Raw genomic sequence first — 57451 nt, forward strand, 5'->3', positions numbered from 1 at the left:
GGCGCCGCGGGAGGACCGCGGCGCCCTCGCGCGTGTCGTCAGGCGGCTCTTCGCGCCGGCCCGACCGCGCCGGTACTCACACGTCCAGCCGGTGGCAGTAGGCCGTCCGCTTCCCGTGCGGCGTGACCACCGTCTCCGCCCGCCGCATCCCCAGGCGCCGGGTCACCGCGAGGGACCGCTCGTTGCGGGCGTCGACCATCGCCACCACCTGGCGCACGCCGGCCTTCCGTACGCGTTCCAGGGCGAGTTGCGCGGCCGCCGTGGCGTACCCCTTGCCCCAGTAGGCGCGGCCCAGCCGCCAGCCGATCTCGATCTCGCCCTTGGGGCCCCACTCGTGCGGCCAGGGCTGGGCGCCGGTGAAGCCGATGACCGCGCCGTCCGCGGGGTCGAGCATGGTGTAGAGACAGAAACCCCGTTCCGCGTCGTGGAGCCGCTGGCGGGCGGTCAGCTCCTCGTACACGGACAGTTCGGCCGATGTGCCGCCGTGGAACTCCATCACGTCGGGGTGGTCGAAGACGCGGTGCCAGTTCAGTGCGTCCTCGTCGGTGGGGACGCGCAACTCGACGGTCGGGAGCGACTGCGGAGGTCTGTTCATGGACCAACCCTTCAGGTTCTGATCACATACGCCCCCATAGACTGCACGTGCCCAGTGCCGGTCGGCACCCAGATATCGACTTCCGGGAGACCTCGCCGTGACGGAGTCCGTGACCGCGTCAAAGACCACGCCCCGCTCCGAGCACAGCGCGGACGTGATCGTCGTCGGCGCCGGGCCCGCCGGCTCGACGACCGCCTACCACCTCGCCAAGTCCGGACTGGACGTCCTCCTCCTGGAGAAGACGGCCTTCCCGCGCGAGAAGGTGTGCGGCGACGGCCTCACCCCGCGTGCCACCAAGCAGCTGATCGCCATGGGCATCGACATCTCCGAGGAAGCGGGCTGGTTGCGCAACAAGGGCCTGCGGATCATCGGCGGCGGCTCCCGGCTGCAGCTCGATTGGCCGGATCTCGCCTCGTTCCCGGACTACGGACTCGTCCGCAAGCGCGACGACTTCGACGAGCAGCTGGCGCGCCAGGCACAGAAGGCCGGCGCCCGGCTCCACGAGCGCTGCAACGTGGGCGCCCCCATCATCAACGAGCTGACCGGCCACATCACCGGCGTGCACGCCAAGCTCGGCGACGACAAGACGCCGGTCACCTTCCACGCCCCGCTCGTCGTCGCCGCGGACGGCAACTCCACCCGGCTGTCGCTGGCCATGGGCCTGCACCGCCGCGAGGACCGCCCGATGGGCGTCGCCGTCCGCACGTACTTCACCTCTCCCCGCCACGACGACGACTACCTGGAGTCCTGGCTGGAGCTGTGGGACCGCCGCGGCGCGCAGGACCGGCTGCTGCCCGGCTACGGCTGGATCTTCGGCATGGGCGACGGTACGAGCAACGTCGGTCTCGGTGTGCTGAACACCTCCGCCTCCTTCAAGGAGCTGGACTGGCGCGAGATCCTCAAGGCGTGGTGCGCCTCGATGCCCGCCGACTGGGGCTACACGCCGGAGAACATGACCGGCCCGATCCGCGGCGCCGCGCTCCCCATGGCCTTCAACCGCCAGCCGCACTACACCAAGGGCCTGCTGCTGGTCGGTGACGCGGGCGGCCTGGTCAACCCGTTCAACGGCGAGGGCATCGCCTACGCCATGGAGTCCGGCTCCATCGCCGCCGAGGTCATCGTGCAGGCCCAGGCGCGCGCCACGTACGCCCAGCGCGAGCTGGCCCTGCAGCGCTACCCCAAGATCCTCAAGGACACCTACGGCGGCTACTACTCGCTCGGCCGCGCCTTCGTGAAGCTGATCGGCAACCCCAAGGTCATGAAGATCGCCACGCAGCGCGGTCTGACCCACCCGCTGCTGATGCGCTTCACCCTGAAGATGCTCGCCAACCTCACCGACCCCACGGGCGGCGACGCGATGGACCGCATCATCAACGGCCTTTCGAAGGTCGCGCCGAAGGCGTAACGGCCGACGAGCCGGGGGGAACCTCACCCGCCGGGCCGGACTCCGTGCCAGTCGTCGATGACGTGCACGTCGTAGGTCCCGGTGAAGTCGTTGTCGACGACCACGTTCGAGTGCCCGTATGCGCGGCAGTCGCCGGAATCGCGGGCGCACCGACGTGGATCGTCGTCCGGCGGTGGGGGCGGAACGGCCGTCGCTGCGGTGGTGCCGCCGAGAACGGCGGCTGCCGAGAAGGCTGTGCAGACCGCGAATCTGGAGAGCCGCTGGGAGAGGGGCACGGGCCTCTCACCTCAATCGCTTCATGTGGGTGACGGCGTGGATCCGGCCGGTGACGGCCTTCCCCTCCACGGGTCCCACGTTACGCCCCGACCGCTCGCGGGCTGGTAGCCGCCGCCACCCCGCACGCCCAACGTCGAAGGACCGCCCCTCCCGAGCCGGGGAGGGGCGGTCCTTCGTCAGTACCTGGTGTGCGGCGGTCCTACAGGACGCGCACCGCGCCGGTGGGCATGTCGTAGCTGAGCGGGCGCTCGACGATGCCGGTGCTCGGGTTCTGGGCGCCGATGAACTTGCCGTCGCCGATGTAGACGCCGACGTGGTAGGCGCTGCCCGCGCTGCCCCAGTAGAGGATGTCGCCGACCTGGAGGTTGGAGAGGCCGACCTGGGTGCCGGCGGTCGACTGGTCCTGCGACACACGCGGCAGGTCGATACCGATCTGGTTGAACGCGGCCTGCGTCAGGCCGGAGCAGTCGTACGACGAGGGGCCGCTGGAGCCCAGCACGTAAGCCTTGCCCAGCTGCGCCTTGAGGAAGGCGATGAGGGTGGCGGTGGAGCCGGTGGCGGTGGAGGTCGACGGCGCGGACAGGGTCGTCCGCTCGTCGGAGCGCGAGGCACGGGCCTGCGCGGCCTCCTTGGCCTTGCGGGCCTCCTCGGCCTTCTTCTTCGCCTCGGCCTTGGCCTTCTTGACGGCCTCGGCCTTGTCCTTCTCCGCGGCCTTGGCGGCCTTGGCGAAGACGCTGTCCTGGAGCGCCTGCCGCTCGTAGTTGAACGCGACCTGCTCGGCGGTGTCGGCGCTCCGGGCGGCGCTGGTCGCCAGCGCCGTCGTGATCGTCGGCATCTCCTGGGTCTCGGAGACGGGCTTTTCCGCGGCGTTGGCCGGCACGGTCGCGCCGGTCACCGCGAGAGTGAGGAAGCCACCGGTCACGCCCGCACGCAGTGCCCGCGAGGACGCGGAACGGCGGGGCTTCCGGTGGCTGGGTATGAGTGCGTTCGGGGACATGGCAATAACGGCTATCAGGCGCCGGAGGTTGCTGCCAAGAAAGGTGCAGTGCGCCACACTTGACGTGTACGCGACGAACAAAACGGACTTTTGACTGTCCGTCGACTCGGCGGCGCGATGTCCGAATTTCGCGATCATGTTCCTACGCACGGCATTTGCTGCTCCGTGCGGGTTCGGCGGGGGCCTATCACTTCCCCACGCGCCACGCCAAGGCTTCCCAGCCGTCAAGAACTCAGTGCCCGAAATAGCGTGGGATAGGTCACTCTTGAGTGTCCGTTATGTTCCCGTGATCCGACGCGGCCGGCCGCTCGTGAACTGGAGCACGTGCCGACGATCACGGCCGGGTCACGAGCGGATCACGCCGACGGGTCCGACTCCTATAGCAGTTGGCGACGTCCAGCACCAATTTGCCTGTGGTCGCTGCGACTTGATAATGACACCACCGCCCTGACCAGCGGTAACCCATGTGAATGTCACCTCTCGTGATCACTCGCGCGCTTCGCGTACGAAGATCACCGCTCATCCGACTTCATGATCCTTCGCCGGGTGGTGGAGATCACAAAGGCGTTGTCCACCCCCGTGTCGCAGATCACACACCAGCGGGCATAAGATGCAGGCGGCTCGGGCTTGTGAACTGCCTCACATGTGCACGATCTCCATGGGGCGATCAGAGGGCCCGAGCGGACCGCCATCCAGTCATCGTCGACTGAAGGGAGCGAGGACGGTGAACGCTTACGCGCCCATCCTCGTACTGGGAGCCCTAGGGGCAGGCTTTGCGATCTTCTCCGTCGTCATGGCCACCCTCGTCGGGCCCAGGCGCTACAACCGGGCCAAGCTCGAGGCGTACGAATGCGGGATCGAGCCGACGCCACATCCGTCCGGTGGCGGTCGCTTCCCGATCAAGTACTACCTGACGGCGATGCTCTTCATCGTCTTCGACATCGAGATCGTCTTCCTCTATCCCTGGGCCGTCACCTTCGACGCCCTGGGACTGTTCGGGCTCGTCGAGATGCTCCTCTTCGCGCTCACCGTCTTCGTCGCCTACGCCTATGTCTGGCGTCGTGGCGGCCTGGAATGGGACTAGGGGTCACACATGGGACTTGAAGAGAAGCTGCCGAGCGGCTTTTTGCTGACCACTGTCGAGCAGGCCGCGGGCTGGGTGCGCAAGTCATCGGTCTTCCCGGCGACCTTCGGGCTGGCCTGCTGCGCCATCGAGATGATGACGACCGGCGCCGGGCGCTACGACCTGGCCCGCTTCGGCATGGAGGTCTTCCGGGGCTCGCCGCGCCAGGCGGATCTGATGATCGTGGCCGGCCGGGTGAGCCAGAAGATGGCCCCCGTCCTGCGGCAGGTCTACGACCAGATGCCGAACCCGAAGTGGGTGATTTCCATGGGGGTTTGCGCCTCATCGGGCGGAATGTTCAATAACTACGCGATTGTCCAGGGCGTCGACCACATCGTGCCCGTCGACATCTATCTGCCGGGCTGCCCGCCGCGTCCCGAGATGCTGATGGACGCCATCCTCAAGCTCCACGACAAGATCCAGCACACCAAGCTCGGGGTCAATCAGCAGCAGGCCGCCCGCGAGGCGGAGGAAGCGGCACTCAAGGCGCTCCCGCTGATCGAGATGAAGGGGCTGCTGCGGTGAGTGAGCAGAAGAACCCCGAGCGTCCGGACGCCTCGGACGAGGCCGTCCCGGCGCAGCGCGACGACACCGGCGAGGTGATCGCCACCCGCCGCGGCATGTTCGGCGCCAACAACGGCGGGGACACCACCGGCTACGGCGGCCTCGTACGGACCGTCCGGCTGCCCGGCGCGTCCCAGCGGCCGTACGGCGGACCGGGCGCCGACGGCGGTGCCTCGGGCGGAGCCGAGAGCGGGGGAGGATACGGCGACTTCGACGAGATCGCCGACGAGCTGGAGGGCGCCCTCGACGAGCAGGGGCTGGTCCCCGAGAACGTCATCGCCAAGACGGTCGTGGACCGCGGCGAGCTGACCTTCCACATCGAGCGGGAGTACCTGCCGGCCGTCGCCAAGATCCTGCGCGACGACCCGGCGCTGCGCTTCGAGCTGTGCACGGGCGTGAGCGGGGTGCACTTCCCCGGGGACACCGGCCGGGAGCTGCACGCCGTCTACCACCTGCGCTCGATCACCCACAACCGGCTGATCCGGCTGGAGGTCTCCGCCCCGGACGCCGACCCGCACGTGCCCTCGCTCGTGGCGGTCTATCCGACCAACGACTGGCACGAGCGCGAGACGTACGACTTCTTCGGCCTGATCTTCGACGGTCATCCCGCGCTGACCCGGATCATGATGCCCGACGACTGGCAGGGCTTCCCGCAGCGCAAGGACTACCCGCTCGGCGGCATCCCCGTCGAGTACAAGGGCGCCCAGATCCCGGCTCCCGACCAGCGGAGGTCGTACAGCTGATGACTACTGCACCGCACTCCCACTCCTCGAACGGCCACCGCACCTCAAGCGACTTCGACACCCAGGAGTCGCTGGGCCGCGAGACCACCGAGGGCACGGTCTACAACGTCTCCGGCGGTGACTGGGACGAGATCGCGGCCGCCGCGGTCAAGTCCGACGACGAGCGGATCATCGTCAACATGGGGCCGCAGCACCCCTCGACGCACGGTGTGCTCAGGCTGATCCTGGAGATCGACGGGGAGACCGTCACCGAGGCCCGCTGTGGCATCGGCTATCTGCACACCGGTATCGAGAAGAACCTCGAATACCGGACCTGGACGCAGGGCACCACCTTCGTCACGAGGATGGACTACCTCACCCCCTTCTTCAACGAGACGGCCTACTGCCTGGCCGTGGAGAAGCTGCTCGGCATCACCGACGACGTCCCCGACCGGGCCTCGGTCATCCGCGTGCTGCTGATGGAACTCAACCGGCTCTCCTCCCACCTGGTGTGCATCGCCACCGGCGGTATGGAGCTGGGCGCCACCACGATCATGATCTACGGCTTCCGCGACCGCGAGCTCATCCTCGACATCTTCGAGCTGATCACCGGTCTGCGGATGAACCACGCCTACATCCGGCCCGGCGGCCTCGCCCAGGACCTGCCCCCGGGCGCGGTCGACCAGGTGCGCGCCTTCGTCAAGAAGATGGGCAAGAACATCGGCGAGTACGACAAGCTCGCCACCGGCAACCCCGTCTTCAAGGGCCGTATGGAGGGCATCGGCTACCTGGACCTGGCCGGCTGCATGGCCACCGGAGCCACCGGCCCCATCGTGCGCTCCGCCGGACTCCCGCACGACCTGCGCAAGACGCAGCCGTACTGCGGATACGAGGACTACGAGTTCGAGGTGCCGACCGCCGACACCTGCGACGCCTACGGCCGGTTCCTGATCCGGCTGGAGGAGATGCGCCAGTCGCTGCGGATCGTCGAGCAGTGCCTGGACCGCCTGGAGCCCGGTCCGGTGATGGTCGCGGACAAGAAGATCGCCTGGCCCGCCCAGCTGGCCCTCGGCCCGGACGGCCTGGGCAACTCCCTCGACCACATCAAGAAGATCATGGGCACCTCGATGGAGGCCCTGATCCACCACTTCAAGCTCGTGACCGAGGGCTTCCGGGTCCCGCCCGGACAGGCCTACGCGGCCGTCGAGTCGCCCAAGGGCGAGCTGGGCGTGCACGCGGTCAGCGACGGCGGCACCCGCCCCTACCGGGTGCACTTCCGCGACCCGTCCTTCACCAACCTGCAGGCCATGGCGGCGATGTGCGAAGGCGGCCAGGTCGCCGACGTCATCGTCGCCGTCGCGTCCATCGACCCCGTGATGGGAGGCGTCGACCGATGACCACCGCGTCTTCTCGGGGTGGGACCCCCGAAACCCCCACCAGCCTGGGGATGCCCACGCTCCCGGCCCCGGACTACCCGGCCGAGGTGCGGGCCCGGCTCGAGGCGGACGCCAAGGAGGTGATCGCCCGCTACCCCGGCGCGCGCTCGGCGCTGCTGCCGCTGCTGCACCTCGTACAGGCCGAGGAAGGGCATGTCACCCGCACCGGCATCCGCTTCTGCGCCGAGCAGCTCGACCTGACCACCGCCGAGGTCACCGCGGTGTCGACCTTCTACTCCATGTACCGCCGCAGGCCGAGCGGCGACTACCAGGTCGGCGTCTGCACCAACACCCTGTGCGCGGTCATGGGCGGCGACGCCATCTTCGAGGAGCTCAAGGAGCACCTCGGCGTCGACAACGGCGAGACCACCGAGGACGGCGCCGTCACCCTCGAACACATCGAGTGCAACGCCGCCTGCGACTTCGCCCCGGTCGTGATGGTCAACTGGGAGTTCTTCGACAACCAGACGCCGCAGTCCGCCCGGCAGCTCGTCGACGACCTCCGGGCGGGCCGCACCGTCGAGCCCACCCGCGGCGCACCGCTGTGCACCTTCAAGGAGACCGCCCGGATGCTCGCCGGATTCCCGGACGAGCGGCCGGGCGCCGTCGAGGCCACCGGCGGCGCCGGACCCGCCTCCCTGATCGGACTGCGCCTGGCCAAGGGCGAGGCCGCACCGGGCCGCGGCGCCGATCACGTCATCGCCCCGCGGACGACCACCGACCAGCCCACGGACGAACCCCCGTCCGGGCACCCCGCCGAGCAGGCGCCCTCGGGCCACCCCAGTTCCCACGACGCACCGCACGAGACCTCGGCCTCCGACGACCAGCACCCGGCCGGGCCCACAGCAGAGGAGGGGGAGTGATGACAGTGGCAGCCGAGTACGGGGGCGCCTCCCGGCCGCACGCCGGGGGAGAGGCGAGCCCGGAGAAGCTCCTCATGCCCGTCCTGTCCGCCTTCTGGGACCAGCCCGAATCCTGGACGCTGGAGACCTACCGCCGGCACGAGGGCTACGAGGGCCTGCGCAAGGCGCTCGCGATGCCCCCCGACGACGTCATCGCCTACGTCAAGGACTCCGGCCTGCGCGGCCGCGGCGGCGCGGGCTTCCCCACCGGGATGAAGTGGCAGTTCATCCCGCAGGGCGACGGCAAGCCGCACTACCTCGTGGTCAACGCCGACGAATCGGAGCCCGGGACCTGCAAGGACATCCCCCTCCTCTTCGCGAACCCGCACTCCCTCATCGAGGGGATCGTGATCGCCTGCCATGCGATCCGCTCGAACCACGCCTTCATCTATCTGCGCGGTGAGGTCGTACCCGTCCTGCGCCGACTGCACGAGGCCGTACGCGAGGCCTACGCGGCGGGCTACCTCGGACGGAACATCCTCGGCTCGGGACTCGACCTGGACGTCATCGTGCACGCGGGCGCCGGCGCGTACATCTGCGGTGAGGAAACCGCGCTGCTCGATTCCCTGGAGGGCCGTCGCGGACAGCCCCGGCTGCGTCCCCCCTTCCCCGCGGTGGCCGGCCTCTACGCCTGCCCCACTGTCGTGAACAACGTCGAATCCATCGCGTCGGTTCCCGCGATCATGAACAAGGGCAAGGACTGGTTCAGGTCGATGGGCAGCGAGAAGTCCCCGGGCTTCACGCTCTACTCGCTCAGCGGCCATGTCGCCAATCCCGGCCAGTACGAGGCCCCGTTGGGCATCACCCTGCGCCAGCTGCTCGACATGAGCGGCGGGATGCGCCGCGGCCACCGGCTGAAGTTCTGGACGCCGGGCGGCTCCTCGACACCGATGTTCACCGCCGAACACCTCGACGTCCCCCTCGACTACGAGGGCGTCGGCGCGGCCGGCTCGATGCTCGGCACCAAGGCCCTGCAGTGCTTCGACGAGACCACCTGCGTCGTACGGGCGGTCACCCGCTGGACCGAGTTCTACGCGCACGAGTCCTGCGGCAAGTGCACACCCTGCCGCGAAGGGACGTACTGGCTGGTGCAGTTGCTGCGCGACATCGAGGCCGGCAACGGCCGGATGGCCGACCTCGACAAGCTGAACGACATCGCCGACAACATCAACGGCAAGTCCTTCTGCGCCCTCGGCGACGGTGCCGCCTCGCCGATCTTCTCCTCGCTCACGTACTTCCGAGAGGAGTACGAGCAGCACATCACCGGCAACGGCTGCCCGTTCGACCCCGCCAAGTCGACCCTGTGGGCCGACAACAACGCTCACCTGGGGGTGAATGCATGACCGTCACGACAACTGGGGCGAACAGCGGCTCCGCCGCGGGTCCCTCGGGGGGCGGCGAGGCGGCCGTCCCGCCGGAGGACCTCGTCACCCTGACGATCGACGGCATCGAGATCTCCGTCCCCAAGGGGACGCTGGTCATCCGCGCCGCCGAACTCCTCGGCATCGAGATCCCGCGCTTCTGCGACCACCCGCTGCTGGACCCGGCGGGCGCCTGCCGGCAGTGCATCGTCGAGGTGGAGGGCCAGCGCAAGCCGATGGCCTCCTGCACCATCACCTGCACCGACGGCATGGTCGTCAAGTCGCAGCTGACCTCCCCGGTGGCCGAGAAGGCCCAGCGCGGGGTGATGGAGCTGCTGCTGATCAACCACCCGCTGGACTGCCCGGTCTGCGACAAGGGCGGCGAGTGCCCGCTGCAGAACCAGGCCATGCAGGTCGGCGACCCGGAGTCGCGCTTCGAGGGCAAGAAGCGCACCTTCGCCAAGCCGGTACCGATCTCCACCCAGGTGCTGCTGGACCGCGAGCGCTGTGTGCTGTGCGCGCGCTGCACCCGCTTCAGCAACCAGATCGCCGGCGACCCGATGATCGAGCTCGTCGAGCGCGGCGCCCTCCAGCAGGTCGGCACCGGAGAGGGCGACCCCTTCGAGTCGTACTTCTCCGGCAACACCATCCAGATCTGCCCGGTCGGCGCGCTCACCTCCGCCGCGTACCGCTTCCGCTCCCGCCCCTTCGACCTGGTCTCCTCGCCGTCGGTGTGCGAGCACTGCGCCGGCGGCTGCGCGACCCGCACCGACCACCGGCGCGGCAAGGTCCTGCGGCGGCTGGCCGCCAACGACCCCGAGGTCAACGAGGAGTGGATCTGCGACAAGGGGCGGTTCGCCTTCCGCTACGCCCAGCAGCGCGACCGGCTGGAGCACCCCCTGGTGCGCAACGCCGAGTCCGGTGAGCTGGAGCCGGCGAGCTGGCCCGAGGCCCTGGAGGCGGCGGCCCGCGGACTGACCGCGGCCAAGGGGCGCACGGGCGTACTGACCGGCGGCCGGCTGACCGTCGAGGACGCCTACGCCTACGCCAAGTTCGCCCGGATCGCGCTGCACACCAACGACATCGACTTCCGGGCCCGGGTGCACAGCGCCGAAGAGGCCGACTTCCTGGCGGCCAAGATCGCCGGGCGGGGCCGGGACCTGGACGGCGGCGGTGTCACGTACACCGCCCTGGAGCAGGCGCCGGCCGTCCTGCTGGCCGGGATCGAGGCCGAGGAGGAGGCGCCGGGCGTCTTCCTGCGGCTGCGCAAGGCGCACCGCAAGAGCGGCCAGCGCACCTACGGGCTGGGCAGTTACGCCTCACGCGGGCTGATCAAGGCCGGTGGGACGCTGCTGCCGGCCGCCCCCGGCACCGAGACCGAATGGCTGGACGCGCTCGCCGGCGGCGCCGGCCTGGAGGGCGAAGGGCGCGCGGCGGCCGAGGCGCTGCGCGCGGACGGCGCGGTGATCGTCGTCGGCGAGCGGCTGGCGGGGGTGCCCGGCGCGCTGACCGCCGCGGTGCGCGCCGCCGCCGCGACCGGCGCCCGACTGGTGTGGATTCCGCGGCGGGCGGGCGATCGCGGTGCGGTCGAGGCCGGCGCGCTGCCCGGTCTGCTGCCCGGCGGGCGGCCGGCCACCGACCCGCGGGCCCGCGACGAGGTCGCCGCGGCCTGGGGCGTCGCCGCGCTCCCGCACCGGCACGGCCGCGACACCGGCCAGATCATCGAGGCCGCGGCGACCGGGGAGCTCAGCGCGCTGCTGGTGGCCGGAGTCGAGGTCGCCGACCTGCCGGACCCGGCGCGGGCGCTGACCGCCCTGGACGAGGTCGGCTTCCTGGTCAGTCTGGAGCTGCGGCCCTCGCAGGTCACCGAGCGGGCGGATGTGGTCCTGCCGGTGGCGGCCGTGGTGGAGAAGGCCGGCACGTTCCTCAACTGGGAGGGCCGGGCGCGGCTGTTCGAGGCGGCGCTCAAACCGGACCAGATGACCCGCCGCCATCTGCAGTCGGACTCCCGGGTACTGCACATGCTCGCCGACGCCATGGACGTCCACCTGGCCCTGCCCGACGTCCGCTCCGTACGCCGCGAGCTGGACCGGCTCGGCAGCTGGGACGGCCCGTACGCCGGTGAGCCCCTGGAGACCGGGCGTCCGCTGCCCCGGCCCGCCGCCGGTGAGGCGGTCCTCGCCGGGCACCGGCTCCTGCTGGACCAGGGGCTGCTCCAGGAAGGCGACGAGGCGCTGGCCGGCACCCGGCACGCCGCGCTCGCCCGGCTGTCGCAGGCCACCGCCGAGGAGACCGGCGTCAAGGACGGTGACCTGCTGGAGGTCCGCGGACCGGCCGGCTCGGTCCGGCTGCCGCTGAAGGTCACGCCGATGCCCGACCGGGTGGTGTGGCTGCCGCTCAACTCCACGGGCGGTGGCGTCGCCGCCGACACCGGGGCCCGCCCCGGTGACCTGGTGAAGATCTCCGCCGCCCCGGGCACGCCGGCGCAGGCCAAGGAGGTGGACGCATGATGCAGCTCGGCCAACTGGCCACCGCGCGGACCGCGCTGGCCCAGGAAGACCTGTCGATGTTCGGCCGCGATCCCTGGTGGCTGATCGTCGTCAAGGCGGTCTTCTGCTTCGCGTTCCTGATGCTGACGGTGCTGTTCTCGATCGTCTGGGAGCGCAAGGTCGTCGCCTGGATGCAGCTGCGCATCGGCCCCAACCGGCACGGCCCCTGGGGGATGCTCCAGTCGCTGGCCGACGGCATCAAGCTGATGCTGAAGGAGGACCTGGTCGTCAAGCGGGCCGACAAGGCGGTCTACATCCTCGCGCCGATCGTGGCGGCCATCCCGGCCTTCATGGCGATCGCGGTGATCCCCTTCGGGCCCGCCGACAACGAGGTCTCGATCTTCGGCGTCCGCACCCCGATGCAGCTGACCGACCTGCCCATCGGCATCCTCTACATCCTGGCCACGGCCTCGGTCGGCATCTACGGCATCGTGCTGGCGGGCTGGTCCTCCGGCTCGACCTACCCCCTGCTCGGCGGGCTGCGCTCGTGCGCGCAGATGATCTCGTACGAGATCGCGATGGGCATCTCGTTCGCGGCGGTGTTCCTGTACTCCGGGTCGATGTCGACCTCCACCATCGTGGAGTCGCAGCAGGACCGGTGGTACATCCTGCTGCTGCCGGTGTCCTTCATCATCTACATCGTCGCCATGGTCGGTGAGACCAACCGCGCGCCGTTCGACATGCCGGAGTCCGAGGGCGACCTGGTCGGCGGCTTCAACACCGAGTACTCGTCCATCAAGTTCGCGATGTTCATGCTGGCCGAGTACATCAACATGGTCACCGTCTCGGCGGTCGCGGTCACGCTCTTCCTGGGCGGCTGGCGGGCGCCCTGGCCCGTGTCGACGTTCTGGGAAGGCGCCAACCACGGCTGGTGGCCGCTGCTGTGGTTCACCCTCAAGGTGCAGCTGCTGCTGTTCTTCTTCATCTGGCTGCGCGGCACCCTCCCCCGAGTGCGCTACGACCAGTTCATGAAGCTGGGCTGGAAGGTCCTCATCCCGGTCTCGATGGTCTGGCTGATGCTGGTCGCCACCGTCCGGGCGCTGAAGAACGAGGGCTACGACTTCTCCCAGATCGTGCTGTACGTGGCCGGCAGCGCCGTCGCGCTGCTGCTGATCTCCCTGGTCGTGGACTTCTTCCGGCGCGGTGAGGAAGAGCCCGAGACGGACGGCGACGGCGCCTTCGACCCGATGGCCGGCGGCTTCCCCGTACCGCCGCTGCCCGGGCAGAGCCTGCCGCCCGTGCCGCGGCGGCGTCCCCGCCGCGACCGGGAGTTGATTGTCAGTGGTCGGGTGGACACTGTCAGTGACGAAAATGAGACCGACGGAAAGGGGGGCGACGGTGCCTGAGTTCCAGAACCCCGTGGCCGGCTTCGGCGTGACCTTCAAGGCCATGTTCAAGAAGCGGCTGACCGAGCAGTATCCGGAGGAGAAGAAGCCGACGGCGCCGCGTTTCCACGGCCGGCATCAGCTCAACCGCCATCCGGACGGGCTCGAGAAGTGCATCGGCTGCGAGCTGTGCGCCTGGGCCTGCCCGGCGGACGCGATCTATGTCGAAGGCGCGGACAACACCGACGAGGAGCGCTACTCCCCGGGCGAGCGCTACGGCCGCGTCTACCAGATCAACTATCTGCGCTGCATCCTGTGCGGCCTGTGCGTGGAGGCCTGTCCGACCCGCGCGCTCACCATGACCAACGAGTACGAACTCGCCGACCGCTCCCGCGAATCGCTCATCTACACCAAGGAGGAGCTGCTCGCGGGCCTGCAGGACACGATGGTCGACTCACCGCACGCGATCTACCCCGGCATGACGGAGAAGGACTACTACAACGGGCTGGTGACCGAGGCCGCGCCCGGCACCGTCCGCCAGGTCGCCGTCTCCAAGGGGGAGCACCCCGCAGAGCAGCCGGACCGGACCGCCGACGAGGAGGTGCAGGCATGACCGGCCTCGCCACCGCGGCCGCCTCCACGGGCGAGGCCGTGCAGTTCTGGATCCTGGGCACCGTCGCCGTCATCGGCGCGCTGTGCACGATCCTGATGAAGCGGGCCGTGCACAGCGCCCTCTCGCTCGCCGGCACCATGATCGTCCTGGCGGTCTTCTACCTCGCCAACGGCGCGTACTTCCTCGGCGTCGTGCAGATCGTCGTCTATACGGGCGCGATCATGATGCTGTTCCTGTTCGTCGTCATGCTGGTCGGCGTCACGGCCGCGGACTCCCTCAAGGAGACGCTCAAGGGCCAGCGCTGGCTCGCCGCCGGACTGGGCATCGGCTTCGGCATCCTGCTGATCGCCGGTATCGGCAACGCCTCGCTCAAGGAGTTCAACGGCCTGGGCGAGGCGAACGCCGGCGGCAATGTGCAGGGCCTGGCCGCGCTCATCTTCACCAAGTACGTCTTCGCCTTCGAAGTCACCGGCGCGCTGCTGATCACAGCAGCCGTCGGCGCGATGGTGCTCACGCACCGGGAGCGCACGGAGCGGGCCAAGTCGCAGCGCGAACAGTCCGAGGCGCGGATCCGCGAGGGCAAGCAGGTGCCCCCGCTGCCCGCCCCGGGGGTCTACGCCCGGCACAACGCCGTCGACATCCCGGGCCTGCTGCCCGACGGCACCCCGTCCGACCTGACCGTCAGTCCCACGCTGCGCGAGCGCGGCCAGATCCGCGATGTCTCCGGTGAGTCGCTCGCCGAACTCAAGGCGCTGGAGCAGCGCTCCGAGGAGTGGCTGGGGCGCGGCACCGAGGACGAGCCCGCGCCCGGGTCCTCCGGTGGCGCGACGCGGAAGGAGCACAAGGAGGGGGCCAAGAAATGAACCCGGTCTACTACCTCTACCTCGCCGCCCTGCTGTTCACCATCGGCGCGGCCGGGGTGCTGATCAGGCGGAACGCCATCGTGATGTTCATGTGCATCGAGCTGATGCTCAACGCCTGCAATCTCGCCTTCGTCACCTTCTCGCGGATGCACGGGAATCTGGACGGCCAGATCATCGCCTTCTTCACGATGGTCGTCGCCGCGGCCGAGGTCGTGGTCGGCCTGGCGATCATCGTGTCGATCTTCCGCACCCGTCATACGGCCTCGGTCGACGACGCCAGTCTGATGAAGCTGTAAGGGGTCGCACAAAGTGGAGAACTTGATCGCGCTGCTTGTCGCGGCACCGCTGGTCGGTGCGGCCCTGCTGCTGTGCGGCGGCAAACGACTCGACCGCACCGGCCACTGGATTGGCACGCTGCTGGCGGTGGCGTCGTTCGCCGTCGGGGTGGCGCTCTTCGCCGACATGCTCGGCAAGAGCCCCGAGCACCGTGCCCTGCACCAGCACCTGTTCAGCTGGATCCCGGTCGGCGGCTTCCAGGCCGACGTCGCCTTCCAGCTCGACCAGCTGTCGATGACCTTCGTCCTGCTGATCACCGGTGTCGGATCGCTGATCCACATCTACTCGATCGGCTATATGGAGCACGACGAGCGGCGCCGCCGCTTCTTCGGCTACCTCAACCTCTTCCTCGCGGCGATGCTGCTCCTCGTCATCGCCGACAACTACCTTCTGCTGTACGTCGGCTGGGAGGGCGTCGGCCTCGCCTCGTACCTCCTGATCGGGTTCTGGCAGCACAAGCCCAGCGCGGCCACCGCCGCCAAGAAGGCGTTCCTGGTCAACCGCGTCGGCGACATGGGCCTGTCCATCGCGATCATGCTGATGTTCACGACGTTCGGGACCTTCGCCTTCGGGCCGGTGTTCGCGGCCACCGGTGACACGTCCGAGGGCAAGCTCACCGCCATCGGGCTGATGCTGCTGCTGGCCGCCTGCGGCAAGTCGGCACAGGTGCCGCTGCAGTCCTGGCTGGGTGACGCGATGGAGGGCCCGACCCCGGTCTCGGCCCTGATCCACGCCGCCACGATGGTCACCGCCGGCGTGTATCTGATCACCCGCTCCGGGGCGATCTTCAATGCCGCGCCGGACGCGCAGACCGCCGTCGTCGCGGTCGGCGCGGTCACCCTCCTGTTCGGTGCGATCGTCGGTTGCGCCAAGGACGACATCAAGAAGGCCCTGGCCGGCTCGACGATGTCGCAGATCGGCTACATGATCCTGGCCGCCGGCCTCGGCCCCATCGGCTACGCCTTCGCGATCATGCACCTGGTCACCCACGGCTTCTTCAAGGCCGGCCTCTTCCTCGGCGCCGGTTCGGTGATGCACGGCATGAACGACGAGGTCGACATGCGCCATTACGGCGGCCTGCGCCGGTACATGCCGATCACGTTCATCACCTTCGGCCTCGGCTATCTGGCGATCATCGGCTTCCCCGGACTGTCCGGCTTCTTCTCCAAGGACAAGATCATCGAGGCGGCCTTCGCCAAGGGCGGCACCGAGGGCTGGATCCTCGGCGGCGCGGCCCTCCTGGGCGCCGCGATCACCGCGTTCTACATGACACGGGTGATGCTGATGACCTTCTTCGGCGAGAAGCGCTGGGCCGAGACACCGGCCGCTGCCGCGCCGGGACAGCAGGTGCAACACCCGCACGAGTCGCCGAAGGTCATGACGCTCCCGATGATCGTGCTGGCCGTCGGATCGGTCTTCGCCGGCGCGCTGTTCAGCGTCAACGACGCCTTTGTGAAGTGGCTGGAGCCGGTCACCTCGTTCGCGCACGGCCACTCCCCGGTCAGCGCCACCACCGTCACGGCCTCGACCGTCGTCGTCCTGCTCATCGGCGTCGGCATCGCCTGGCTGATGTACGGGCGCAAACCCGTTCCGGAACTCGCCCCGCGCGGCTCGTGGCTCACCCGGGCCGCCCGCCGCGATCTGCTCCAGGACGACTTCAACCACATCGTCTTCGTGCGCGGCGGCAGCGAGGTCACCACCACGCTCGTCCAACTCGACCGCTCCCTGGTGGACGGGGCGGTCAACGGCACGGCGGCCTCCATGGGCGGACTCTCCGGCCTGCTGCGCCAGTTGCAGAGCGGCTTCGTCCGCTCGTACGCGGTCCAGATGCTGGGCGGGGCCGCCGTTCTCGTCGCCGCGACCCTGCTGATGAGGGGAGTCTGAGCCATGTCGTTTCCCCTGCTGACGGCAGTGGCCGTGGTGCCGGCGGTCGGCGCGATCGCCACCGCCGCGCTGCCCGCCGCCAAGCGCACCGCGGCCAAATGGCTCGCGCTGCTGTTCTCGCTGATCACCTTTGCGCTGGCCCTGGTCGTCGCGTTCCGCTTCCACCCCGGAGCCAAGAGCCCGTATCAGCTCACCGAATCGCACGCCTGGATCCCGGACTTCGGCGTCCGCTACGAACTCGGCGTGGACGGCATCGCGGTCGCCCTGATCGCGCTGACCACCCTGCTGATCCCGTTCATCATCCTGGCCGGCTGGCATGACGCCGACCCTCTGGAGGAGGCCACGCCCAACCGGCGCTGGCGGCCCACCCAGGGCTTCTTCGCGCTGATCCTGGCCGTCGAGGCGATGGTGGTGATCTCCTTCGAGGCCACCGACGTCTTCCTCTTCTACATCTTCTTCGAAGCCATGCTGATCCCGATGTACTTCCTCATCGGCGGCTTCGGGGACCGCGCGGGTCCGGACGGCGAGGAGCAGGCCGCCGGCCGACGGTCGTACGCCGCGGTGAAGTTCCTGCTCTACAACCTCGCCGGTGGCCTGATCATGCTGGCCGCGGTGATCGGGCTGTACGCCGTCACCGCCGACCAGCTCGGCACCGGCACGTTCTCGCTCCAACAGATCGTCGAGGCCCGGGCCGCCGGCAAGCTGGACATCGCCGCCGGCACCGAGCGGCTGCTCTTCCTCGGCTTCTTCTTCGCCTTCGCGGTGAAGGCGCCGCTGTGGCCGCTGCACACCTGGCTGCCCGGCGCCATGGGCGAGTCGACCGCGCCGGTCGCCGTGCTGATCACCGCGGTCGTCGACAAGGTCGGCACGTTCGCGATGCTCCGCTTCTGCCTCCAGCTCTTCCCGGAGGCCAGCAGCTGGGCCACCCCCGCCATCCTGGTGCTCGCACTGATCAGCATCGTCTACGGCGCGCTGCTCGCGGTCGCCCAGCGGGACATCAAGCGGCTGATCGCCTACGCCTCGATCTCCCACTTCGGCTTCATCATCCTGGGCATCTTCGCGATGACGTCCCAGGGCCAGGGCGGCGCCACGCTCTACATGGTCAACCACGGCATCTCCACCGCCGCACTGATGCTGGTGGCCGGCTTCCTGATCAGCCGCCGCGGCTCGCGCCTGATCGCGGACTACGGCGGCGTCCAGAAGGTCGCCCCCGTACTCGCCGGCACGTTCCTCATCGGCGGTCTCGCCACCCTGTCGCTGCCGGGCCTGGCGCCGTTCGTCAGCGAATTCCTGGTCCTGGTCGGCACGTTCACCCGCTATCCCGTGATCGGCATCATCGCCACCTTCGGCATCGTCCTCGCCGCGCTCTACGTCCTGGTCCTGTACCAGCGGACGATGACCGGGCCGGTGAAGGCCGAGGTGACCGGCATGCCCGACCTCAGGGTGCGGGAGCTGGTGGTGGTGGCGCCGCTGATCGCGCTGCTGATCTTCCTCGGGGTGTATCCGAAGCCGCTCACCGACATCGTCAATCCGGCCGTCGACCACACCCTGTCCGTCGTGGACAAGCAGGACCCCAAGCCCACTGTGCAGGTGAACGCCGTGCCCGGCGGAGGCCGGCACGGCCACGCCGCGAACGATCAAGACGTGGAGGCCGCGAAGTGAGTTCCGTGGCAAGTGTCCACAGCCTGTGGACGGTGGCGGCCGGCGCACCGGGCAAGATCCCGGGGCCGCACATCGAGTACGCCCAGCTGTCGCCGACGCTGATCGTCCTCGGCGCGGCGGTGATCGGCGTCCTGATCGAGGCGTTCGTGCCGCGCCGCGCCCGCTACCACTCCCAGTTGCTGCTGTCCCTGGTGACGCTGGCCGCCGCGTTCGCCGCGGTGATCGGCCTGGCGGCCGGCGGCTTCGGCTCGTCCAAGGCGCATATCGCCGCCATGGGCGCCATCGCCGTCGACGGCCCCGCCCTGTTCCTGCAGGGCACGATCCTGCTGGTGTCCCTGATCGCGGTCTTCACCTTCGCCGAGCGCCGGCTCGACCCGGCGGCGCACGGCAAGCGGGTGGACTCCTTCGCGGCCCAGCCCGCCGCCGTCCCCGGTGGCCCGGCCGAACAGGCCGCGGTCAAGGCCGGTTTCACCACCTCAGAGGTCTTCCCGATCGCGCTCTTCGCGATCGGCGGCATGCTGGTCTTCCCGGCCGCCAACGACCTGCTGACGCTCTTCGTCGCCCTGGAGGTCTTCTCCCTCCCGCTCTACATCCTGTGCGCGCTGGCCCGCCGCCAGCGACTGCTGTCGCAGGAGTCCGCCGTCAAGTACTTCCTCCTCGGTGCCTTCTCCTCCGCGTTCCTCCTCTTCGGCGTGGCCCTGCTGTACGGCTACGCCGGCACCGTGACCTACGCCGGGATCGCCGAGGTGATCTCGGACGGCGCCAAGCAGATCGACCCGGCGCTGGCCGGCACCATGGGCAACGACGCGCTGCTGCTGATCGGCGCGGCACTGGTGCTGATGGGCCTGCTGTTCAAGGTCGGCGCGGTCCCGTTCCACATGTGGACCCCGGACGTCTACCAGGGTGCGCCGACCCCGGTCACCGGCTTCATGGCGGCCGCCACGAAGGTCGCCGCCTTCGGCGCGCTGCTGCGCCTGCTGTACGTCGTCCTGCCGGGCATGCGCTGGGACTGGCGGCCGGTGCTGTGGGGCGTCGCGATCATCACGATGCTGGGCGGCGCGATCATCGCCATCACCCAGACCGACATCAAGCGGCTGCTGGCCTACTCCTCCATCGCGCACGCCGGCTTCATCCTCGCCGGTGTGATCGCCACCAGTGAGGACGGCATCTCCTCGGTGCTCTTCTACCTCGGCGCCTACTCCTTCGTGACGCTCGGCGCCTTCGCCGTCGTCACCCTGGTGCGGGACGCGGGCGGCGAGGCCACCCAGCTGTCCAAGTGGGCCGGGCTCGGACGCCGTTCCCCACTGGTGGCCGCGGTCTTCGCCGTCTTCCTGCTGGCCTTCGCCGGTATCCCGCTGACCTCCGGCTTCGCCGGGAAGTTCGCGGTCTTCAAGGCGGCGGCACAAAGTGGTGCGGGCTGGCTCGTGGTGGTCGGTGTCATCTCCTCCGCCATCGCCGCGTTCTTCTACATCCGCGTCATCGTGCTGATGTTCTTCAACGAGCCCAAGGCGGAAGGCCCGACCGTCGCGGTCCCCAGCCCGCTGACGACCACGGCCATCGCCATCGGCGTCACGGCCACCCTGGTGCTCGGTCTGGCGCCGCAGTACTTCCTCGACCTCGCCGGGCAGGCAGGGGTCTTCGTGCGCTGAGGCACCACGGTCCGGCACGCACAACGGCCGCCGCCCGCGACCCGCTCGGGGTCGGGCGGCGGCCGTTGCCGCGCAGTGCGGCGGTCAGCTCTTGGGCATGCCGCTCGGCAGCTCGGGCATGTCGGGGATCTTCACGCTGCCGTCGCTGGACTTGGTGTACTTCTCGGTGGGGCCGTTCTTCCAGTCGACGGTCAGGGTCTTGCCGTCCGAACCGGGCTTGAGGGTGCCCATGGTGCGGGTGGTGTCCCCGTCGGTGCACTTGAGTGCGGCCATGGTCATTCCGGCCATCGTCTGGACCTTGCCCAGGCAGGCGGCCTTGTGGCCGTTGCTGAACGCGACCGTGCCCTCCTTGATCACGAGGATCAGCGGGCTGCTGCTCGATCCGGCCTTCCAGGCTCCCTCGACCGCGGTGGGGCCGGCGGGCTTGTCGGCGTCTCCCGGAGTCGACGGCGCGGCCTCCGGCGTCTTGCTCGGCTTGCTGTCGGTGCCGCCGCTGCTTCCGCAACCGCTGAGCAGCATCGCGGCGATGGCCGCCGCCCCGGCGATCTGCGCTGCCTTGCGCACGTACGTCTCCTCCGTTGTGGGACAGGGAGACGTGAGGCTAGCAGCGCCCTCCACGGCTCTCGGACCCGTCACCGGATTGCGTCAACGCCGGTACGGACTTGGTGTGGGCCTGTGACGCGAAAACGGGGCGAAGGGGGTGAAAGGGGTGGGGTGAGGTGGGGGGAGGGGGTGGGTTGGGGCGGGGCATACATAGCTACTGCCTTTGGGGCCTCCCCCGCCCCCGCCCCAACCCACCCCTCCCCGCCCCTCCCCGCCCCTCCACCTCATGCTCCAGCGCCTCCCGCCGGGAGGGTCGCCGCCGGGACCCCTACCGAGGTCACCGCCAGGCCCCCGCCTAGTCCGCCCGCCAGCACCCCTGCCTAGGTCGGGGCCAGGCCTCCCCGCCTAGGCCGCCGCCAGGGCGCCCGCCCATGCCGCCGCCAGGACCTCTGCCGAGGCCGGCGCCAGCACCGTTGGTACCTCTGCCGGATCCTCTGCCAGGCCCTCTACTGCAGCCAGCAGCCACTCGCGGCCTAATCGCACTCTCCGGACCTCCTCCCGCCCTACACCCCTCCCGCCCTACACCCCACCTCCGGCACTCTGGTCGTCCTGTACGGCGCGGAACGCGGCGTGGGCCGTCCACTCCTCCTTGACCAGGCGTCTCAGGTCGCGGCGGAGTGGGCGGAAGGCGCTGCCCGGCAGGAGCTTGGTGTCCAGGCCCGTCGCTGAGGAGTGCGCCGCCAGGAGCCGGGTGCGCCGGTCGGGGAGCCCGGCGTCGACCGCGGCCCTGAAGCGGGCGTGGGCCGGGCCGGCCAGGTCCACCGCCCCTGCGGGGAAGCGCTCGTACGGCAACAGGCCCAGGGCGCGGTAGACCTGTCTGCGCAGCGCGCCGCGCTCCTCCAGTCGGCGCAGGCACAGCTCCCGCACGGGGCGGCTGGCGCTGCGTACCCAGCGGTGGGCCCTGATGCCCCGGCCGCCCTTGGCGGGGGCGGGGAGCGTTGCCAGGGCGCCGTCGAGTATCGGGTCGCCCAGCGGCAGCGGATTGGCCACCGTGACGCGGTCGCCGCGTTCGACCGCGATCCGCCCGGCCGCCTCCAGGTCGGCCAGCGCCGCACCGGCCAGCCCGTACCGCAGGTACCTGGGGCTGTTCAGCGGGCGGCCGCGGACCGGGTCGAGGGCGAGCAGGAGCAGCTCCTCGGGGAGAGTGAGGGGCACGTCGGTCATGTCACTACGGTGTCCCCACCGTGGGTGCGGGCAGGATGCGGCCGCTGACCTCGCCCAGCTCGATCCGGGCGCCGCCGGGGCCCGGGGCCCAGGCGGTGAGGGTGACCTCGTCGCCGTCCTGGAGGTAGGGGCCCTTGCCCTGGGTGAGTTCGAGCAGGCAGCCGAGCTGATCGGGGTCGGGACCGGAGACCGTGCCGGAGGCGAACAGATCGCCGGTGCGGAGGGAGGCGCCGTTGACGGTCATATGGGCCAGCTGCTGGGCGGCCGTCCAGTACATGCTGGCGAACGGGGGCCGTGAGACGACCTCGTCGTTGATCCGCACCTCGATGCGGATGTCGAAGCCGCCCGGCTCCACGCCGGAGTCGTCGAGGTAGGGCAGTGCTGGGACGTCCCGTGCGGGCGGTGTCGTACGGGCCTCGTCGAGGGCGTCGAGCGGGGTGATCCAGGCAGAGACGGAGGTGGCGAAGGACTTGCCGAGGAACGGGCCGAGCGGCACGTACTCCCAGGCCTGGATGTCGCGGGCGGACCAGTCGTTGACGAGGCAGACGCCGAACACGTGGTCACGGAAGGAGCCCAGGCCGACGGGCTCATGGAGCGTGGAGGGCGTGCCGACGACGAAGCCGACCTCGGCCTCGATGTCGAGGCGGGTGGACGGGCCGAAGGTCGGGGCCTCGTCCGCCGGAGCCTTGCGCTGGCCGTTGGGCCGCACCACCGGGGTGCCGGTGGCGACGACGGTGCCCGACCGGCCGTGGTAACCGATCGGCAGATGCTTCCAGTTGGGCGGCAGCCCCGCGTCGTTCGGGCGGAAGATCCGGCCGACGTTCATGGCGTGGTGCTCGCTGGAGTAGAAGTCGACGTAGTCGGCGACCTCGAAGGGGAGGTGCAGGGTGACCTCCTCCAACGGGTGGAGCAGCGGGGCCACTTCGTCGCGGTGCGCGAGGTCGGTCACGGCGGTGTGGACGGCCGCGCGGATCTGCTGCCAGACGGGCCGCCCGGCGGCGAGGAGGGGGTTGAGGGTCGGCGCGGCGAGGAGCTCGGCGTGCGGATGGATGGCGGCCGGGAGGGCGCTGGGCAGGGCGCTCAGGTCGAGGACATGGGCGCCGTAGCGGACACCGATGCGGTGTTGGTCGGGGGCATCGGTGGTGCTGAAGACGCCGTAGGGGAGGTTGTGCGGGCCGAAGGGATCGCCTTCTGCCAGCTCGAACGGGCTCTGCTCGGGCATGGACAGCTCCTCGCGTTCGTCGTCGCCGGTGGGCAGCCGGACCGTCGGGGGCTGGTGTGTCCCCGAGCCGGTGGCTGTGTTGATCAGAGTACGGCCGGGCACGTCGCGGGGAAGTGGCCTGTGGATAACTCGCGTGGGCGGTTGCGCCGGGCGGGCGTGCGGCGGCCGGCGCTGCCGATGTGCCGGCCGGGCGGGTGGAAGGCCGGGGCCGCTCGGCGGGGCGGCCGCGGGGCACGAGCGCGACGTGGGCGCAGGAAGCCGGCCGGCGGCCGTGGCCCCGGTACACCCCAAGTGTGGGCAATGTCCGAAAAAACCTTGCCGTACTGCGCAATTCGGGCCTAGCTTCCTTCCCTGGCACGGGCCGGGGAGGGGCCGTTCCGTTGGGGGGACACGTGGCTCGCAATGGCGCACGGCTCGCGGTCGACCGGAGTGTTCCGGGGCTGATCGTGAAGATCGGGCCTTATCCCTTGCACCACGGCGGTGTGGGGGCGATTCGCAGCCTGGGACGGCTCGGTGTCCCCATGTACGCCGTGACGGAGGACCGCTGCACGCCGGCGGCGGCTTCCCACTATCTCCGCGGCCGTTTCGTGTGGCAGACCACGGGGCGCGAGGAGCCGGACCGGCTGGTGGCGGGGCTGCTGCGGATCGGTCGCCGGATCGGGCGGCCGACGGTGCTGATTCCCACCGACGAAGAGGCCGCGGTGCTGATCGCCGAGCATGCCGAGGCGCTCGCCGGACCGTTTCTCTTCCCGCGGGTGGCGGCGGACCTGCCGCGCAGGCTTGCCGGCAAGCAGGGCCTGCACGAGCTGTGCGCGGCACACGGCGTGCCCTCGCCGGCCGCCGCCTTCCCCGCGTCCTACGGGGAGATCGAGGCGTACGCCAGGCAGGCGCGCCCCGGTGGTGGCCAAGAACCGCGAGGCGTTCGTACGGCGCAGAAGACCCGCGGTCGCCGGCACGACCCGGATAGAGGGGCCGGGGCAACTGCTCGACCTGGCGCGGGACTGGGGGCCGCGGCCCGGCGTGATCCTCCAGGAGTACCTGCCCCGCGAGCAGGCCGAGGACTGGATCGTGCACGGCTGCTTCGGCGCGGACAGCGCGCCGCTGGCGCTGTTCACCGGCGTCAAGGTGCGCTCCTGGCCACCGCACGCCGGCATGACGGCCTGCGCGTATGTCGTCGACAACGCCGAACTCGCCCGGATGTCCGCACAGTTCATCGAGCGGATCGGGTTCACCGGGATCGCCGACCTGGACTGGCGGTTGGACCGTCGCGACGGCCGGTACCGGCTGCTCGACTTCAACCCCCGCATGGGCGCGCAGTTCCGGCTCTTCGAGAGCACCGCTGGCGTCGATGTCGTACGAGCCCAGCACCTGTACCTCACCGGGCGCACCGTCCCCGAAGGCGCCCAGCGGGCCGGGCACCGCTTCGTCGTCGAGAACGTCGATCTGCCCGCGCGCTTCGCCTACCCGTGCAGCGGCGCGGACACCACGCACGTACCGGCGCGGACCCCGGGCACCGAACTGGCGTGGTTCGCCGGGGACGACCCGCTGCCGTTCTTCACCATGCTCGCGCGGTCCGTCGGGCCGGGCGCCCACCACCTGATGCGGCTGCGCCGGGCGGGTCGCCGGGCGGGCACCGCCGCACCACCCAGGCAAGGGGAGGAACCCAAGTGAGCACTCCGGTAGCGGTCATCGGGGCCGGCCCGTACGGCCTGTCGACGGCCGCGCACCTACGGGCGCGCGGCCTGCCGGTGCGGGTCCTCGGCCGCCCGATGGTGAACTGGCACGCGCAGATGCCCGCGGGCATGCTGCTGAAGTCGACACCGGCGGCCTCCAGCATCCACGCCCCGCAGGCCGGGCACACCCTCGGTGACCACTGCGCGGCAACAGGGGGGCGCCGCTACGAGTCGGACTGGGACATCATCCCGGTGGAGACGTTCGTCCAGTACGGCCAGTGGGTGCGGCAGCGGCTGGTGCCGGACCTGGAGCAGGTCGGGGTGGTCTCGGTCGATCGGCGGGCCGACGGCTTCGAACTGAAGCTGGACAGCGGTGAGCAGTTCGGTGCCCGGGTGGTGGTCGTCGCCACCGGACTGAGCGGTCTGGCGCACCTGCCGCCGGAACTGGCCGCCGCGGTCCCGGAAGGGCCGTCCGCCACCGGGCCCGTCTCGCACAGTTCGCAGCACCACGACCTGTCGGCGCCGGCCGGCCGCGAGGTGGTGGTCGTCGGCGCGGGGCAGTCGGCCCTGGAGAGCGCGGTGCTGCTGGCCGAGGCGGGCGCGGCGTCCGTAAGGGTGGTGGCGCGTGGGCCCGCCGCGGTGGGCTTCGGCGCGCCACCGGACCGCCAGCCACGGCTGCGGCCGCCGTCCCCGTTCGGCAATGCCTGGTCGCTGTACGCGCTGGCGTATCACGCCGACGCGTTCCGCCGACTGCCGGCGCCGCTGCGGCGCTACCTGGTGCGCAGGTGCTCGGCCCTCTGGGCGCCTGGTGGCTGCGGGACCGCTTCGTCGGACGGGTGCAGGTCACGCAGGGCCGGCGGATCGTCCGGGCGACGGTGCGCGACGGCCGTCCCGTACTGGCGCTGCGTGGCGCCGACGGCCAGGGAGGGGAGCTCGCGGCCGACCATGTGCTGGCCGCCACCGGCTACCGGATGGATCTCGCGGCGCTGGACTTCCTGGGCCAGGGGCTGCGCACCGAGGTCGTGACGCGGGCCGGCGGGCCTCTGTTGGACGCCGGCTTCGGCTCGTCGGTACTGGGGCTGTACTTCACGGGGCTGCCGGCGGCCGCCTCCTTCGGCCCGGTGATGCGCTTCGTCTGCGGCACGGCGTTCGCCTCGCCCAGGCTGGCGCGGGCGGTGGCGCGGGCGTACGGGTGACCGTCGGGGGCGTCCGTGCACGTGCGCGGCCGGCGCCCCGGGATTCGTGGAGTCCCGCCAGTCGTCCCGGAGGCGAGGGGGGAGTGGCCTGTGAGGATGGCCGAAGAACGCCGCTTTCGGGGCGGGTATTCGGCTCTCCGGTCAGAGCTGTGGCGCGTGGGGTGGTCGGGAAACCGGATGCCTTTGTTGCCCCGTTGACCGGAGTCAAACCCGCATCAAAGGGTGATCCGCAACGTACCGGCCGGGAGGCCGCTGTGCTTCGCGGGCGGTTCGGGGGGCGGGCGCTCACGGTGATCGAACTGAGACCGGATACGCTGGCCAATGGTGGAGACAGCGACAGATCGACATTCAGTTTGATCGTCAGCAGACAGGAGTACCCCTCGTGACCGTCGTCGGGCCCTTCGGGCTGAGCGTGCGGGACCAGGCTCTTGAGGCCGATGTCCAGGCCGGGTTGGCGGCTGTCGAGGAGGGCCTGCTGGAGGCCACCAAGAGCGACGTGCCGTTTATCACCGAAGCCGCGCAGCATCTCGTGCGCGCGGGCGGCAAGCGGTTCCGGCCGCTGCTGGTGCAGCTGGCAGCCCAGTTCGGTGACCCCCACAGCCCGGGCGTGGTGCCCTCGGCCGTCGTCGTGGAGCTGACGCATCTGGCGACGCTCTACCACGACGACGTGATGGACGAGGCCGATGTGCGCCGCGGCGTGGCCAGCGCCAACGCCCGCTGGGGCAACTCCGTCGCGGTGCTGACCGGGGACTTCCTCTTCGCCCGTGCCTCGCACATCCTCGCCGACCTCGGCCCCGAGGCGGTCCGGATCCAGGCCGAGGCCTTCGAGCGCCTGGTGACCGGCCAGATCCTGGAGACCGCGGGACCGCGCGACGGCCGGGACCCCGTCGACCACTACCTGGACGTCCTCGCCGGCAAGACCGGTTCACTGGTCGCCGTAGCGTGCCGGTTCGGCGCGATGATGTCGGGCGCCGACGAGTCGACGGTCAACATCCTCACCCAGTACGGCGAGCGGCTGGGCACGGCCTTCCAGCTGGCCGACGACGTCCTCGACATCGCCAGCGACTCGCACGAATCGGGCAAGACGCCCGGTACGGACCTGCGCGAGGGCATCCCGACGCTGCCCGTGCTGCATCTGCGGGCGCGGGCCGAGAGCGCCTCCGGCACGCCGGAGGACCGCGCGCTGTGCGAGCTGCTGGCCGGCGATCTCACCGACGACGCCCGGCACGCCGAGGCGCTGGCCGGCCTGCGCGCCCACCCGGCGCTCGAAGAGGCCCGCCGCGACACCGTGCGCTACGCGGAAGAGGCCCGCGCGATGCTGGCGCCGCTGCCGCAGTGCCCGGCCAAGGAGGCCCTGGAAGGCCTCTGCGACGCGGTGGTGCACCGAGCCGGGTGACGTGGGGCGGGCGGACCCCTGAGGGATCGCCCGCCTGTCCCCTAGGGAGTGATCAGACTCCTGTCGTACGTGCAACGCCGTGCGGTGACCCGGCGTCATACCTCAGCAGTACGACGAGTTGGCCCCGCGGGCTGACGCGATACGCCCGGGGCTTTGGTGAGATGGAAAGCACCAGAGCGCGGCGGACGGGTCACCTTGAGCCCAGGGGTGGGTGAGCGGACAGCGCAGCAACCGCCGCATACGACGGAGGTAGGCAGATGCCACGGTACGAACCGACAGAGGTCACCGAAGGGGACGGGGGACACTCCCCGCAGCGCCGTAAAGCGGTGCGCTACGCCGTGCCGGTCGCGGTGGCGGGAGTGGCGGCGGCCACGATCGGACTGGTCCCGGCGTTCGCCGGCGGTTCTCCGGACCTGCCGAAGATCTCGGCACAGGAACTGATCGCCAAGATCGCCAAGTCGGATGTCCAGCAGCTCTCCGGCACGGTCCGGATCACCACGGACCTCGGCCTGCCCGCCCTGCCGGGCATGGCCGGAGGGGCCGGCGGCTTCGGCGGCGGCCCGGGCGGTGCCGAGAAGAAGGGCGACGGTGCGTCCGCGGCGCCCGAGAGCAAGCTGATGGAGCTGGCGTCCGGTGCGCACACGCTGCGCGTCGCCGCCGACGGCCCCGACAAGCAGCGGCTGTCGATCGTCGACAAGGCCGCCGAGTACAGCCTCGTCCACAACGGCAAGGACGTCTGGGCCTACGACAGCGGCAGCAACACCGCCGTCCACAGCACCGCGCCGGACGCCGGCCGGCACGGCAAGCAGCGCCATGAGCCCAAGGATCTCCCCAAGGACCTGAAGAACGCCACCCCGCAGGACCTGGCCAAGCAGGCCCTGGAGGCGGCCGGGGACACGACCTCGGTCACCGTCGACGGCACCGCCAAGGTCGCCGGGCGGGACGCCTACCAGCTGCTGATCAAGCCCAAGCAGGCCGCTTCGACGGTCGGCTCGATCCGGGTCGCGGTGGACGCCGCCAACGGCGTCCCGCTGAAGTTCACCCTCACCCCCAAGAGCGGTGGCGCGGCCGCCATCGACGTCGGCTACACCGATGTCGACTTCGCCAAGCCCGCCGCGAGCCAGTTCTCCTTCACCCCGCCCAAGGGCGCCAAGGTCGTCAACGGCGACCAGGAGCGGGCGAAGGCCGAGCGCGAACACGGCAAGGGCACCAAGGACTTCGGGTCCCGCAAGGGCATGAAGGACGTCGAGAAGGACCTGGGCGGGCTGAACGTCATCGGCAAGGGCTGGACGTCCATCGCCACGATCAAGGGCGCCGGCTCCGGCCTGCCCTCGGGCAAGGACCAGGGCGCGGGCGGCGACGTCGGCAAGTTCCTGGACAGCCTCGGCGACAAGGCCAGCGGCTCCTTCGGCTCCGGCCGGATCTTCAGCACGCGCCTGGTCAACGCCCTGATAACGGACAACGGCACGATCTACGTCGGTGCCGTCGACAAGCAGGCCCTGATCGACGCGGCCAACGCCGCCAAGTAACGGGCCACCGCAGCACCAGGGACCGCCGCGCCGCCCCTCACCGGGCGGCGCGGCGCGGCCCGCAGGCCAGCCGTACGACGTTGGGGGAGCCGATGCCACAGCCGCCCGTACCGGGGGCCGCCGGCGCGCGCCCACCCGCGGGCCCGGCCGCCTTCGACCACCCGCCGACCGGGGACCGGGCGATCGAGACGCAGGGGCTGACCAAGGCCTACCGCGGTGGCCAGCTCGCCGTCGACGGCCTCGATCTGGCCGTACCGCGCGGCAGCGTCTTCGGCTTCCTCGGCCCCAACGGCTCCGGCAAGACCACCACCATCCGCATGCTGATGGGCCTGATCGACGCGACCGCCGGCAGCGCCAGGGTGCTCGGGCAGCCGATGCCCGCCGCGGGCCGCCGCGTGCTCCCCAAGGTCGGGGCGCTCATCGAGGGACCGGCGCTCTACGGTTTCCTCAGCGGCCGCGACAACCTGCGGCGTTTCGACGCCGCCGACCCCGCCGCCGACCCCCGTACCCGTACGCAGCGGGTCGGCGGCGCACTGGAGCGGGTGGGCCTGGCCGCCGCGGCCGGCAAGAAGGCGCGCGCCTACTCCCTCGGCATGAAGCAGCGCCTGGGACTGGCCGCGGCGCTGCTCCAGCCCCGTGAGCTGCTGGTGCTCGACGAACCCACCAACGGCCTGGACCCGCAGGGCATGCGGGAGATCCGCACCCTGGTCCGGGAACTGGCCGCCGACGGTACGACCGTCTTCCTCTCCTCCCACCTCCTCGACGAGATCGAGCAGGTCTGCACCCATGCCGCGGTGATGGCCCGCGGCCGGCTGATCACCCAGGGCACGGTCGCCGACCTCTCCGCCACGGTCCTCGGGCCGCGCGGCCACGGCCGGCTGACGGTGACGACTCCCGACGCGGCGGACGCGGTGCGGGTGCTGAAGGAGCACGGCGTGACCGGACTTCAGGTCACCGACGACCGGGTGACGGGCGACCTGCCGGTCGGCCTTTCGGACCGGCCGGGCGATCAGGCGCCCCTGGAGCTGGCGGACGTCAACGCCGCCCTGGTGCACGCCGGTGTCCGGGTCCGCGCCTTCGGCGCCGAACGCGCCTCGCTGGAGGACGTCTTTGTGCACCTGACCGGGGAGGGATTCGATGTCGCAGGCTGAGGCGGTGCCGCGCCGGCCCCGACCGCTGTGGTCGCTGGGCCTGCTGCGCAGTGAGATCACCATGACCTTCCGGCGCTGGCGCACCCTGGCGCTGCTGGCGGTGCTCGCCGGCGTACCGGTCCTGGTCGGCATCGCCGTCAAGATCGAGACCGGCGACGGCGGGGCGGAGGGCGGCGGCGGTGCGGGCGGCCCGGCGTTCATCTCCCAGGTCAGCAACAACGGTCTCTTCCTGGTCTTCACCTCGCTCGCGGTGACGCTGCCGTTCTTCCTGCCGATGTCCATCGGTGTGATCGCGGGCGACTCCATAGCCGGCGAGGCGCACGGCGGGACGCTGCGCTACCTCCTGGTCGCCCCCGCGGGCCGCACCCGCCTGCTGCTGGTCAAATACGCCACAGCCATGACGTTCTGCCTGGTGGGCACCCTGGTCGTGGCGCTCTTCGCGCTGGTGACCGGCGCTCTGCTCTTTCCCCTGGGCGAGATCACCCTGCTCTCCGGCACGACCGTCTCCTTCGCCGAGGGGCTGCTGCGGGCGCTGGCCATCGCCGGAGCGGTGGCGCTGTCCCTGACGGGGGTGGCCGCCGTCGGCCTGTTCATATCGACGCTCACCAGCAGCGGTATCGCCGCCATGGCGACCACGGTCGGGCTGCTGATCACCGTGCAGATCCTGGACACCATCCCCCAGTTGGACGCCATCCAGCCGTATCTCTTCCCGCACTACTGGCTGTCCTTCGCGGACCTGCTGCGCGACCCCGTCTACTGGGACCAGCTGCAGAAGAACCTCGGCCTGCAGGCGCTGTACGCGGCGGTGTTCGGGGCGGCGGCCTGGGCGCGGTTCACCACCCGCGACATCACGGCTTGAGGCCGGGGGGCTGAGCGGTGGCGGGCTCGGCCACCGACGCCATCGCCTCGGTCGCGGCTGCCTCGCCCGCGCGGGCCGCGGCGGCGGCCAGCTGCATCCGCCCCCGTCGCGCCGTCCGCAGGGCGTCCCAGGTCAGCACCACCAGGGCCACCCACACCAGCGCGAACCCGGCCCAGCGCTCCGGCGGCATCTCCTCGTGGAAGACCAGGAGCCCCAGCACGAACTGGAAGGTCGGCGCCAGGTACTGCAGCATCCCGATCACGGTCAGCGGCAGTCGCATCGCCGAGGCGCCGAAGCAGATCAGCGGCACCGCGGTCGCCACTCCGCAGGCCGAGAGCAGCAGCGCCTGGCCGACTCCGCCGCCGACGAAGCTGGACTGGCCCTGTGCCCCGAGGTAGATCAGGAAGCCCAGTGCGGGCAGCAGCTGCATGGCCGTCTCGGCGCTGAAGCCCTCGATGCCGTCGAGCTTGATGCCCTTCTTGACCAGCCCGTACGTCGCGAAGGACAGGGCCAGACCGAGCGCGATCCAGGGCACCTTGCCGTAGGCGACGGTCATCACCACGACGGCCAGGGCGCCGACGCCCACGGCCGTCCACTGCAGCGGTCGTAGCCGCTCACGCAGCACGAGCACGCCGAAGGCGATGCTGACCAGAGGGTTGATGAAGTAGCCGAGCGACGCTTCCAGGACATGCCCGGCGTTGACCGCCCAGATGTAGAGGAACCAGTTGACCGAGATGACCAGGGCGCAGACCAGAACCAGTCCGAGCCGCTTGGGCTGCCGCAGCAGTGGGCCTATCCAGGACCAGCGGCGCAGCACGGCCAGGATGACGACGGCGACGGGCAGCGACCACACCATCCGGTGGGCCAGGATCTCGGACGGTGCGACGGCGTCCAGCAGATGCCAGTAGAGGGGCAGCAGGCCCCACATGGTGTAGGCGGCGATGCCATAGGCGAGTCCAGCGCGCTGATCGGCTCGATGCTGCAAGGGGACCCTCCTGAGGTGCTTCGTCGACCCTGCGAAGGTAGCGCCGCATCAGCCCGCCTGTCATGTGCGTATCGATAGACGGTCATGACGAAGGGGTGGCGGAAGAATGACGGCGGGGAGTTGCCTCAGATCGGAGGGCGCCTCGGGGCGGGAGCCGCCGCGGTCCGGAAGGCGGGCCGTCAGCCGTCTCAGGCCGTCAGCCGCTTCAGGGCGTCCGCGATCGACTCGGCGATCGGTGTCGTCGGGCGGCCGATGAGCCGGGAGAGGTCGCCGGGGGTGGCCGCCAGCTCGCCCCGGGCGATCCCGGCGTCCGCATCGGCGACCAGCTGTGCCCCCAGGGCCGGCACCCCCGCCTCGACCATCAGGGCCACATACCGCTCCTGGGGCAGATCGCGGTACGGGATCCTCCGGCCGGTCTGCCGGGACACCTCGGCCGCGTACTCCGCCATCGACCAGGCGGTGTCACCGCTCAGCTCGTACACCGAGTTCTCATGGCCGGCGCCGGTGAGCACGACGGCGGCCGCCTCGGCATAGTCCCGGCGCGCGGCGGAGGCCACCCGGCCCTCGCCCGCGCTGCCGATCACCGCGCCGGCCCGCAGCGTCCCGGCCAGCGCACCGGTGTAGTTCTCGTGGTACCAGCCGTTGCGCAGCAGGCAGTACGGCACACCGGACGCGAGCAGCGCCTGCTCGGTGGCGATGTGCTCCTCGGCGATGGAGAAGGTGGCGGTCGGCCCGCCCAGCACGCTGGTGTACGCCAGCAGCCCCACGCCCGCCTCACGCGCGGCGTCGATCACGTCGCGGTGCTGGGTGAGGCGCTGACCGGCCTCGTTGCCGGAGATGAGCAGGACCCGGTCGCCGGCCGCGAAGACCCCTTCGAGCGTCTCGGGCCGACCGTAGTCCGCGATCTTGATGCCGACGCCGAGCGCCGCCAGGCCCGCGGTCTTGGCCCGGTCCCGGGCGACCGCCACGATGTCGCCCGGTGCGGCGCGCTTGAGCAGCTCCTCGATGACCAGCCGGCCGAGCGCCCCGCCGGCGCCGGTGACCACGATGCTCATGTCTTGCCCCTTGGCGGTTGGAGGCCGCCAGCATGGCACTCGTACGAGACGCGCAGAAGGGACGCGCCGCGCCCGCGCCGAACGAGGCTCTGGCACCCGCAACCGCAGGCGGGTGCCCGTACGGGAACGCCATGAGACGTTCCCGTACGGACACCCGCAGCGGTGTCCGGGCCCGCCACGCCTCGGCCGCGCCCTGTGGCACGGCCGGCCGTGGGCCGTGCTCGTCAGCCGACGACCGTCCAGGTGTCGTTGCCGGTCAGCAGTGCGGCGAGGTCGCCCTTGCCCTGCTGCTCGATGGCGGTGTCCAGCTGGTCGGACATCAGGGTGTCGTAGACCGGCCGTTCGACATTGCGCAGCACACCGATCGGGGTGTGGTGGAGGGTGTCGGGGTCCGCGAGCCGGGACAGCGCGAAGGCCGTGGTGGGGGAGGGGTTGTGCGCGTCGTGCACCAGCACGCCCTCCGTGCCCTCCTGCAGCACGTCGATGATCTTGAGGTCGCCGGTGGCCGGGTCGCGGACCACGCCCTTGGAGCCGAGGCCGTCGGGGGCCGGGGCGCCGAAGCGGATCGGCTGCCCGTGCTCCAGGCGGATGACGGCCTCCTGGGCCTTCTCCTTGTCCTTGAGGACCTCGAAGGCGCCGTCGTTGAAGATGTTGCAGTTCTGGTAGATCTCCACCAGCGCCGTGCCGGGGTGGGCGGCGGCCTCGCGCAGCACCGAGGTGAGGTGCTTGCGGTCGGAGTCGACCGTACGGGCCACGAACGTCGCCTCGGCCCCGAGCGCCAGCGAGACCGGGTTGAACGGCGCGTCCAGCGAGCCCATCGGCGTCGACTTGGTGATCTTGCCGACCTCGGAGGTGGGGCTGTACTGGCCCTTGGTCAGACCGTAGATCCGGTTGTTGAACAGCAGGATCTTGAGGTTGACGTTGCGCCGCAGGGCGTGGATGAGGTGGTTGCCGCCGATGGACAGCGCATCGCCGTCGCCCGTGACGACCCATACGGACAGATCGCGCCGCGAGGAGGCCAGGCCGGTGGCGATGGCCGGGGCGCGGCCGTGGATGGAGTGCATCCCGTAGGTGTTCATGTAGTACGGGAAGCGGGAGGAGCAGCCGATGCCGGAGACGAAGACGATGTTCTCCTTCGCCAGGCCGAGCTCGGGCATGAAGCCCTGCACGGCGGCGAGGACGGCGTAGTCACCGCAGCCGGGGCACCAGCGCACTTCCTGATCGGACTTGAAGTCCTTCATGGACTGCTTGGCCTCGGCCTTGGGCACCAGGGAGAGCGCCTCGATCTGCGAGGGCCTCTCCGAGATCGTCTCAGTCATTGATGGCCTCCTTAAAGACCTCCGCGAGCTGCTCGGCCTTGAACGGCATCCCGCTGACCTGGGTGTGCGAGCGGGCGTCGACCAGGTACTTGGCGCGCAGCAGGATGGCCAGCTGCCCGAGGTTCATCTCCGGCACGATCACCTTGTCGTAACGCGCCAGGACCTCGCCGAGATTCCGGGGGAAGGGGTTGAGGTGGCGCAGATGGGCCTGCGCGATGCGCTCCCCTGCGCCCCGTACGCGCCGTACCGCCGCGGTGATCGGTCCGTACGTCGACCCCCAGCCGATGACCAGGGTCCCGGCGCCCTTGCCGCCGGCGTCGGCGGGGTCGTCGACCGCGAGGTCCGGGACCTCGATGCCGTCGACCTTGGCCTGGCGGGTGCGCACCATGAAGTCGTGGTTGGCCGGGTCGTAGGAGATGTTGCCGGTGCCGTCCTGCTTCTCGATGCCGCCGATGCGGTGCTCCAGGCCCGGCGTGCCCGGCACCGCCCAGGGGCGGGCCAGGGTCTGCTCATCGCGCTTGTAGGGCCAGAAGACCTCCGTGCCGTCCGCCAGCTCGTGGTTGGGGCCGGAGGCGAACTGGACGCGCAGGTCGGGGAGTTCCCCGACGTCGGGGATCCGCCAGGGCTCGGAGCCGTTGGCCAGATAGCCGTCGGAGAGCAGGAAGACGGGGGTGCGGTACGTCAGCGCGATCCGGGCCGCGTCCAGCGCGGCGTCGAAGCAGTCGGCGGGGGTCCTGGGTGCCACGATCGGCACCGGCGCCTCGCCGTTGCGCCCGTACATCGCCTGCAGCAGATCGGCCTGCTCGGTCTTCGTCGGCAGACCCGTCGAGGGCCCGCCGCGCTGGATGTCCACGATCAGCAGCGGAAGTTCGAGGCTGACCGCGAGACCGATGGTCTCCGACTTCAGCGCCACACCCGGGCCGGACGTGGTCGTCACCGCCAGGGCGCCGCCGAACGCCGCGCCCAGCGCCGCGCCGATACCGGCGATCTCGTCCTCCGCCTGGAACGTCCGCACACCGAAGTTCTTGTGCTTGGACAGCTCGTGCAGGATGTCGGAGGCCGGGGTGATCGGGTAGGAGCCCAGATACAGCGGCAGGTCCGCCTGCTGGGAGGCGGCGACCAGGCCGTAGGACAGCGCGAGGTTGCCGGAGATGTTGCGGTAGGTGCCGGTCGGGAAGGCCGTGGTCGCCGGGGCGACCTCGTAGGAGACCGCGAAGTCCTCGGTCGTCTCGCCGAAGTTCCAGCCCGCCCGGAACGCGGTGACGTTCGCCTCCGCGATGTCCGGCTTCTTGGCGAACTTGGCGCGCAGGAACTTCTCGGTGCCTTCGGTCGGGCGGTGGTACATCCACGACAGCAGGCCCAGCGCGAACATGTTCTTGCTGCGCTCGGCCTCCTTGCGCGAGAGCCCGAACTCCTTGAGCGCCTCGATCGTCAGCGTCGTCAGCGGCACCGGATGGACGTTGTACGCCGCCAGCGAGCCGTCCTCCAGCGGGCTGGTCGCATAGCCGACCTTCGCCATCGGGCGCTTGGTGAACTCGTCGGTGTTGACGATGATCTCCGCGCCGCGCGGGACGTCGGCGAGGTTCGCCTTGAGCGCGGCCGGGTTCATCGCGACCAGCACGTTCGGAGCGTCACCGGGCGTGAGGATGTCGTGGTCGGCGAAGTGCAGCTGGAAGCTGGAGACACCCGGCAGCGTGCCGGCGGGCGCCCGGATCTCGGCGGGGAAGTTGGGCAGCGTCGACAGGTCGTTACCGAACGACGCCGTTTCTGAGGTGAACCGGTCTCCGGTGAGTTGCATTCCGTCACCGGAGTCACCGGCGAACCGGATGATCACCCGGTCCAGGCGCCGGACTTCCTTGCTCTGCCCGCCGTTACCGGAAGAGCGCTGTTCCCCGACTAGCGCTGCGTCGGTCTGCTCGGCTGGGCTACTGACCTGGCTGGTCACTGCTTCGGACCTCCCTCGAGGGGTGCGGCGTCCCCGCCGGAGGCAGGGCTCGGGACGAGTCGTACCGGACGGTTGTCCCATAACCATCGTACGTGGGTAAGGGTGACCTTCCCTGGGGCGATCACATGATGGACGTCAAGATGAGACACCGCTCTGGTGTGTTTTGTCATGAAATCACCGCCCCCGTGACCCCTTATTCATGACGCTCCGGACTCCTCCATTGGTTCTACGCCCAAAGTCCTGGGCCGCGAGGGAAATGGCCGCGGCCTGCCAAAACTGACAAGGTGTCAGTCGGTCAGGAGTTGAGGTAGGTGAGCACGGCGAGCACTCTGCGGTGATCCCCGTCACTCTGCGCCAGCCCCAGCTTCAGGAAGATGTTGCTGACGTGCTTCTCGACCGCGCCGTCGCTGACCACCAGCTGCCGGGCGATGGCGGAGTTCGTCCGGCCCTCGGCCATCAGCCCCAGCACCTCGCGCTCGCGCGGCGTCAGATTGGCCAGCACATCCTGCTTACGGCTGCGGCCCAGCAGCTGCGCCACCACCTCCGGGTCCAGCGCGGTGCCGCCCTCGGCGACCCGGACCACCGCGTCGACGAACTCCCGCACCTCGGCGACCCGGTCCTTGAGCAGATAGCCGATACCCCGGCTCGACCCGGCCAGCAACTCCGTGGCGTACTGCTCCTCGACATACTGCGAGAGCACCAGCACCCCCAGGCCCGGATGGTCGCGGCGCAGCCGGATCGAGGCCCGCACCCCCTCGTCGGTGTGCGTCGGCGGCATCCGTACGTCCGCCACCACCACGTCCGGCAGCGCGTCCTCGTCCGCCAGCTCCCTGATCGCCTTGATCAGCGCCTCGGCGTCCCCCACACCCGCCACGACCTCATGCCCACGGTCGGTGAGCAGCCGGGTCAGCCCCTCCCGGAGCAGCACCGAATCCTCGGCGATGACCACCCGCACCTTGTCCTCCACGACTTCGGATCCCCCACGTCTGATCGCTCCCACCCTGCCGGTCCCCAGCATTCCAGCATTCGGACGCGGGCGGGCGGATCAGGGGGCAGGGGAGGCAGGGGACGGCAGGGGCGGCGCGGAGGCGGGGCAGGCGGCGCGGGCGGGCGGGGCCGGACCCCCGTCCCGGCCCCGGCCGCCGCCCGCTGTCCTCGCTGCGGTGCCCCCGAGGTCACCCGCGCCAGGGCAGTTCGGCGGTGATGGACGTCGGGCCGCCGATCGGGGAGTCCACTATGAGCAGGCCGTCGACGGAGCCGAGTCGCTCCGCGAGGCCGGCCAGGCCGGTGCCGGCGTCGGTGCGGGCGCCGCCCCTGCCGTCGTCCGTCACCAGCACCACGATCCGGTCGGCGGTGCGCCAGACATCCACCGTCGCGCGGGTGGCCCGGGCGTGCTTGGAGACGTTCTGCAGCAGCTCGGAGGCGGTGAAGTAGGCGATGCCCTCGATGGCCGCCGCCGGGCGGTGGTCGAGGTCCACCGTCACCCTCACCGGAACCGTGCAGCGGGCGGCCAGCGCCGACAGCGCCGGGCCGAGGCCACGGTCGGTGAGGATCGCCGGGTGTATCCCCCGGGCCAGATCCCGCAGCTCCTGGAGCGCGATCTTCACCTCGCCGTGCGCCTCGTCGACCATCCGCGCCGCGGCCTCGGGGTCCTTGGCCAGCTTCTCCTTGGCCAGGCCCAGGTCCATGGCGAGCGAGACCAGCCGGGCCTGCGCGCCGTCGTGCAGATCGCGCTCGATGCGGCGCAGATCGGCCGCCGCGGTGTCCACCACCACGCCGCGGTCCGACTCCAGCTCGACGACCCGGGTCGCGAGCGAGGAGGGGCCCAGCAGACCGCGGACCATGACCCGGTCCACCTGCGTCAGCCCGCGGATCACCCAGGGCCCGGCCAGCACGAGCAGCAGCCCGATCCCGCTGGTCAGCCAGATCTCCGCGGGGGTGTCGAGGTAGAAGCCGCTGCCGCTGCCGTCGCCCCACATCTGGATGCCCGGCTGGTCGAGATAGGCGGGGAACGTCCACCGCCACAGCGGATAGGCCAGCAGCGCCCAGCCGATGGTCCAGAACGTCAGCGAGAAGACGAAGGAGAAGACCGCCCATGGGAAGTGCAACAGGGAGTAGAGGAGGTGCCGCCAGGACACCCCGCTCTTCAGCACGGCCCCGACCCAGCCCATCACGCCCGGCTTCGAGGGGCGCACCGGCTCCGGATCGGCCACGTCCAGCGCCAGCAGACCCCTGGCCCGCGCACGCTCCACGCTGCCCAGCCCCCGGCTGCCGGCCAGGCCGCCCGCCAGCACCGGAATGCCCAGGAACGTCACCAGCAGACCGGCGCCGAGCGAGATCACCGCTAGGGCGTAGGCGAACATCACGATGGACATCGGGAGGCTGAGGAAGAGGTAGAGGAACTCCCGCCAGGTGCGCCCGGAGAACGGGGCGCGCAGTCCCACGGGAACGCGTGAGCCGCGGGGCTGCGGTGCGTATGCGGTATCCATCGTCTCGTCGTCCGTTTCTGTCGTACGCGGGTCCTGCCTGTCGGCGCCGCTGCGTGATCTGCCGGCCCTGGGCGGGCCCAGCGGTTTTCCGCTGCGACAAGCCTCCGCGAGCCGAGCCCGGCGCACCATGGGGGTTTTCGCAGTCTTTTCCTGGGGTTTTCCCCACCCCCGGACCTGGGGTTCAGCACAACCGGCAGGTCACCGGCCCCTCGGCCGGTGCCCCCGCTTCGATGTCGGCACGGGTGCCGCCCCCGCCCCGGCGCGCGGCCGCCACGGCAGCTCCGCCGTCACCCGCGTGGGCCCGCCGACCGGCGAATCCAGCACGAACAGCCCGTCCACCGACCCCAGCCGCTCGGCGAGCCCGGCCATCCCGCTGCCGCCGTCCAGCCGCGCCCCGCCCCGCCCGTCGTCCACCACCTGGATCAGCAGCCGGTCCTCCGCCCGCCACACCTCGACGGACGCCCGCCGCGCCGCGCTGTGCTTGGAGACGTTCTGCAGCAGTTCGGAGACGGTGAAGTAGGCGATGCCCTCGATGGCGGGCGCGGGCCGCTCGGCCAGGTCGACGGAGGTCGTCGCGGGCACCGTGCAGCGCCCGGCCAGCGAGGCCAGGGCGGGCCCCAGCCCGCGGTCGGTGAGGATCGCCGGATGGATGCCCCGGGCCAGATCCCGTAGCTCCTGAAGGGCCAGCTTCACCTCACCGTGCGCCTCCTCCACCATCGCCGCCACGGTTTCGTCGGCCTGACCCTCCAGCAGCTTCTCCTTCGCCAGCCCGAGCCCCATGGCCAGCGCCACCAGCCGGGCCTGCGCGCCGTCGTGCAGATCCCGCTCGATCCGCCGCAGATCGGCGGCCGCGGTGTCGGTGACCGTCACCCGGTCCGACTCCAGCTCGGCGATCCGCCGCTCCAGCTCGTCGGACGGCGACAGCAGACCGCGCACCATCGCCCGGTCGACGTTCGACAGCCAGCGCGCCACCCAGGGGAGCGCCGGCCATCCCACGAAGAGCGAGACGAAGACGACCGCGAAGGTGAGAAGCGCCCACGGCAGCCGGATGAACGCGAACAGCGCGTGCCGCCAGGCGACGGGGTCCTTCAGGCGCGTCCACAGCCATGGGAAGAACCCGGACTCCCGCGCCCGTAGCGGGCTCGGCTCCTCGACCCGCACCCCGAGCAGCGCCCGCGCCCTGGCCCGCTCCAGCCTCCCGTACTGCCGGCACGCCATCAGCCCCGTGGCCAGCAGCGGCAGGCCGATCACGGTGACCGACAGCCCGAGTCCCAGCGTCAGCCAGACCACCACCACCGCGAACGCCACAACGCCCAACGGGAAGTTGGCCAGCAGGTAGGCGATCTCCTGCCACGTCGCCTTGCCGAGCGGCGCTCTGGGCGGCGGGGGTGAGGCACCGTCAAGGTCGTCAGCAGCGGCACCGGGTCGGGAACTGTCCGTCATGGCCCCAGCCTGCCCGGCCGCGGCCGCGGGTGCCATGGGGTGGCTGGGGTGGCGGATGGTGGGGTTTTCCCCACCACCGCTTCCCGCGCCGTGCCGACCGTCGCAGGTCAAGGCCTCGGCCCGGCGCGGCGCGTGGGCATCGGTTGTGCCCGTCTCGTTGTCCACAGCGGTGGACAGGGCGCGACGCCGGGACCGTATGGTGTGGCGATGCACAACGGGAGGGGCGGGTGGCGATGGCGCGCAGTGACGACGGCCGGTTGCTGAAGCCGGGTTTCGCCGCGCGGCAGCCGGAGTCCGTGGCGCGGGACCGCACCGACGCCTTGGCCGGCCCCCTCGACGTCCGCGGCTGGGGATGGGGCGAGCAGAGCAGGGCCTGGACCGCGACGGCGGCGAGCGTGCTGCTCGGGGCGGTCGCCGGGATCTGCGCACACACCTGGTACGGGAACGGCAGCGCCGCCTTGGGGCTCGGCCTCGTTGCCGTCGCCCTCGCCGGTGCCGGAGCGGCCCTCGGTACCCGCGCCGGACGAACGGGGCAGCGCGTCCCCCAGGTGACCCTGCTGCTCGGCGGCACCTTCGGGATGGCCGCGGCATGGCAGGCGGTCCCGGACGGCGGCCCCAGGCTCGCCGCCGTCGGGCTGACCGTCGCGGCCGTGCTCGCGCTCCTCGGACTGTGTGCGGGGCTCGGGCGCGGCGGCCTGATAGGCGCGGCGTCGGTCGCGCTCGCCGTGGGCGCCTGGGAGTTGGGGCTGGCCCTGACCACCCCCGCGCGCACGGGAGTCGCGCTCGGCTTCGGCTCCGTACTTGTCCTCGGCTATCTGCCGAGGCTCGCTTTGATGGCGGCCGGCCTGACCCGGCTCGACGACCAGCGTTCCGGCGGCACACCGGTCAGTCGGCACCAGGTGGCGGGCGCGCTGGGCGCCGCCCATCGGGAGCTTGCTCTGGCCACGGTGGCGATGGCGGCCTCGGCCGGCGCCGCCGGGGTGCTCGCGGTGCGCACGCCCGACCTGTGGACGGTGCTCGCCGGGCTGCTGCTGTGCGTCGTCCTGTGCTCGCGGGCCCGCGCCTATCCGCTGGCCGTGGAGGTCGTCGCGCTGCTGGCGGCGGGCCTGGTGGTGGGCGTACGGCTGGTGCTGCTCTGGGCCGCCGACGGTGGGGCGCCGGGGTTCGCGCTGGCCACGCTGGGTGTCCTGGCCGTGCTGCCGGTCGCGGTGCTCGCCGTGCGGCTGCCGGAGACGCTGCGGGCCCGGCTGCGGCGGTGGCTGGACCTGGCCGAGTCGGTGAGCGTGGTGGCGCTGATCCCGGTGGCCCTCGGGGCCTTCGGGCTCTACGGCCTGCTGTTCGGCACGTCCTGACCCGGAGGGTGGTGGAGGGTCTTGTCATCGTCGGGAGCCAGTCCGGACCGAGTGGATCCGGACCGAGCGAACGTGGACGGAGCGGGAGTGGGCGAGGGGGCCCGAGTGGGAGCCGGAGCGGCGGAAGGCATGGATGCGGTGAGCGCGAGCTACGGGCCGGGTGCCCTTCCGGCGGCCGAGCCGGTGCCGGCCACCGAGCCGGTGCAGACGGCCGGGCCGATACCCGCCGCCGGGCCGATGCCCTCGCCCGCCGGCCCCGCCCCGGCGCCGATCCAGGCCGCGGCGCCGTCTCCCCGGACGCCGGCACCGCCCGCCCCTTCTGCCCCTTCCACCCCGTCAGCCCCGTCCGCCCAGGCCCCCGCCCCCGGCCGCTACGGCCGGTCCGGGCTGCCGGCGCGGACGCCGGTCTCCGTGCCCCTTCTGCCGCCGGAGCTGGCCGACGGGCAACCCAGGCCGCGCCGCGGCGACCCGCTGGCCCGGCGCGCGGGCCGCGCGCTGCGCCGTGTCTTCGCCTCGTCGCCGGCCGCCGAGACGGCCGCCGTCACCCAGGCCGCGTACGCCATCCAGCAGCCCGTCACCACGGGCCGGCAGATCGCCGTGTCCAGCATCCGGGGCGGTGCGGGCAAGTCCACCGTCGCCGCCCTCCTGGCGCTCACCTTCGCGCACTACCGCTCCGACCCCGTGCTCGCGGTCGAGGCGGACCCGGCGCTCGGCACGCTGCCGCACCGCCTGGGCGCCCGTGAGGTGCGCTGGTCGGGCAGCGATCTGGCGCAGATCGTCGATCCGTCGATGCTGATCACGGACCTGACCGGCTATCTCCTGCCGTTCGCCGGCGGCGGCTGGCTGCTGCCCGGCAGCCAGGGCGCGATCGGCACCCGTCTGGACATCGACACCTACCGCGTCGTGATGACGTCCCTGCGCCGCCACTTCGCGGCCACCGTCGTGGACTGCGAGACGCTGCCCGCCGAGGTGGCGCGCACCGCGCTGGTGACCACACACGCGCGGGTGCTGGTCACCCCGGCGACCCCGGAGGGCGTGGCGGCCACCCGCTCCGTACTGGACTGGATCGGCGGCCTGCACCCCGGACTGCTGCCCACCACGGTGGTCGTCCTCACCCACTCCTCGCCCGACAGCGGCGTCGACGTCCGCAAGGCCGCCGAGCATCTGGGCGCCGGCGGCGCGGCGGTGCTGCCGCTGCCCTACGACCGCCATCTGGCGGCCGGTGGCGCGATCCGTACGGAGCTGCTCGGCGAACGGACACGGGAGGCGGCGGCGCAGATCGCGGCCGAGGCGATGAACCGCGCGGCCTCGCGGGATCCGGGCCGGCGCCGGCAGCAGCCCGCACCGCCCGCGGAGGGCCGGACGACGGCCGACGCGCCGGTCCGGGCGACCACGTACATGGAGGGCCAGGCGCCGGTGTACGCACCGGGGCAGCCGCCGGCGGCCGCGCCCGGCCAGGCGCCGACGTACGCACCGGCACAGACACCGCCGCAGGCGCCGCTGCCGGCACAGCCGCACATGCCGCCTCAGGCCCAGCCGCAACCGGCGCCCCGGGCACCGGCGCCGCTCCAGCCCCAGCAACCCCAGCCGGCGCCCCAGCAGCACTACCCGCCGCAGCCCGCGCCCCAGGCCCCGCCGCAGACCGGGCCCGCGGCCCATGCCCCGGCGCCCCGGCCGCCGGCAGCACCCCCGACGCCGGCTCCCCGGGCTCCGGAACCCCCCGCGCCCGCCGCCGGCCCCGACAGCCGGAGCCCCTTCGACGGCGGCCCGGTCCGCTGATCCCGCCCCCTCCCGCCCCCCGGTGGGAGGGCCACGGCATCCCGCTTCGTGAGACACCTGATGAGACAACCGCGCAGGATGTCTACGCTGCCTCCCGCCCAGGTAGGGCGAAGTACGGACGAAGTACGGACAAGCTCACCGTCGGCGACGACGCGGCTGCTCGGGTGGGCCTGACAGGGCCTAGACTCCCGTCCGTACAGATCGTCGAAGTCGTTGAACAAGCGCAGTCAGGGAGCGAGGGGCGGACGTGCCGGACGCGACCGTACGCACCACCATCGCCGCGGACTATTTCCAGGGCTATTCGGTCGTGGGGCTCATCGCCGTGGTCGGTGTGCTGTTCGTCGCCGTGGCCTTCGGGGCCGGGCGGCTGCTGCGCCCTGCCGTCCCGACGCCGGAGAAGCTGCTGACGTACGAGTGCGGCGTGGACCCGGTCGGCGAGGGCTGGGCGCACACCCAGGTCCGCTACTACGTCTACGCCTTCCTCTACGTCGTCTTCGCCGTTGACTCGATCTTCCTGTTCCCCTGGGCGACGGTCTTCGCCGCTCCCGGCTTCGGCGGCGTGACGCTCGTGGAGATGTTCATCTTCCTCGGCTTCCTCGCCGTCGGCCTGCTCTACGCATGGAAGAAGGGCGTCCTGGAATGGACGTGACCCCCGTCTCCAACAGCTCGGCAGCCGCGTCCGAGGGCGCCGCCCCCGAGTTCCTGCCGGAGCCGCGACGCCTGGGCACCCTGGCCCGGCTCGCGCCCGAACCGATGAAGGTGGTCCTCAACTGGGGCCGCCGCTACAGCCTGTGGGTCTTCAACTTCGGCCTGGCCTGCTGCGCCATCGAGTTCATCGCCGCCTCCATGGCGCGCCACGACTTCATCCGGCTCGGTGTGATCCCCTTCGCGCCCGGCCCGCGCCAGGCCGACCTGATGGTCGTCTCCGGCACCGTCACCGACAAGATGGCGCCCGCGGTCAAGCGGCTCTACGAGCAGATGCCCGAGCCCAAGTACGTCATCTCCTTCGGGGCCTGCTCCAACTGCGGCGGTCCCTACTGGGACTCGTACTCGGTCACCAAGGGCGTCGACCAGATCATCCCGGTCGATGTGTACGTACCGGGCTGCCCGCCGCGGCCGGAGGCGCTGCTGCAGGGCATCCTCAAGCTCCAGGAGAAGATCGCCCGCGAGTCGCTGGGGGAGCGGTACACCAAGGGCGCCGCCCGGCCCTCGGCGGCCGCGCTGCGCAGCGGGCTGGTGGCGCCGCCCGCCCCGAAGCCGGCGGAGAAACCGACGGCACCGGGGGAGGAGCCTCGATGAGCGAGCAGCCGGACCAGCCCGAGCAGCCAGCTGAGCAGCCGGCCGAGCAGCCGGAGGCCGCCGAGCAGCCCGCCACCGAGCCCGAGCCCGTGGTCGGCTGGCTGCCGCGGCCCGCGAGCGAGATCTTCGGCGCGGGAGCCACGGCGGAGCTGGCGTACGACCTGCTGACCGTCGACGTCCCGTCGGACGGCTGGCTCGCCGCGCTGACGGCGGCCCGTGACGACCTGGGCTGCAGCTACTTCGACTGGCTGAGCGCCGTCGACGAGCCCGGTACCGGCTTCCGGATCTGCGCGCACCTCGCGGACGTCGCCCACCCGGGCACCGTCCGGCGGCTGATCGTGCGCACGACGGTCCCGCACGGGGCGGCCGCGCTGCCCACCGCCGTCGGCGTGTACGCGGGCGCGGGCTGGCACGAGCGCGAGACCCACGAGATGTTCGGCGTCGACTTCACCGGTCACCCCCACCTCGTACCGCTGCTGCTGCCCGAGTCCTTCGAGGGGCACCCGCTGCGCAAGGACTTCGTGCTGGCGGCGCGGGTCGCCAAGGCGTGGCCGGGCGCCAAGGAGCCGGGCGAGTCCGAGCACGGCGGGCCCAAGCGCCGCCAGATGCTGCCGCCGGGCGTCCCGGACCCGAACGAGTGGGGCCCGCTGAAGGGCCAGCTGCCGCCTGCGCCCGCGCGGCCGGCGCGGGGTACGCGGGCGGCGGGCGGGGCCCGCGCGGCCGGTGCCGCCGCCGGTGAGCGCCCGGTGCGACGTGCCCGGACCGCGAGCGCGGGTTCGGCGAGCCAGCAGGCCGCGGGGGAGGGGGCAGCGACCCCGAAGACCCCGGAGGCCGCGGAGACACCGGCGGCCCCGGCGCCTACCGGGCGGCCGGAGCGCCCGGCCCGCCGTACGCGCTCGGCCGGCGAGGGTTCGGCGAGCCAGCAGCGTGCGGCGGCGGAGGCGGCCGGACCCGAGCAGGCCCCGGCGGCGAAGGCTCCCGAGGAGCCCGCCGCGCCGCGCTCCTCCGACGCGCCGTGGCACCACGCGCGCCCGGCCTTCGACGAGCCGGAGCGCAAGGCGGCGCCGGAGCAGCCGGAGCAGAAGGCGGCGCCCGAGGAGACGGCCCCGCAGAGCCCGGTGGAGCCGCAGCAGCAGCCCGAGCCCGTGGAGAAGCCCGAACCGGCGCCCGAATCGGCGCCCGAATCGGCGCCCGAGCCGACGGGGGAGGCCGAGCAGCGGGCCGAGCCGGTCCAGCAGCCCGAGCCCCGCCCCGACCAAGCCACCCCCCAAGACCCGGCAGGAGGCGACACCCCATGAGCGAGCGAATCGTGGAGAGGTGCGCGCCTCGCGAATGCGGGGCCGAGCGAAGCGAGGTGTCGGCATGAGCGAGCGCAGCGAGCGAATCGTGGAGAGGTGCGCGCCTCGCGAATGCGGGGCCGAGCGAAGCGAGGTGTCGGCATGAGCGACGCCCTCGACATCGCGCTGCGCCTGCTCGCCGTCTTCGCCGTGTTCCTGGTGTTTCCCCTGGTCATCGGGCAGACCGAGCACAAGGTCATGGCCCATATGCAGGGCCGCCTCGGTCCGATGTACGCGGGCGGCTTCCACGGCTGGGCGCAGCTCGTCGCCGACGGTGTGAAGTTCGCGCAGAAGGAGGACATCGTTCCGGCCGGTGCCGACCGGCGGATCTTCCAGCTCGCGCCCGCCGTCGCCCTGCTGCCCTACCTCCTGGTGCTCGTCGCCATCCCGATAGGGCCGCACAACGCCGTCGGACAGGCCCTGGACGCGGGGATCTTCTTCGTCCTCGCCGTCATGGGCGTGGGCGTGCTCGGCTCACTGATGGCGGGCTGGGCCTCGGCGAACAAGTTCTCGCTGCTGGGCGGTCTGCGGACGGCCGCGCAGCTGCTCGCCTACGAGCTGCCGATGCTGCTCGCCGCGGCGTCGGTGGCGATGGCCGCCGGCACGCTCTCGCTGCCCGGCATCGTCGAGGCCTTCCACTGGTGGTGGCTGCCGTGGCAGATCGTCGGCGGGGCGGTCTTCTTCACCGCGGGGCTCGCCGAGCTGCAGCGCCCGCCGTTCGACATGCCGGTCGCCGACTCGGAGATCATCTTCGGCGCGTACACCGAGTACACCGGACTGCGCTTCGCCCTCTTCCTGCTCGCCGAGTACGCGGGCATCGTCGTGCTCTGCGCGCTGACCTCGGTGCTCTTCCTCGGCGGCTGGCACGGCCCGTTCGGCGCCGACGGCCTGGGCTGGCTGTGGACGCTGCTGAAGACCGCGATCCTCGCCTTCGGCGTAATCTGGCTGCGGGTGACCTACCCGCGGCTGCGCGAGGACCAGCTGCAAAAGCTCGCCTGGACGGTCCTGATCCCGCTCGCTCTCGCCCAGATCGCCCTCACCGGCGTAGTGAAGGTGGTGATCTCCTGATGTCCCTCCCGTCTCCCGACCACCACCCCTCTTCGACGCCCTCCGGGCGGCCCCGTAAGTTCCCCGGCAGCGGCCTCGCCAAGGGCCTGGCCGTCACCCTGCGGACGATGACGAAGCGGTCGGTCACCGCGCAGTACCCGGACGTCCAGCCCGACCTGGCGCCCCGTACCCGCGGCGTCATCGGCCTGTTCGAGGAGAACTGCACGGTCTGCATGCTGTGCGCGCGGGAGTGCCCGGACTGGTGCATCTACATCGACTCCCACAAGGAGACGGTGCCGCCGGCCGCGCCCGGAGGCCGTGAGCGCAGCCGCAATGTGCTGGACCGCTTCGCGATCGACTTCGCGCTGTGCATGTACTGCGGTATCTGCATCGAGGTGTGCCCCTTCGACGCGCTCTTCTGGTCGCCGGAGTTCGAGTACGCCGAGACCGACATCCGCGAACTGACCCACGAGCGCGACAAGCTCCGCGAGTGGATGTGGACGGTGCCCGAGCCGCCGGCGCTCGACCCGGCGGCCGAGGAGCCCAAGGAGATCGCCGCCGCCCGCAAGGCCGCGGACAAGCTCGTCGCCCAGCAGGCGGCGGAAGCCGAGGCGCAGGCCGCCGCGGCCCAGGACCAGGAACCACCCAAGACCTCAGGGGAGGAAGCGTGACGCTCGCCGCCACCGCCGCAGGCCACGGCTTCCTTTCGCCCACCGGTGTCGAGATCGCCTTCCTCCTGGTCGGGATCGCCACCCTCGGCGCGGCCCTGGTCACCGTCACCACCCGGCAGCTGGTGCACGCCGCCCTCTGGCTGGTCGTCGCCCTCGGCGGGATCGCCGTCGAATACCTCCTCCTCACGGCCGAGTTCATCGCCTGGGTGCAGGTACTGATCTACGTCGGTTCCGTCGTCGTCCTCCTGCTCTTCGGGCTGATGCTCACCAAGGCCCCCATCGGCCGCTCACCGGACGCCGATTCCGGCAACCGCTGGGCCGCGCTCGTGGTGGCCCTCGCCTCGGCCGGCGCCCTGGTCTGGGTCGTCGTCGACGCCTTCCGCGCCACCTGGATCAACCTCGACGGCGCCGCCCAGGGCTCCACCGAAGTCTCCGGGCGCAGCCTCTTCCAGTACTGGGTGCTGCCCTTCGAGGCGCTGTCGGTGCTGCTGCTCGCCGCGCTCGTCGGGGCGATCGTGCTGTCCCGCAAGGGCGGCGAGGGCAAGGCCCCGGCGGCGGCGCTGGGGAACAGCGCCTCTGGTGCCCCCGCCCCGCGAGAGGAGCAGCGCTGATGCATCTCGCCTATCCGGCCGTCCTCGCCGTCCTCCTCTTCTGCACCGGTCTGTACGGCGTGCTCGCCCGCCGCAACGCGATCCTGGTGCTGATGTCCGTCGAGCTGATGCTCAACGCCGTCAACCTCAATCTCGTCGCCTTCGACGTCTGGCTGCGCGACACCCTGCACGCCGGCCAGGCGCTCACCCTCTTCACCATCGCCATCGCCGCCGCCGAGATCGGCATCGGTCTGGCGATCGTGCTGCTCGTCTACCGCAACCGCGGCAGCTCCGACATCGACCGGCTCCGCGACCTCGCCGAGCAGCCGGCCGGGGCGGACGCCGCGGACGGGACGCCGCAGCCGGACACCAAGGCGGAGGCCACCGCGTGACGCTCACGACCACCGCCGTTCTCGTTCCCCTCCTGCCCTTCCTCGGGGGCGTCGCCGGCCTCCTCCTGGGGCGCCGCACGCCCGGTTTCGTACGGCCGCTGGCCGTGCTGCCGACGCTCGCCGCGGCCGCGCTCACCGTGGTCGTCGCCGTCGGGCAGGGCGGCGGACCGGCCACCGACGTCGCCACCCAGCTCACCCCGACCGGCTCGATCCCCATCGACCTGGCCCTGCACATCGACGGCTTCGCCGCGCTGATCGCCGTCCTGGTCGGTGTCGTGGCGACCTGTGTGCAGCTCTACTCCACCGGCTATCTGCGCGACGATCCGCGCTACCCCTCCTACGCCGCGCTGGTCTCGCTGTTCACCTCCGCGATGCTGCTGGTCGTCTACACCGGCGACCTGATGATGCTGCTGGTCGGCTGGGAGGTCATGGGCATCTGCTCCTACTTCCTGGTCGGCCACTACTGGGAGACCGAGGCCGCCCGCGCCGCCTCGCTCAAGGCCTTCCTCGTCACCAAGCTCGGCGACGTGCCCTTCCTGTTCGGCATCTTCGCGCTGGCCGCCGACGCCGGCACCTTCAACATCACCGGCATCCTGGGCTCCGTCGCGAACGGCGGGCTGGACCACCCGACGCTGATCGCGCTGCTTCTGCTCGGCGGTGTCGCGGGCAAGTCGGCGCAGTTCCCGCTGCACACCTGGCTGCCGGACGCGATGGCCGGCCCGACGCCGGTCTCGGCGCTGATCCACGCCGCGACGATGGTGGCGGCCGGTGTCTATGTCGTGGCCCGTCTCCTCCCGGTCTTCGCGGCCTCCGCGGCCGCGCTGGTCGTGCTCGCCGTCATGGCCGCGATCACCATGGTCGGCTCCGGACTGGCCGCGCTGGCCCAGGACGACATCAAGCGCGTCCTGGCCTATTCGACGGTCGGTCAGCTCGGCTACATGCTCGGCGCGCTGGCCGTCGGCGACCGCGGCGCAGCCGTCTTCCACCTCCTGACGCACGGTGCGTTCAAGGCCCTCCTCTTCCTCGGCGCGGGCGTGATCATCCACGCCGCGGGCACCAACTCGCTGGCCGCCATGTCCCGGATGAGCGGCCTGTCCCGGCGCATTCCCGACGCGTACTGGACCGTCACCGTCGCGCTGCTCGCGCTCGCCGCCGTCCCGCCGTTCGCCGGCTTCTTCTCCAAGGAAGCCGTCCTGGGCGCCGCCGAGCACGCCGCCACCGGAGAGGCCGCCGCCGTCCCCGGCGCCGCCGGCTGGACCGTACTGGTCTCCGGACTGCTCACCGCCCTCCTCACCGCGGCCTACGCCGCCCGCCTGTGGCTGCTGGCCTTCAAGGGCAAGGGCGTCGAAGCCCCCGACCACGGCCCGCAGCCGGTCGTCATGAACGCCGTCCTGTGGGTGCTCTTCCTGCCCACCCTCGCGCTCGGTCTCACCGCCCCCCTGCTGCCCGAATGGTTCGACGGGCGCTCGCTCGCCCCGACCCTGACCACCTCCGTCCTGGGCACCGGTCTCGCCCTCATCGGCGGCCTGGTCACCTACGCCACCTGGCGCCACACCACCGCCCTGGCCGCCCGCACCCCGATCGGCGCGGTCATCGTCGACCCCGACGCCAGCCCCGCGGTCTCCGAGGAGACGGCGATCGCCACCCACGCCCCGGTCTACGGGAACATCGCCGGCGCCGCCGATCCCGCCGACCCCGGCCGACTCCTCCTGGGCCCGCTGCACCGCCACGCGGCCGTCGGCTTCCACCTCGACGCCGTCTACTCCGCCCTCTTCGTCCGGCCCGTACGCGCCGCCGCCACGCTGGTCCGCTTCCTGGACCGCGAGGTCGTCGACACCTACGTCCGCGGCGCCGGCACCGCGCCCCGCCTGCTGGGCGCCGCCGTCCGCCGCGCCCAGACCGGGAACGTGCAGACCTACCTCGGCGCGCTGCTCGCGGGCTCGCTCGTGCTGGCCGTCGCCGCCGTCCTCGTCGCCACCGGCACGGGAGCCTGACCGTGCTGCCATTCCCCGGGGGCCGATCCCCGCACCCCCAGCCGACAGCCCTCGTGGCCTGCCTCGCCGGAGCCGAACCCCTGAGGAGGGCCTGACCCGTGAACCACACCGCTCTGCAGCTTCTCCTCGCGGGGGCCATCGTCCTGCCTCTCGTCGGCGCGCTCGCCGCGCTGCTCCCGGCACCGCCCGGACTGAAGGGCAAGAACCCCGACCAGGCCGTGCTGCGCCACGGCGTGACCGTCACCGGCCTCGTGCTGGCCGCCACCCTCGCGCTGGCCGTCGGCTTCGACCACGCTCACCCGGCCCGTATGCAGGCCACCACCGACATCAGCTGGATCCCGGCGCTCGACATCCGTATCCACCTCGGCGTCGACGGCATCTCGCTCCCCCTTGTCGTCATGACCGCGCTGCTGACCTTCCTGTGCGCGCTCTACAGCTACTTCCACATGCCGGCGGGCCCGTCTCCCAAGGCATTCGTGGCCCTGCTGCTCACTTTGGAGGCCGGCACCCTCGCGACCTTCGCCGTCCTCGACCTGATGCTGTTCTTCCTCGCCTTCGAGATGGTCCTCATCCCGATGTACTTCCTCATCGCCCGCTGGGGCGGTGCGGACAAGCAGGCGGCGGCCTGGAAGTTCATCCTCTACACGCTGCTCGGCTCCGTCGTGATGCTGCTGGGCCTCCTCCTCATCGGCGTGAAGTCCGGCACGTTCGACATGGTCGCACTCGCCACTGACAACGGCCCGAACGCCAAGCTCAGCCACACCGTCCAGGTGCTCGCGGTGCTCGCGATCGGCATCGGACTGGCCGTCAAGTCCCCGCTGTGGCCCCTGCACAGCTGGCTGCCCGACGCGCACACCGCGGCCCCCACCGTCGGCTCGGTGCTGCTGGCCGGCGTCCTGCTGAAGATGGGCACGTACGGGTTCGTGCGGATCGCGCTGCCCATCACGCCCGAGGGCATGCACACCTTCGCCCCGTACCTCGCCGCGCTGGCCGCCGTCGGCATCGTCTACGGCTCGCTGGCCTGCCTCGCCCTCGTGCGCAAGGGCGCCAAGGGCGACCTCAAGCGCCTGATCGCCTACAGCTCCGTCGGCCACATGGGCTTCGTCCTGCTCGGCATCGCCAGCATGACCCCCACCGGCGTCAACGGCGCGCTGTTCGCCAACATCGCCCACGGCCTGATCACCGGCCTGCTCTTCTTCCTGGTCGGAGCCCTCAAGGACCGCTACGGCAGCACCGACCTCGACGCCCTCGCCGGCACGACCGGCGCCGCCCTCTACGGCAGGGCGCCCCGCTTCGGCGGCCTGCTCGCCTTCGCGGCCGTCGCCTCGCTGGGCCTGCCCGGCCTGGCCGGCTTCTGGGGCGAGATGCTGGCGATGTTCGGCGCCTTCCGGCCGGCCGCCGGCCTCAGCCGCCCCGCCTTCCTGACGTTCATGGTGCTGGCCGGTCTGGGCACCCTGCTGACCGCGGCGTACCTGCTGCTCGTCGTCCGACGCGTCTGCATGGGCGGCACCCCGCACCTCGCACCGACCGCCCCGCTCGGTGACGGGAGCGACCCGGACGACGCCACCGCCGCGGACCCCGCCCCGGCCGCGGCCCCCGTCGTCCCCGACATCGCGCGCCACGAGTACGCGGCCTGGACCCCCCTCGCCGTCCTCACCGTCCTCGCCGGACTGTGGCCCGCGGCCCTCCTCGGCCTCACCGACCCGGCCGTCCAGCAGCTCCTCGGAGGCGGTAAGTGATGAGCTCGGTCACCTCACTGGTCCAGTCCGTCGACTGGCTCGCCGTCGCGCCGCCCACCGTCGCCGCGGTCGTCGCCCTGGTGGTGCTCGTCGCCGACCTCTTCCTCCCGGCGGCCCGCAAGCCGCTGCTGGGCTGGGTCGCCACGGCCGGCCTCGCGCTCGCCACGCTGACGCTGCTGCCCCTGCTGAACGGCGACCGCCGCACCTTCTGCCTCCCCGGGCACCCCGATGTGTGCAGTTACGTGGCCGACCCGTTCACCCTGGTCATCCAGTTCCTGGTGCTCGGCGGGGCGCTGCTGACCGCCCTGCTGTCCATCGACACCATCAAGGACCACGACCTGCCCACCGGCGAGTACTGGTTCCTGCTGCTGTCCTCGGCGGCCGGCGCGGCCCTGCTGCCCGCCTCCAGGGACCTCGCCACCCTCGTCATCGCCCTCGAAGTGGCCTCGCTGCCCGCCTTCGCCCTCGTGGGGCTGCGCCGCGGCGACCGGCTCTCCTCCGAGGCGGCGCTGAAGTTCTTCCTGTCCTCGGTGGCCGCGACCGCCGTGATGCTGCTCGGCGTGAGCTTCCTGTACGCCGCCACCGGCAGCCTGTACCTCTCCCGGGTGGCGAGCGGCCTGGCCGACCTGCCCGACCCGCGCCTGGCCACCCTGGCGAGCGCCGGCGTCGCGCTCACCCTGGTCGGCTTCGCCTTCAAGACCGCGGCCGCCCCGTTCCACTTCTGGGTGCCGGACACCTACGTCGGCGCACCGCTGCCCATCGCCGGCTACCTCTCCGTGGTCGGCAAGGCGGTCGGCTTCTCCGGCCTGATCCTCGTCACGGTCCAGGGCTTCCCCGCGTACGCGGACATCTGGGGCCCGGCGCTGGCCGTCCTCGCCGCGCTCACCATGACCGTCGGCAACGTCGCGGCCCTGCGCCAGGACCCGCGCCGCGCGCACAGCGCCGTACGCCTGCTCGCCTGGTCCTCGGTCGGCCAGGCCGGCTACCTCCTGGTCCCCCTCGCGGCCGCCGGATACGCCCACGATCCGGCGCACGCCATCGGCTCCACGGTGGCCTACGCCCTGATGTACGCGGCCGTGAACCTCGGCGCCTTCGCCGTCGCCGCCCTGGTGGCCCGTACGAGCCCGGCCAACCGCATCGCCGACTACCGGGGCCTGTACGCCCGGCGCCCTCTGGCGGCGCTCGCGCTCGGCTTCTTCCTGCTCTGCCTCGCCGGTCTTCCGCCGGGCATCATCGGCCTGTTCGCCAAGGTCACGGTCTTCGCCGTGGCCGTCGACGCGGGGCTGGCCTGGCTCGCCGTCGTCATGGCCGTCAATGTCGTGATCGCGCTCTACTACTACCTGCAGTGGACCGCGGTGCTCTTCCGGGGCGCCGAGGAGGCCGAGGCCGCCGAGGAGGCCGGCGCGGCGGCGGCCCCCCGCGCCGCGGAGCCGTCCCGGGCCAGGATCCCGGGCCCCCTCGCCACCGCCATCGCCCTGGCCGCCGTCCTCGGCGTGGCCCTCTCCGGCGCCCCGCAGCTCGTCCTGCGCTTCGCGTCCGGGGCGCTGCTCTGACGGACCGCCGCGCGCCGTAGGGGACCCACCCGGGCCCCTACGGCCTCCTGCCCACCCGTACGGCGGTACGGCACCACGTCGCGCACCTCCGCGCCCCGCCCGGCCCCGCCGTCCGCGCGCCGGGGAACCAGGCCCGTTCATCTCGCGTTGACCAGTGCGTAAGGGTCCACTGGAGAGTGGAGCAACAAGGCACAGGGTTCCCCTGCCGCACCGTTTGGAGGGCGTACCGTGCACCGCCGGCACAACGGGCTCAGGACCGCCGTCCTCCTCGGGGGACTGTCCGCACTCATCATCGTCATCGGCAGCCTCTTCGGCCGTACGGGCCTGATCATCGCCGTCCTCGTCGCCCTGGGCACCAACGCCTACGCGTACTGGAACAGCGACAAGCTGGCCCTGCGGGCCATGCGGGCCCGCCCGGTCAGCGAGTTCGAGGCCCCCCAGCTCTACAGGATGGTCCGCGAGCTCTCGACGGCCGCCCGTCAGCCCATGCCGCGGCTGTACATCTCGCCGACCCAGGCGCCCAACGCCTTCGCCACCGGCCGCAACCCCCGCAACGCCGCGGTCTGCTGCACCGACGGCATCCTGCAACTGCTGACCGAGCGTGAGCTGCGCGGCGTCATCGGCCATGAGCTCAGCCATGTCTACAACCGCGACATCCTGATCTCCTCCGTCGCGGGCGCACTGGCCTCGGTCGTGATGTTCCTGGTCAACTTCGCCTGGCTGATTCCCATAGGCCGCTCCGACGACGACGAGGGCCCCGGTCTCGTGGGCATGCTGCTGGTCGCGATCCTCGGGCCGATCGCGGCCTCGCTGATCCAGCTGGCCGTCAGCCGCTCCCGCGAGTACGAGGCGGACGCCTCGGGCGCCCAGCTCACCGGCGACCCGCTCGCCCTGGCCTCGGCCCTGCGCAAGCTGGAGGCCGGCACCCAGCGGCTCCCGCTCCCGCCCGAGCCCCGGCTGGAGACCGCCAGCCACATGATGATCGCCAACCCCTTCCGCGCCGGCGGCGGGATGTCCCGGCTCTTCTCCACCCACCCCCCGATGCGCGAACGGATCACCCGCCTCGAACAGATGGCGGGCCATCACGGCCCGTGAGGCCCCGGGCGCCGGCGGGAACGGTGGCCGTCCCCGCCGACCCGTCGCATCATGAGTGCAACGTTTCACCAGGCTCGGTGCGTCTAGCAGAGCAGTTACGTTCTGTGCCGTGCCCGTGGAAGGCTGCCGATCATGAAAACCCTCCTCAACGTCCTCTGGCTGATCCTCAGCGGCTTCTGGCTGGCGCTCGGCTATGTCGTCGCGGGCATCATCTGCTGCATCCTGATCATCACGATCCCCTTCGGCATCGCGTCCTTCCGGATAGCCGGCTACGCCCTGTGGCCCTTCGGCCGTACGACGGTCGTCCGGCACGACGCCGGCGCCGGTTCGGCGATCGGCAACGTCATCTGGTTCGTCTTCGCGGGCTGGTGGCTGGCCCTGGGGCACATCGTCACCGGTATCGCCCTGTGCGTGACGATCATCGGAATCCCCTTCGGCATCGCCAACTTCAAGATGATCCCGCTCTCCCTGGTGCCGCTGGGCCGGGAGATCGTGCCCACCGACCAGCCGTTCGCCACCCGCTGACGCGAGACCGCGTCACACCCGTACGAGCCCCCTGGGGGTCGCATACCGCCGGAACCCCAGCGGTTCGACCCCCGGCAGGCTCGCGATGAAGCTCATCACCGGACCGCCGGCCTGCAGGCTGGTGCCGATCTGCCGGGCGTGCGACTCCGGGTCCGTCCACTCGCTGTAGTTGACGACCCGTGTGCCGTCCTCGCTGATGTGGAAGTGCGAGGCGATCCCGCCCTCGCCCCGCTGCACCCCGCCGAGCAGGTCCAGCAGGCCGTCGACGAGCCCCCGCGCGGCGTCGTGCCCCGTCGTGCGGAAGGCGACGCGCACGACGCAGCCCGGCGTCCCCGGGTCCCCGTCGGGCAGCATGCTGCGGTACAGCCGGTAGCGGGCGGGCTCGGAGACGGTCACCTCCCCCGCCGCCTTCAGCGCCGCCGCGATCCGCTCGCTCAGCCCGGTGTCCTCGCTCCGTACGAACTCCCGGTGCCCCGCGTCGCTCGTCCACTGCGCGTAGTTGAGCACGCTGCGCCCGTCCGTCCCGGCGAACAGCACCCGCGACAGGAACCCCGCCGGCAGCGGCGTCCGCTCCCAGGCCCGGGCGACGCCGTCCAGGACGGCCCGCTGCCCCTCGGGGCTACCGGCGTCCCACTCGCTGATCAGTACCGTCCCCGCGTCCGGCCGCCGGACCTGCGGGAACACATCCGTGACGAAGCCGTCCCCGGGACCGGTCACCGGGGCGGCGCTGCGCTGTGCGTCAAGAGAAGTCATGCCATGAGACTGCAATCTCAAGCGCGGTTGAGGTCAAGCGCTCCGGCAGGGCGCCCGCCGGCAGGGGCTCCTACGGACCCTCACCAAAGCCGGTGGGGCGGCACGCCGCAGCGCACCGCCCCATCCATGGCACCCGGAGGCCGGGCCGCTACCGGTAGTTCACGAACTGGATGGCGAAGTCCAGGTCCTTGCCCTTCAGCAGCTGCTGCACCGCCTGCAGGTCGTCCCGGCTCTTGGAGCTGACGCGCAGCTCGTCGCCCTGCACCTGCGCCTTGACGCCCTTGGGGCCCTCATCGCGGATGATCTTGGCGACCTTCTTCGCGTTCTCCTGCGAGATCCCCTCCTCGATGGAGGCGAAGATCTTGTACTCCTTGCCCGAGGCCTGCGGCTCGCCGGCGTCCAGCGCCTTCAGCGAGATCCCGCGCTTGACCAGCTTGGTCTCGAAGATGTCGAGCACGGCCTTGACCCGCTCCTCGGCGTTGGCCCGCATCTCGATCTTCTCGCCCGACCATGCGATCGACGCGCCCACGCCCTTGAAGTCGTAGCGCTGCGAGATCTCCTTGGCCGCCTGGTTGAGGGCGTTGTCGACCTCCTGCCGCTCTACCTTCGAGACGATGTCGAAACTGGAGTCGGCCATGTTGAGTTGGCTCCTCGTACCTAGATCCGTCAGGGCTGCGGACCGTGCCCGGACCGCCTGCCAAGCCTAGCCACCCGGCCAAGATCCAGCGCTCCGGAATCGAGTGGCGAACCACCCCCAGCCATCGGGTATGGTTTACGTCGTTGCCACGGAGCACCGCCCCAAAGCGGATCTCCCGGCAGCAAACCCTGGCGGTGTGCCCGAGCGGCCAAAGGGAGCAGACTGTAAATCTGCCGGCTTCGCCTTCCCAGGTTCGAATCCTGGCGCCGCCACAGGTGTGAAAAGGCCCCTGAGTTGTAGCGATACGACTCAGGGGCCTTTTCCGTGCGCCGACCCCGCGGTCGCCGCCGAGGCCGCGCAGCCGCGGGTCTCAGCGCCGCGCCACCGCCCGCACCGC

General features: G+C 71.4%; 49 protein-coding genes, 1 tRNA gene and 2 pseudogenes (1 of these 52 cut by a window edge). 36 read left to right on the top strand and 16 right to left on the bottom strand.

Features of this window, described 5'->3' with window-relative positions; all coding sequences use genetic code 11:
* Positions 1–76 precede the first annotated feature (76 nt).
* Positions 77–595, bottom strand: coding sequence for a GNAT family N-acetyltransferase (locus tag ACFWZH_RS14835; protein WP_384429712.1), 519 nt, complete (start codon positions 593–595; stop codon positions 77–79).
* A 97-nt stretch (positions 596–692) separates the two neighbouring features.
* On the opposite strand from ACFWZH_RS14835, the gene ACFWZH_RS14840 reads away from it, so the two are divergent.
* Positions 693–2000, top strand: coding sequence for a geranylgeranyl reductase family protein (locus tag ACFWZH_RS14840; RefSeq protein WP_384429715.1), 1308 nt, complete (start codon positions 693–695; stop codon positions 1998–2000).
* 23 nt (positions 2001–2023) lie between these two features.
* Here ACFWZH_RS14840 and ACFWZH_RS14845 read toward each other — a convergent pair whose 3' ends face one another.
* Both ACFWZH_RS14845 and ACFWZH_RS14850 read right to left on the bottom strand, forming a co-directional pair.
* The gene (locus ACFWZH_RS14845) at positions 2024–2275 is read right to left on the bottom strand and encodes a hypothetical protein (protein WP_384429718.1); all 252 of its coding nucleotides are present in this window, start codon (positions 2273–2275) and stop codon (positions 2024–2026) included.
* A gap of 200 nt (positions 2276–2475) precedes the next feature.
* Positions 2476–3273 (bottom strand): C40 family peptidase, encoded by a 798-nt coding sequence (locus ACFWZH_RS14850; RefSeq protein WP_384429721.1) that lies wholly within the window; start codon positions 3271–3273, stop codon positions 2476–2478.
* 724 nt (positions 3274–3997) lie between these two features.
* On the opposite strand from ACFWZH_RS14850, the gene ACFWZH_RS14855 reads away from it, so the two are divergent.
* From ACFWZH_RS14855 to nuoN, 14 genes are read left to right on the top strand one after another with little or no spacing between them, the layout of a single operon-like run.
* Positions 3998–4357, top strand: a complete 360-nt coding sequence (locus ACFWZH_RS14855; RefSeq protein ID WP_006604811.1) for an NADH-quinone oxidoreductase subunit A — start codon at positions 3998–4000, stop codon at positions 4355–4357.
* A gap of 9 nt (positions 4358–4366) precedes the next feature.
* Positions 4367–4921, top strand: coding sequence for an NADH-quinone oxidoreductase subunit B family protein (locus ACFWZH_RS14860; protein WP_030416193.1), 555 nt, complete (start codon positions 4367–4369; stop codon positions 4919–4921).
* Entirely contained in the window at positions 4918–5703 is a 786-nt protein-coding gene (locus tag ACFWZH_RS14865; RefSeq protein ID WP_384429724.1) for an NADH-quinone oxidoreductase subunit C, read from the top strand. The genes ACFWZH_RS14860 and ACFWZH_RS14865 overlap by 4 nt, the downstream gene beginning before the upstream one ends.
* Positions 5703–7079, top strand: coding sequence for an NADH-quinone oxidoreductase subunit D (locus ACFWZH_RS14870; protein WP_384429727.1), 1377 nt, complete (start codon positions 5703–5705; stop codon positions 7077–7079). Before ACFWZH_RS14865 ends, ACFWZH_RS14870 begins: the two co-directional genes overlap by 1 nt.
* Positions 7076–7981: an NADH-quinone oxidoreductase subunit NuoE gene (gene nuoE, locus ACFWZH_RS14875; protein ID WP_384429730.1), complete on the top strand. Its 906-nt coding sequence runs from the start codon at positions 7076–7078 to the stop codon at positions 7979–7981. The genes ACFWZH_RS14870 and nuoE overlap by 4 nt, the downstream gene beginning before the upstream one ends.
* Positions 7981–9363 carry an NADH-quinone oxidoreductase subunit NuoF gene (nuoF, locus tag ACFWZH_RS14880; RefSeq protein ID WP_384429732.1) on the top strand — a complete coding sequence of 461 codons (1383 nt, stop codon included), beginning with the start codon at positions 7981–7983 and terminating at the stop codon, positions 9361–9363. The genes nuoE and nuoF overlap by 1 nt, the downstream gene beginning before the upstream one ends.
* Positions 9360–11891, top strand: a complete 2532-nt coding sequence (locus ACFWZH_RS14885) for an NADH-quinone oxidoreductase subunit G (RefSeq protein WP_384429735.1) — start codon at positions 9360–9362, stop codon at positions 11889–11891. The genes nuoF and ACFWZH_RS14885 overlap by 4 nt, the downstream gene beginning before the upstream one ends.
* Entirely contained in the window at positions 11888–13276 is a 1389-nt protein-coding gene (gene nuoH, locus ACFWZH_RS14890) for an NADH-quinone oxidoreductase subunit NuoH (protein WP_384429738.1), read from the top strand. Before ACFWZH_RS14885 ends, nuoH begins: the two co-directional genes overlap by 4 nt.
* Complete coding sequence (gene nuoI, locus ACFWZH_RS14895) at positions 13242–13868, top strand: NADH-quinone oxidoreductase subunit NuoI (RefSeq protein ID WP_384429741.1); 627 nt, start codon at positions 13242–13244, stop codon at positions 13866–13868. The genes nuoH and nuoI overlap by 35 nt, the downstream gene beginning before the upstream one ends.
* Positions 13865–14731: an NADH-quinone oxidoreductase subunit J gene (locus ACFWZH_RS14900; protein ID WP_384429744.1), complete on the top strand. Its 867-nt coding sequence runs from the start codon at positions 13865–13867 to the stop codon at positions 14729–14731. The genes nuoI and ACFWZH_RS14900 overlap by 4 nt, the downstream gene beginning before the upstream one ends.
* Positions 14728–15027, top strand: a complete 300-nt coding sequence (nuoK, locus tag ACFWZH_RS14905; protein WP_350730467.1) for an NADH-quinone oxidoreductase subunit NuoK — start codon at positions 14728–14730, stop codon at positions 15025–15027. The genes ACFWZH_RS14900 and nuoK (ACFWZH_RS14905) overlap by 4 nt, the downstream gene beginning before the upstream one ends.
* A 13-nt stretch (positions 15028–15040) precedes the next feature.
* The gene (gene nuoL, locus ACFWZH_RS14910) at positions 15041–16951 is read left to right on the top strand and encodes an NADH-quinone oxidoreductase subunit L (protein ID WP_384429747.1); all 1911 of its coding nucleotides are present in this window, start codon (positions 15041–15043) and stop codon (positions 16949–16951) included.
* A 3-nt stretch (positions 16952–16954) separates the two neighbouring features.
* Positions 16955–18613 (top strand): NADH-quinone oxidoreductase subunit M, encoded by a 1659-nt coding sequence (locus ACFWZH_RS14915; RefSeq protein ID WP_384429750.1) that lies wholly within the window; start codon positions 16955–16957, stop codon positions 18611–18613.
* Positions 18610–20262, top strand: a complete 1653-nt coding sequence (nuoN, locus tag ACFWZH_RS14920; protein ID WP_384429753.1) for an NADH-quinone oxidoreductase subunit NuoN — start codon at positions 18610–18612, stop codon at positions 20260–20262. Before ACFWZH_RS14915 ends, nuoN begins: the two co-directional genes overlap by 4 nt.
* An 84-nt stretch (positions 20263–20346) precedes the next feature.
* Here nuoN and ACFWZH_RS14925 read toward each other — a convergent pair whose 3' ends face one another.
* From ACFWZH_RS14925 to fahA, 3 genes are all read right to left on the bottom strand, one after another.
* Entirely contained in the window at positions 20347–20826 is a 480-nt protein-coding gene (locus ACFWZH_RS14925; protein ID WP_384429756.1) for a hypothetical protein, read from the bottom strand.
* A gap of 558 nt (positions 20827–21384) precedes the next feature.
* Positions 21385–22029 carry a GPP34 family phosphoprotein gene (locus tag ACFWZH_RS14930; RefSeq protein ID WP_384429758.1) on the bottom strand — a complete coding sequence of 215 codons (645 nt, stop codon included), beginning with the start codon at positions 22027–22029 and terminating at the stop codon, positions 21385–21387.
* Between the two features lie 4 nt (positions 22030–22033).
* Entirely contained in the window at positions 22034–23251 is a 1218-nt protein-coding gene (gene fahA, locus ACFWZH_RS14935) for a fumarylacetoacetase (RefSeq protein ID WP_384430224.1), read from the bottom strand.
* Between the two features lie 380 nt (positions 23252–23631).
* On the opposite strand from fahA, the pseudogene ACFWZH_RS14940 reads away from it, so the two are divergent.
* The 6 genes and pseudogenes from ACFWZH_RS14940 to ACFWZH_RS14965 all read left to right on the top strand — a co-directional run bounded on the left by ACFWZH_RS14940 (position 23632) and on the right by ACFWZH_RS14965 (position 31055).
* A pseudogene (locus tag ACFWZH_RS14940) lies at positions 23632–24922 on the top strand (ATP-grasp domain-containing protein).
* Positions 24919–26120: pseudogene (locus ACFWZH_RS14945) on the top strand (FAD-dependent oxidoreductase). The pseudogenes ACFWZH_RS14940 and ACFWZH_RS14945 overlap by 4 nt, the downstream one beginning before the upstream one ends.
* Before the next feature lie 382 nt (positions 26121–26502).
* Complete coding sequence (locus ACFWZH_RS14950) at positions 26503–27516, top strand: polyprenyl synthetase family protein (protein ID WP_384429761.1); 1014 nt, start codon at positions 26503–26505, stop codon at positions 27514–27516.
* 257 nt (positions 27517–27773) lie between these two features.
* On the top strand, positions 27774–29045 hold the full coding sequence (locus tag ACFWZH_RS14955; RefSeq protein WP_384429764.1) for an outer membrane lipoprotein carrier protein LolA: 1272 nt from the start codon (positions 27774–27776) through the stop codon (positions 29043–29045).
* A 92-nt stretch (positions 29046–29137) separates the two neighbouring features.
* Positions 29138–30196, top strand: coding sequence for an ATP-binding cassette domain-containing protein (locus ACFWZH_RS14960; RefSeq protein ID WP_384429767.1), 1059 nt, complete (start codon positions 29138–29140; stop codon positions 30194–30196).
* A complete protein-coding gene (locus ACFWZH_RS14965) occupies positions 30183–31055 on the top strand; it encodes an ABC transporter permease (RefSeq protein ID WP_384429770.1) in 873 nt (290 codons plus the stop codon). Before ACFWZH_RS14960 ends, ACFWZH_RS14965 begins: the two co-directional genes overlap by 14 nt.
* Here ACFWZH_RS14965 and rarD read toward each other — a convergent pair.
* The 7 genes from rarD to ACFWZH_RS15000 all read right to left on the bottom strand — a co-directional run bounded on the left by rarD (position 31045) and on the right by ACFWZH_RS15000 (position 40291).
* Entirely contained in the window at positions 31045–32040 is a 996-nt protein-coding gene (gene rarD, locus ACFWZH_RS14970) for an EamA family transporter RarD (RefSeq protein ID WP_384429773.1), read from the bottom strand. The two genes, ACFWZH_RS14965 and rarD, sit on opposite strands and share 11 nt — an antisense overlap.
* A gap of 188 nt (positions 32041–32228) precedes the next feature.
* A complete protein-coding gene (locus ACFWZH_RS14975) occupies positions 32229–33095 on the bottom strand; it encodes an SDR family oxidoreductase (RefSeq protein ID WP_384429776.1) in 867 nt (288 codons plus the stop codon).
* Positions 33096–33319: 224 nt separating this feature from the next.
* A complete protein-coding gene (locus ACFWZH_RS14980) occupies positions 33320–34414 on the bottom strand; it encodes a 2-oxoacid:ferredoxin oxidoreductase subunit beta (protein ID WP_384429779.1) in 1095 nt (364 codons plus the stop codon).
* The gene (locus tag ACFWZH_RS14985) at positions 34407–36359 is read right to left on the bottom strand and encodes a 2-oxoacid:acceptor oxidoreductase subunit alpha (protein WP_384429782.1); all 1953 of its coding nucleotides are present in this window, start codon (positions 36357–36359) and stop codon (positions 34407–34409) included. The genes ACFWZH_RS14980 and ACFWZH_RS14985 overlap by 8 nt, the downstream gene beginning before the upstream one ends.
* A 295-nt stretch (positions 36360–36654) precedes the next feature.
* The gene (locus ACFWZH_RS14990; RefSeq protein ID WP_384429784.1) at positions 36655–37326 is read right to left on the bottom strand and encodes a LuxR C-terminal-related transcriptional regulator; all 672 of its coding nucleotides are present in this window, start codon (positions 37324–37326) and stop codon (positions 36655–36657) included.
* Between the two features lie 208 nt (positions 37327–37534).
* Positions 37535–38848 carry a sensor histidine kinase gene (locus ACFWZH_RS14995; RefSeq protein WP_384429787.1) on the bottom strand — a complete coding sequence of 438 codons (1314 nt, stop codon included), beginning with the start codon at positions 38846–38848 and terminating at the stop codon, positions 37535–37537.
* Between the two features lie 198 nt (positions 38849–39046).
* Positions 39047–40291: a sensor histidine kinase gene (locus ACFWZH_RS15000; RefSeq protein ID WP_384429790.1), complete on the bottom strand. Its 1245-nt coding sequence runs from the start codon at positions 40289–40291 to the stop codon at positions 39047–39049.
* 233 nt (positions 40292–40524) lie between these two features.
* On the opposite strand from ACFWZH_RS15000, the gene ACFWZH_RS15005 reads away from it, so the two are divergent.
* The 14 genes from ACFWZH_RS15005 to ACFWZH_RS15070 all read left to right on the top strand — a co-directional run bounded on the left by ACFWZH_RS15005 (position 40525) and on the right by ACFWZH_RS15070 (position 55664).
* Positions 40525–41643 (top strand): secretion protein snm4, encoded by a 1119-nt coding sequence (locus tag ACFWZH_RS15005; protein WP_384429793.1) that lies wholly within the window; start codon positions 40525–40527, stop codon positions 41641–41643.
* Positions 41644–41772: 129 nt separating this feature from the next.
* Entirely contained in the window at positions 41773–43422 is a 1650-nt protein-coding gene (locus ACFWZH_RS15010; RefSeq protein ID WP_384429796.1) for a hypothetical protein, read from the top strand.
* A 247-nt stretch (positions 43423–43669) separates the two neighbouring features.
* Positions 43670–44071: an NADH-quinone oxidoreductase subunit A gene (locus tag ACFWZH_RS15015; protein WP_384429799.1), complete on the top strand. Its 402-nt coding sequence runs from the start codon at positions 43670–43672 to the stop codon at positions 44069–44071.
* Positions 44062–44721, top strand: coding sequence for an NADH-quinone oxidoreductase subunit B (locus tag ACFWZH_RS15020; RefSeq protein WP_384429802.1), 660 nt, complete (start codon positions 44062–44064; stop codon positions 44719–44721). Before ACFWZH_RS15015 ends, ACFWZH_RS15020 begins: the two co-directional genes overlap by 10 nt.
* Complete coding sequence (locus ACFWZH_RS15025; RefSeq protein ID WP_384429805.1) at positions 44718–46019, top strand: NADH-quinone oxidoreductase subunit C; 1302 nt, start codon at positions 44718–44720, stop codon at positions 46017–46019. Before ACFWZH_RS15020 ends, ACFWZH_RS15025 begins: the two co-directional genes overlap by 4 nt.
* A 141-nt stretch (positions 46020–46160) precedes the next feature.
* Positions 46161–47126 (top strand): NADH-quinone oxidoreductase subunit H, encoded by a 966-nt coding sequence (locus ACFWZH_RS15030; RefSeq protein WP_384429808.1) that lies wholly within the window; start codon positions 46161–46163, stop codon positions 47124–47126.
* Positions 47126–47776 carry a NuoI/complex I 23 kDa subunit family protein gene (locus ACFWZH_RS15035; RefSeq protein WP_384429810.1) on the top strand — a complete coding sequence of 217 codons (651 nt, stop codon included), beginning with the start codon at positions 47126–47128 and terminating at the stop codon, positions 47774–47776. Before ACFWZH_RS15030 ends, ACFWZH_RS15035 begins: the two co-directional genes overlap by 1 nt.
* Positions 47773–48387 (top strand): NADH-quinone oxidoreductase subunit J, encoded by a 615-nt coding sequence (locus ACFWZH_RS15040; protein WP_384429813.1) that lies wholly within the window; start codon positions 47773–47775, stop codon positions 48385–48387. Before ACFWZH_RS15035 ends, ACFWZH_RS15040 begins: the two co-directional genes overlap by 4 nt.
* Entirely contained in the window at positions 48387–48758 is a 372-nt protein-coding gene (nuoK, locus tag ACFWZH_RS15045; protein ID WP_384429816.1) for an NADH-quinone oxidoreductase subunit NuoK, read from the top strand. Before ACFWZH_RS15040 ends, nuoK (ACFWZH_RS15045) begins: the two co-directional genes overlap by 1 nt.
* Positions 48755–50752 carry an NADH-quinone oxidoreductase subunit L gene (locus ACFWZH_RS15050; protein WP_384429819.1) on the top strand — a complete coding sequence of 666 codons (1998 nt, stop codon included), beginning with the start codon at positions 48755–48757 and terminating at the stop codon, positions 50750–50752. Before nuoK (ACFWZH_RS15045) ends, ACFWZH_RS15050 begins: the two co-directional genes overlap by 4 nt.
* 98 nt (positions 50753–50850) lie before the next feature.
* On the top strand, positions 50851–52491 hold the full coding sequence (locus ACFWZH_RS15055) for a NuoM family protein (RefSeq protein WP_384429822.1): 1641 nt from the start codon (positions 50851–50853) through the stop codon (positions 52489–52491).
* Positions 52491–54044 (top strand): NADH-quinone oxidoreductase subunit N, encoded by a 1554-nt coding sequence (locus tag ACFWZH_RS15060; RefSeq protein ID WP_384429825.1) that lies wholly within the window; start codon positions 52491–52493, stop codon positions 54042–54044. The genes ACFWZH_RS15055 and ACFWZH_RS15060 overlap by 1 nt, the downstream gene beginning before the upstream one ends.
* 228 nt (positions 54045–54272) lie before the next feature.
* Positions 54273–55139: a zinc metalloprotease HtpX gene (htpX, locus tag ACFWZH_RS15065; protein WP_384429828.1), complete on the top strand. Its 867-nt coding sequence runs from the start codon at positions 54273–54275 to the stop codon at positions 55137–55139.
* A 132-nt stretch (positions 55140–55271) separates the two neighbouring features.
* On the top strand, positions 55272–55664 hold the full coding sequence (locus ACFWZH_RS15070; RefSeq protein WP_384429830.1) for a YccF domain-containing protein: 393 nt from the start codon (positions 55272–55274) through the stop codon (positions 55662–55664).
* A 12-nt stretch (positions 55665–55676) separates the two neighbouring features.
* Here ACFWZH_RS15070 and ACFWZH_RS15075 read toward each other — a convergent pair whose 3' ends face one another.
* Both ACFWZH_RS15075 and ACFWZH_RS15080 read right to left on the bottom strand, forming a co-directional pair.
* Complete coding sequence (locus ACFWZH_RS15075; protein WP_384429833.1) at positions 55677–56417, bottom strand: antibiotic biosynthesis monooxygenase; 741 nt, start codon at positions 56415–56417, stop codon at positions 55677–55679.
* A 148-nt stretch (positions 56418–56565) separates the two neighbouring features.
* A complete protein-coding gene (locus tag ACFWZH_RS15080; protein ID WP_384429836.1) occupies positions 56566–57054 on the bottom strand; it encodes a YajQ family cyclic di-GMP-binding protein in 489 nt (162 codons plus the stop codon).
* 190 nt (positions 57055–57244) lie between these two features.
* Between ACFWZH_RS15080 and ACFWZH_RS15085 the strand changes: the two genes are divergently transcribed.
* Positions 57245–57326, top strand: a tRNA-Tyr gene (locus tag ACFWZH_RS15085).
* Between the two features lie 98 nt (positions 57327–57424).
* Here the strand turns inward: ACFWZH_RS15085 and ACFWZH_RS15090 are convergent.
* A protein-coding gene (locus ACFWZH_RS15090; RefSeq protein WP_384429840.1) for an NAD(P)H-binding protein crosses the window boundary here: on the bottom strand, positions 57425–57451 show its 3' portion. It continues 636 nt past the right edge of the window; only the last 27 of its 663 coding nucleotides appear in the window; its start codon lies beyond the right edge, outside the window; it ends in the stop codon at positions 57425–57427.

The sequence above is a fragment of the Streptomyces sp. NPDC059008 genome, assembly GCF_042749045.1.
Lineage (GTDB): Bacteria > Actinomycetota > Actinomycetes > Streptomycetales > Streptomycetaceae > Streptomyces.

Coding starts and splice junctions, on each gene's coding strand:
- ACFWZH_RS15030 (WP_384429808.1), top strand. CDS start 46,161: ATGAGCGACGCCCTCGACATCGCGCTGCGCCTGCTCGCCGTCTTCGCC.
- ACFWZH_RS14960 (WP_384429767.1), top strand. CDS start 29,138: ATGCCACAGCCGCCCGTACCGGGGGCCGCCGGCGCGCGCCCACCCGCG.
- ACFWZH_RS15025 (WP_384429805.1), top strand. CDS start 44,718: ATGAGCGAGCAGCCGGACCAGCCCGAGCAGCCAGCTGAGCAGCCGGCC.
- ACFWZH_RS15075 (WP_384429833.1), bottom strand. CDS start 56,417: ATGACTTCTCTTGACGCACAGCGCAGCGCCGCCCCGGTGACCGGTCCC.
- ACFWZH_RS15000 (WP_384429790.1), bottom strand. CDS start 40,291: ATGACGGACAGTTCCCGACCCGGTGCCGCTGCTGACGACCTTGACGGT.
- ACFWZH_RS14915 (WP_384429750.1), top strand. CDS start 16,955: ATGTCGTTTCCCCTGCTGACGGCAGTGGCCGTGGTGCCGGCGGTCGGC.
- ACFWZH_RS14860 (WP_030416193.1), top strand. CDS start 4,367: ATGGGACTTGAAGAGAAGCTGCCGAGCGGCTTTTTGCTGACCACTGTC.
- nuoI (WP_384429741.1), top strand. CDS start 13,242: ATGAGACCGACGGAAAGGGGGGCGACGGTGCCTGAGTTCCAGAACCCC.
- nuoK (WP_350730467.1), top strand. CDS start 14,728: ATGAACCCGGTCTACTACCTCTACCTCGCCGCCCTGCTGTTCACCATC.
- ACFWZH_RS14975 (WP_384429776.1), bottom strand. CDS start 33,095: ATGAGCATCGTGGTCACCGGCGCCGGCGGGGCGCTCGGCCGGCTGGTC.
- ACFWZH_RS15010 (WP_384429796.1), top strand. CDS start 41,773: ATGGATGCGGTGAGCGCGAGCTACGGGCCGGGTGCCCTTCCGGCGGCC.
- ACFWZH_RS14835 (WP_384429712.1), bottom strand. CDS start 595: ATGAACAGACCTCCGCAGTCGCTCCCGACCGTCGAGTTGCGCGTCCCC.
- nuoH (WP_384429738.1), top strand. CDS start 11,888: ATGATGCAGCTCGGCCAACTGGCCACCGCGCGGACCGCGCTGGCCCAG.
- ACFWZH_RS15060 (WP_384429825.1), top strand. CDS start 52,491: ATGAGCTCGGTCACCTCACTGGTCCAGTCCGTCGACTGGCTCGCCGTC.
- ACFWZH_RS14885 (WP_384429735.1), top strand. CDS start 9,360: ATGACCGTCACGACAACTGGGGCGAACAGCGGCTCCGCCGCGGGTCCC.
- ACFWZH_RS15035 (WP_384429810.1), top strand. CDS start 47,126: ATGTCCCTCCCGTCTCCCGACCACCACCCCTCTTCGACGCCCTCCGGG.
- ACFWZH_RS14850 (WP_384429721.1), bottom strand. CDS start 3,273: ATGTCCCCGAACGCACTCATACCCAGCCACCGGAAGCCCCGCCGTTCC.
- ACFWZH_RS15080 (WP_384429836.1), bottom strand. CDS start 57,054: ATGGCCGACTCCAGTTTCGACATCGTCTCGAAGGTAGAGCGGCAGGAG.
- ACFWZH_RS14995 (WP_384429787.1), bottom strand. CDS start 38,848: ATGGATACCGCATACGCACCGCAGCCCCGCGGCTCACGCGTTCCCGTG.
- fahA (WP_384430224.1), bottom strand. CDS start 23,251: ATGCCCGAGCAGAGCCCGTTCGAGCTGGCAGAAGGCGATCCCTTCGGC.
- ACFWZH_RS14955 (WP_384429764.1), top strand. CDS start 27,774: ATGCCACGGTACGAACCGACAGAGGTCACCGAAGGGGACGGGGGACAC.
- ACFWZH_RS15020 (WP_384429802.1), top strand. CDS start 44,062: ATGGACGTGACCCCCGTCTCCAACAGCTCGGCAGCCGCGTCCGAGGGC.
- ACFWZH_RS15070 (WP_384429830.1), top strand. CDS start 55,272: ATGAAAACCCTCCTCAACGTCCTCTGGCTGATCCTCAGCGGCTTCTGG.
- ACFWZH_RS15005 (WP_384429793.1), top strand. CDS start 40,525: ATGGCGCGCAGTGACGACGGCCGGTTGCTGAAGCCGGGTTTCGCCGCG.
- ACFWZH_RS14965 (WP_384429770.1), top strand. CDS start 30,183: ATGTCGCAGGCTGAGGCGGTGCCGCGCCGGCCCCGACCGCTGTGGTCG.
- nuoE (WP_384429730.1), top strand. CDS start 7,076: ATGACCACCGCGTCTTCTCGGGGTGGGACCCCCGAAACCCCCACCAGC.
- ACFWZH_RS14900 (WP_384429744.1), top strand. CDS start 13,865: ATGACCGGCCTCGCCACCGCGGCCGCCTCCACGGGCGAGGCCGTGCAG.
- ACFWZH_RS14870 (WP_384429727.1), top strand. CDS start 5,703: ATGACTACTGCACCGCACTCCCACTCCTCGAACGGCCACCGCACCTCA.
- ACFWZH_RS14930 (WP_384429758.1), bottom strand. CDS start 22,029: ATGACCGACGTGCCCCTCACTCTCCCCGAGGAGCTGCTCCTGCTCGCC.
- nuoK (WP_384429816.1), top strand. CDS start 48,387: ATGCATCTCGCCTATCCGGCCGTCCTCGCCGTCCTCCTCTTCTGCACC.
- nuoF (WP_384429732.1), top strand. CDS start 7,981: ATGACAGTGGCAGCCGAGTACGGGGGCGCCTCCCGGCCGCACGCCGGG.
- ACFWZH_RS14980 (WP_384429779.1), bottom strand. CDS start 34,414: ATGACTGAGACGATCTCGGAGAGGCCCTCGCAGATCGAGGCGCTCTCC.